The organism is Lysinibacillus sp. FSL K6-0057, from assembly GCF_038630885.1.
Classification (GTDB): Bacteria; Bacillota; Bacilli; order Bacillales_A; family Planococcaceae; genus Lysinibacillus; species Lysinibacillus fusiformis_F.
This window is the reverse complement of sequence record NZ_CP152047.1, coordinates 4317150-4374820: the sequence shown is the minus strand read 5'-3', so window position 1 is coordinate 4374820 and position 57671 is coordinate 4317150. Positions and strand designations below refer to the sequence as shown.

Sequence of the window (57671 nt, the reverse complement as noted above, 5' to 3'; positions counted from 1 at the left end):
TGACATCACGCAGCATGAATTATTGTTTTTATATTTCTTATCGACACTGGGGTGCGATATTTGTTACATGAATCCTAAAGGAGATATGGCCAATTTGTACCCTATTATAGAAACGTCATCTACCTTACATATGTGTCGTCATTTCTATGAAAAAGAAATACCATTGCCTACTAAAAGTACTACAAGACAATTGAACATTCCGGCTCAAAATACGAATACGACAGAGGAGTGGAGCTATGAGCAATTAGCTTCCTTAGCCACATCTGTTGTGATGATTAAGACATTCGGAGAGGATGACAAGGTTTTATGCTTTGGCTCTGGTGTCGTTCTCCATCAAGCGGGTTATATATTGACGAACTTGCATGTTGTGGGCGGTGGAAAATATTATTCTGTGCTATATGAAAATGATACCAACGAGTATATTACCCATCAATTTGTGAAATATCATGATATGCATGATTTGGCTATTTTAAAGGTAGACAGAATAAGCCATCCTTTACCTGTTAAAATGGATGGACAATTAGTTCGAGGGCAAAAAATTGTGGCGATTGGCAGTCCTTTAGGATTGTTTAATTCGGTTTCTGATGGGATTGTTTCCGGCTTTCGTGATATACGACAAATGTCTATGATTCAATTTACGGCTGCTATTTCAAACGGCAGTTCGGGTGGTGCTTTATTGGATATGCATGGTCGATTGGTCGGATTGATTACAGCAGGCTTCGATGATGGTCAAAACCTTAATTTGGCTGTACCTGCCTATTTAATTTATCAGTTTGCTCAAAACTTTATAGAAATAGCGACTTAAATTTCCACTATTCAACCATTGCTTTTTCATTCGAAATCTTATAGAATGTAGAACGGTATAAATGAACGATATAAAAATCCTTTAATACGGTCCAGAGAGGCTGAAAAGGGCTATGTGATATTTTTAAGCTAATATCTTTGCTTTGTCATGCCCTTTTGTCCTCTGTGACGGAAGGGCTTTATTTTGTTCCATACCCCTCTTTTAAAGGAAGTCCCGTGAGGCTTCAAAAGAGAATGGACAAGACAGCTATAATCCATTCACTAAAAGAGATCGACAACTAGAAAATTGGAGGCTAGAAAGAATGGATTATCGTAAAAAAACCGTGGTCGCTTCAGTGGCTGGGTTAACGCTAGAAGGAATGGACATTATGTTTATTTCTTTTGCTATGACAATGATTATTGCAGAATTTAATATTGACCTTGCAACAGGTGGATTGATTTCATCCATCACGAATATTGGGATGCTACTGGGTGGTATTGTTTTCGGAGTGTTAGCAGATAAATATGGTCGAGTAAAAGTGTTTACGTATACGATTATTTTATTTGCCATCGGAACGGCCTTAACAGGAGTAGCAACAAGTATTGAACAAGTTTATGTGTATAGATTTATTGCTGGCTTAGGTGCAGGTGGGGAATACGGTATTGGTATGGCGCTTGTGGCAGAGGCTTGGCCAAAAAATAAACAAGGCAGAGCATCCTCCTACGTCAGTGTAGGTGCACAATATGGAGTAATTTTAGCAGCTTTGTTAAGTGCTATTATTTTACCAACATTAGGATGGCGAGCATTATTCTTTGTAGGATTACTACCAGTCATTTTCGCCTTTATCGTACGTAAAAATATTGATGAATCACCAGAATGGTTAGCAGCGCAGAAAAAACAAAAAAATAAGCAAGAGAACGGGAAATTGACACAGTTATTTGCTTCACCACGTATCACCATGACAACACTCTCTCTGATTCTAATGGCTACTGTTCAAATTGCAGGCTATAATGGTCTGATGATTTGGCTACCATCGATGTTACAGAAATCGCAAGGTTTATCGGTCTCAAGCTCAGCATTGTGGACAATTAGTACCGCAGTCGGCATGATCATCGGAATGCTGACGTTTGGTAGATTTATGGATCGTTTTGGTGCAAAGCGAACATTCGGTATCTTTTTATTAGCCTCTGCATGTGCTGTATTCCTTTACTCATTTGCAACAGGTGCAGTAGCGATATTAGTAGGCGGTGCGGTTGTAGGATTCTTCTCTAATGGCATGTTTGCAGGATATGGTGCATTAATTAGTAGCTTCTATCCAGTACAAATTCGCAGTACAGCAACAAACACCATTTTTAACTTTGGTCGAGCTATAGGTGGATTTTCACCAATCTTTGTCGGCTATATTTTACAAAGCTACGATATGACTGTCGTTATGATTTACTTAGCAGCACTGTATTGTATTTCCTTTATCATCATGCTAACGCTTAAGAGCTCAGGTAAGGAATTGCAAACAGCATAATTTTTTAGAGCACGAAAGAACGAATTCCATTTCTTCAAATGGCATTCGTTCTTTTCTTATTAGTATTTAATTATAATAAACCCTTTGAACGTTTTTCAGCGATTTCAACAAGGCGTTTTGTAATCTCTCCTCCAACGGAACCATTTGCGCGAGAAGATGCTTCTGGCCCAAGCTGAACGCCAAACTCTTGTGCAATTTCATATTTCATTTGATTGACAGCTTCATGTACACCCGGTACTAGAAGTTTATTTGAACTGCGGTTATTATTAGCCATTGTTCTCACCTCCTTGACCTTAGAATGGTTGTGATTAAACTTTTCATACATTTAAAAAGTAGGAAATGCACACGCTAATTGCTAACAACAACAACTTGTGGAAAGCTAGTAATAATCAGCAAACTCTCTGTTATAATTAAGCCTGGCTCTTTACTATATAAGGTTAATTAAAGGAGGAATAACATAATGACGAATAACGATATCTTAATTCGTTTACGCTATGCGTTCGATATAAAAAATGTAGATATGGTAGAAATTTTCAAACTAGGTGGCATGGATTATACAAAGGAAGAAGTATTAAATATGCTGATTAAGATTAATGATGAGGAAGAAGCGCCGGAAGAATACATCAAATGTAATAACAAAATGTTAGAGGCTTTTTTAAATGGATTAATTACTTTTAAACGTGGGCCTCAAAAACCAAAGGAAGGACAGACAGAGGGGCCGCTACCTTTGTCTGGTAAAGAAAGCCCAAATAATATGCTATTAAAGAAAGTGAAAATTGCTTTAGCTTTAACAACTGAGGAGATGCTTGAGCTTTTATACGATGGCGGCATAAAAGTTACAAAAGGTGAATTAGGTGCTATTTTAAGAAATCCAAGTCATCGTAATTATAAAGAGTGCGGCGATTCATTCGTACGAAATTTTTTAAGAGGCTTAACATATAAATATAGAGCGTAACGCACGAAGGATATCAATCATAAAGTGCCATTTTTTTCTTTGAAACTCGTTGACATTTTGTGACGAAATTGTGTACAATAAAATTATCACAAAATGTTCACAAAAAAGATGAAAAATGTTCACAAACAAAGGGGTGCTTGTATGATTTATTTTGACATCTTATTAGTAGCTATTGCATGTATTACAATGCCTTTTATTGTTGCAGTTATGTTAGATATTTTTTATGCGGAGCGAAAAAAAGTACGCTTTTCATTACGTCGTACTTCAGTATGGTATATCGCTATGTTTGCATTATCCTTTATACCATCCGTATTACTTGTCACACAAAATGTATAATTTATTCAAACACTTAGGGGTAAGTGAAATGAAAATAGACAGTTACAACGTTAATTGAGGTTGTAGCTGTTTTTATTTTGTTCAATAAGATGAATAAAAACTTCTTAATGATGTATTTTCAAACACAAAAATAATTGTTATTGATGGATAAGATAGTATAAAATATGTATATTTTAAATGGCGAGCATTGACTACTTTTACCTATTGTGTTAATTTTGGTATGGAAATATAGGCAAATTTACTGAAAAGTAGAGACGCAAAGCTACAGGTCTAAGGCAATAAATGCTATGACGGCTGGGTTGCAAAAGAGTGCTAGTTGTATCATTCCAATTCTAGTTTTTGTTCTTTTATGCCTATTTCTTTTGAAATAGGCTATTTTTTTTTTGTAAGAAAAATTCAAAAGGGGAAAAGGGGTAATGAAGTTGTTAAAAAACACATCATTAAAAAACAAGCTTTTACTAACAGTCTCTATCGTTGTTTTACTGCTTATCGCCATTATTACAACGCAAAGTATTAGTGAATTGAATAATCGGATGAATGTGGATTTGGAGCAGGAATTAAAAAGTGTTGGCTTATTAACAGCTATGAATTTAGACAGTGATGAAGTGAAAGACTTGCTGTCCGAAAAAGGGGAAACAAACGCAAAGTTTACAAAAATCCAAAAGCAACTTGATATGATTCAAGAACAGCAAGGTATTATGAGCTGGAGTTATATTTGGGATGTAAAGGATGAGGGTGGTGTCAACCCCATTGGCTATACCTCTAATCTAAATGAAGTATACGAAGCTGGTGAAATTTTTACTGAATTAGCGGATGAACATGTAGAAACAGCAAAATTAGCTATTGAAAATAACAGTACGGAAGTAACAGATATTTTCGAAGATCCTTTTGGCTCTTGGAGAACTGTTTTTAGTCCCATTAAAGATGATAGTGGACAACTGATTGCCCTATTAGGGATTGATTACTCCGCTGATTATATCAATACGATTATTAAAACAAGTGTAATCAAACAAATTGTCATTGCCATTATCGGCATTTTAATTTTATTAGTTTTAGTTTACATAATTATAGATCGACTTTTAAAACCACTGAAAAAAGTGGTGAATGTTGCCAATCAAGTGGCAAATGGTGAATTAATAGATGTTGACTTAGAGACATCAAAGGATGAAATTGGAAAATTATCTGAATCCATTCGGACAATGGTGGCTAATTTGCAACATATTATTTTAAACATACGAAATACATCCAATCATGTGTCTTCAGCAGCTAATCAGCTCACTGTACATGCTGGTGAAACCTATAGCAGCTCCACAAATATTGCATTAGATATGAATCAAATTACGCAAAATGCTGAGGCCTCGATGACCATGACCGAGGAAACAGCCGCTGCTATGGAGGAAACAGCAACAGGTATTCAGCAAATTGCGGATTCTGCAAACACTGCTGCGGAATCGTCTATCTCAGCATCACAGGCTTCTGAGCGAGGCAATGAAGTTGTACAACAGGTTATTGCACAAATGGAATTAATTAATGATTCTGTTGAACAAATAGGGACAACCATTAATGGACTACATGTTAATACTAAAAAAATAAGTGAAATTGTTAGCTTAATTACTGCTATTGCCGATCAAACAAATCTATTAGCATTAAATGCTGCCATTGAAGCAGCACGAGCAGGTGAGCATGGTAAAGGCTTTGCCGTTGTTGCGGATGAGGTGAGACGCTTAGCTGAACAATCCTCTCAATCAGCAACAGAAATTTACAATCTAATTAGTTCTATTCAATCTGATTCAAACGCTTCTATTACGGTCATGGAGAAGGGCAAAGAGGATGTTAAGGTAGGGATGGCATTTACGACTGAAGTAGGAGAAATCTTTAAAGAAATTCTTACTTCCTCAGAAGAAGTGGCTAGCCAAATACGTGAAATTTCTGCAGCCTCACAACAAATTTCCGCATCCTCAGAGGAAGTGGCGGCATCTGTTAATAATATTAAACAATCTGCAGAGCAGTCAGCGGAATTCTCTTCGAATGTATCGAAATCTACACAAGAGCAATTATCTACCATGCAGGAAGTAAAGGATGCCTCTTCGTCACTGGGCAAAACAGCAGAAGAACTGCAAGGTCTTGTGGCAAAATTCAAATTGGAGAATGATCATAATGGACATTAATTTTACAGGAAAAAATGTTTTAATTACAGGCTCTAGTAAAGGAATCGGCAAAGCCATTGCATTAGGATTTGCGCAACATGGAGCGAATATTTTAATCAATTATATAGGGAATGAGCAAGAGGCAGAAGCGGTTCGTAAAGAAGCAGAAAAGCTTGGTGTAAAAGCTTTAACATTCTATGCCGATGTTTCTAATTCACAGGAAGTAAAAGCGATGTATCAATTTATGGACGAGCAGTTTGGAGATATTGATATTCTTGTGAATAATGCAGGCTTTGCACAGGGTTCAAGCATTACAGATTTAACGGACGAGCAGTGGGATCGCATGATTAAAGTTCATTTATATGGTTGCTTCTACAATTGTCGTGAAGCAGCTAAAAGAATGAAAGAACGTAATAGAGGAAAAATCATAAATATTTCATCTGATATTGGTAGCTTAGGTTGTGAGGAATTCTCACATTATTCAGCTGCGAAGGGTGCTATTAATGCTTTTACCAAGTCTTTAGCAAGAGAATTAGCACCTTCGATACTTGTCAATGCAGTTGCCCCTAGTGGAACATTTACGGACATTTTAAAAGAATTTGGCGATAACTATGTGGAGGAAGAATCAGCAAAATATCCATTAAAACGTTTAGCGCAACCAGAAGAGATTGCGAAAAGTGTTTTATTTTTAGCCTCTCATCATGCTGACTTCTATACAGGTCAAGTTTTAACGCCTAATGGTGGAGTCGTGATGAACGGATAATGGAAAACTAAGGAGTAAACAATGTTAAATATTATTATCTTTTGCTTATACTTATTATTTATCTATTACATTGGCTATAAAGGCTATAAGCGTGTCAACACAGCTGAGGATTTAATTGTTGCTGGCTGGAGCATGCCTTTATCCGTTGTAACGGGTAGTTTAGTCGCTGCCCTACTAGCTGCCCCATTCTTTTTTGCAGCAGTAGGTTCAGGTTATACAAGCGGTGGCTTTGAAGGATCGGCAACAATGGGTGGTTTAGGGACTTGTATGATTCTTGGAGCACTCATTTGGACAAAACCATTACGACGTTTGAAGGGCTGGACTTTAGCAGATTACTACGGTTTACGCTATGGCAGCAAAAAGCTAGGAGCCTATACAGGAGTCGTTATGGCAATTGCTTTTGGTGTTTTTAATGCAGCGGCGTTAACAGTTGGCGGTACCTATATTATTCAGCAATTGTTGCAAATTGATTTTATTCCTGCGGCACTTCTATTTGTATCGCTAACGGCTATTTATTCAGTTATTGGTGGTTTATGGGCAGTTGCCTATACTGAAATCGTGCAAGGTGCGCTTGCAGTAGCCGGTATTTTGGGTATTACCATTTTTATTTTGTTTTACTATCCAGACGTTACATTTAATCCTGATTGGTGGAATATCGGTACATTATTTGAGAAGGCAGGAGCAGAGTTTTGGACTTTATATCTTGTACTAGCACTTGGAGATATCCCTGCAGTTGATCTTGGGCAGAGGGTAGCTGCAGCGAAAAGTCCACGAGTGGCACAGCGCAGTATGATTATTGCTGGTATTATTGTCATTGCAATTAGCTGGATTCCAGGGATGCTAGGGGAAGCCTTCAAGTCAATTTATCCTGAAAGCTCTAACCCAGAAACATTGATGCTTACCTTTGCACAAGGTTATTTTCCGCCCTTATTAGCAGCTATTTTCTTAACAGCCATGGCAGCCATGGGGATGTCTACAGTAGCTGCATGTTATGTAGCGACTTCGGGGATTGTGACAAAGAATATCTATTTAGATTTTATTAATCGTAACCCTGATCCTAAGAAGCTATTAAGATTTTCACGATCTATTATTCTAGCTAGTGCTTTATTAGGTTTAGTGCTAGCTGTAAGCTTTCAAAAAGTCATTGATTTAGCTTATTTAGCATGGGATATTATTTTCGTGACAATATTCTGGCCAATCGTTTTAGGACCATTTTGGAAACGTGTGAGTACACCGGCAGTTTGGGCAAGTATTTCTGTTGGCTTAGTTTATTACATTGTAACATCACTAACATTCGTACCTAGTCTGACAATCCAATCAGAAGGCTTCATAGGTCTATTAAATGAATTATGGCAGGCTCCTGTATTTTCAGGTGTTGTGATAACGGGTATCACGATTGTCGTGGTGAGCTTACTAGTACCACCATCTGAGCATGTTCTTGAGATGCACAAAATAGAAAAAGATAAAACATTAGACGACGTAAGTAGTAAAGAAGAGTTAATGGGTCGTTAAAAATGAAAGCACGGGTTCATTGAAAAGTTCAATGGATTCGTGTTTTTTATTAGAATGAAAAGCTAGAATCAAGAATACTATTGCTAGTACATCAACTGAATTTTTCTAGTGAGTATCTTGATAAAGGCGGGATTTGGATGAAAAATATTTTCTTCATTTTATTAGGGATTGTCTATCTTTTTCTAGCAAATGCCATTGGATTAGTCATTATTAAGCAGCTATTTTTTTTAATTGGGCTAGCTTTAGTCGGTATAGGTAGTATTCGTTATTTAAAAGAGCGTTATATTGCTGCACAAACTTTGGCAGCCATGACAGAAGCTAGTGAGGAGGAGATAATGGCTATTCCTCATACCCAATGTACACTTTCAGGTGATGCGTTGAATGCCTTATTGTTAAATGAACAGACAAACACGCTTATTTTCGCACGTAGAGAAGCTTTAGACGAAGAACTGAAAATAATAGAGATTCCGTTTAACAAAATATATGAAGTGGCCATCATGGAAGATGAGGTGTTTATGGTTAGAACAAAGAATCACCTAATGAGTGGGTCCTTACTTGCAGAGGCGGATGAAGTAGAAGAAGAGGTAGAAGAAGATACAATCTCACAGCTATCGTTAAAGCTAGTAGTAGATCATTTATCAGAGCCTATTCAAGAATATATGTTTATGGATAATAGTGAAGAGCCCATCTCGAAAGAGGAAGATGACTATAAAGAAGCCATGGAGCTTTGTGAGAAATGGTTTCAAAAGATAAGTGTCATTATTAAACGTCATGAATTGGAACGCGTTCCGATAAGTCATTGGCAATAATAGAAAAGGCTATCTCAAAATAGAGAAATTTGAGATAGCCTTTGTTGTGTAGTTGATTAAATCTTAAATTGCTGTAGCTGCGTATTTAATTCCTCGGCCATGCCAGCAAGCTGATTTGCACTTCTAGCGATTTCATCCATTGTAGCGGCCGTTTCCTCTACAGTCGCTGTTGTTTGCTCAACACCAGCAGCAGATTCTTGCGAAATAGAGGCCATATCATCAATAGAAGCATTAATGGTTTCAGAATTTTGAGCAAGCTGATTTAAATTCGTTGATATGGTTGTAATATTATCGATCATATCCTCAACAGCATCAGAAATTTTTTCAAATGTTTCATTTGTTTGATCGAGCTGGGTTGTTCCTTTTTTTACTTCCTCATAGCCAGTTTGGAGGGCAGATGTAACATTGCCCGTCTCACCTTGAATACGATGGACAATTGTTGCAATATCCGTGACAGAGAACTGTACTTGTTCAGCAAGCTTTCGGACTTCATCTGCTACAACAGCAAAGCCCTTGCCATGCTCACCTGCTCGTGCTGCTTCAATTGCTGCATTTAATGCAAGTAAATTTGTTTGGTTTGAAATATCATCGATAACAGACACAAGCTTGGAAATTTCAGCAGATTGCTCATTTAAATTTTCCACCTTTTTCACAGAGTCTAATACAATTTCATTTATTGTAGCCATTTGTTTGGTAGATTGCACCATTAAGCTTTTTCCGGAAACCGTTAAATTTTGAACATGACTAGAATGTTTGCTTAACTCAATGCCCTCTTGTGTAGTTTCATGAATGCTACGCTTGAATGCTGTCATTGTCTCTGCCAAATCACCTGTTGTGGAGGCTTGTGTTTCTGTACCTGATGCAAGCTCTTGCATCGTTACTGTAATTTGCTCAGTACCTGCTTGTACTTCATTCCATACTTGTATTGGAATTGTAAGTGTAGGTTGTAAAGCTAACTACTAAAACTAACAAAAGAATAAATGCACTTAAAATTCGAGCTTTAAGTGTTTTAAACTTGATAATGCCCTTCATTTTCCCATCCCTTTACTATCTCATTGAGAAATTTTTTCAAACACAAATACTATTTTATAACTATTTATGCATATTAATAAGCCTTTCGATAGAAATATTTAAAAATAGTTTTTTAGTACAATGATATAATTGTTTTCCTTTTATTAATAGTTAAATATATATAGATGTTTAATAACAAATTCATGTATTTATGTAGAATTTCCTATGTGGAAAGAAAATGCACCTGAAGCAACATGCTTCAAGTGCCATAAGTAAAAAATTATCTACTGTTTTTGTTTTTTTGCTTGCCGCTCCCATTGTAGTAAGGAAGGATAAGGATCGAAAGCCCATTCGGTTCTTCCGTTAAATTTATAAATCCCATAATGAAGGTGTGGAGGGAATTTACCAGATGTACCTTCTTTTCCGTATCCAGAGCTTCCCACATAGCCAAGAACAGTACCAGGTTTTACAATTGTACCGACTTCAATTTCCTTATGATAGCTACCGAGGTGGGCATAATAGTGGTAGGAATTATGATTGTCGCGAATACCAATACGCCAGCCACCAAATTGATTCCATCCTTTTACCTCGACAATTCCATAAGAGGTTGATAACACTGGCGTTCCATAGCTTGCAAAAATATCAGTTCCCTCATGAATTCGGCGACCACCCCAACCTCGATTGGCGCCCCATGTGCCCTTGTAACTGTAATCAGAGCGAATATTTAGTGGGAAAGTATGTGCGTCAAGTTCAATTGTTTTAAAATGTCTGTACAATGTGGAGATGGTAAATATTTGATTGACCGCTTCTTCGCTCCCATAATATTCCCATAATGCTAATTTAAAATCTTCATCAGTCGTTCCAAATTTTCCTAAATAACTAGCCATCGAAAAAATGACATCCTCATCATCCTTTGGACTAGCGAGCCCATCGTGATTACCATCAAGGCCCATTCCTCCGAAATAGCTAATTGTCTCAGGAGAAGTGTCTTCTTTTACAGGATTTAAAGCGCCTGACCAGTATTCATCAGAAAATTGGATAGCCAAATAGCCTTCTCGTTTAGGGATGTCTTTACGGACAGATTGTAAATTTCTTTCATACTGATCGATAGCAGCCAAAAAGTTCCAAGGAATGAGTAATTCATCGAATTGTACATAATAGGACATACGCTGCTGTAAAATTTCTTCTTCTGTTAGATCCTCCTTTGCCAAAGAGGCAGTAGGGTACAGCATTATCCCTAAAAATAAAAATGTGAAAAGAAATGTAAAATGGCGATGCAATGATGGACCTCCTTTCTAACGTTAGAATAACCGAAATTTTTATCTTCATTCAGTAAGGTTCTATGTATTAAAACAGTTGATATATCCGCAATCTTTTTGCCAAAAAAAATAGAAATAATAAGAAGAAACTTCATCAAAGAAAAAGTAATGGTATCATCATGCCATTAACTTCATACTATGTTATAAATCAAGCCCTGAATGGAGGGAAGGCTATTAACATTTTAGATAAAGTGAAAAACTATCGCGAAGAAGAAAACAGGCTGAAGTGGGAAGGAACATTTGCAGATTATTTAAACATCATTAGGGAAAGACCTGAAGTTGCTCAAACAGCCCATTCACGCGTCTACAATATGATAAAAAGTTCTGGTGTAGAGGAACGCGATGGGCAAAAAATGTACAAATTTTTCGGACAAGAAATTTTTGGGCTTGAAACAGCAATTGAAAGACTGGTGGAGGAATATTTCCATCCAGCAGCGCGCAGGTTAGATGTTAGAAAACGTATTTTATTATTAATGGGACCAGTTAGTGGTGGTAAATCAACAATCGTTACCTTACTGAAACGTGGATTAGAACAATATTCGCGAACAGATGAGGGTGCAGTTTACGCAATTAAGGGATGTCCAATGCATGAAGATCCACTCCATTTAATTCCACATCATTTGCGTAATGAGTTTTTTGAGGAATATGGTATTAGAATTGAAGGAAGTTTATCGCCTTTAAATACAATGCGTCTTGAAAAGGAATACGATGGGCGCATTGAAAATGTGATGATTGAACGTATTACGTTTTCAGAAGACAAACGTGTTGGTATTGGGACATTTACACCATCAGATCCTAAATCGCAGGATATCGCTGATTTAACAGGAAGTATTGATTTTTCCACAATAGGTGAATTTGGTTCAGAGTCTGATCCTCGTGCTTACCGCTTTGATGGGGAACTGAATAAGGCCAATAGAGGAATGATGGAATTCCAGGAGATGTTGAAGCTTGATGAAAAATTCTTATGGAATTTATTATCTTTAACACAGGAAGGGAATTTTAAAGCGGGAAGGTTCGCTTTAATTAGTGCAGATGAGTTAATTGTTGCCCATACAAACGAAACTGAATATAGATCATTTATTTCGAATAAAAAGAACGAGGCATTACATTCTCGAATTATCGTTATGCCCATTCCCTACAACCTAAAAGTTAGCCAGGAAGAGCATATTTATGAAAAGATGATAAATGAGAGTGATATGGCCCATGTCCATATTGCACCGCATGCTTTAAAGGCCGCAGCAATCTTTTCGGTTCTCACTCGATTGGAAGTACCGAAAAAACAAGGTGTGGATCTGATTAAAAAAATGCGCTTGTACGACGGAGAAAATGTGGAGGGATTTAATTCCGTTGACTTAGAGGAGCTGAAAAAAGAGTTCCCAAATGAAGGCATGAACGGTATTGATCCACGCTATATTATTAACCGTATTTCTTCTGCTATTATTCGCAAAGAGATACCATCAATAAATGCATTAGATGTTTTACGAGCATTGAAGGATGGATTGGATCAGCATGCGTCTATTTCTCAAGAGGATCGTGAAAAATACATGAATTACATTGCGGTTGCTCGTAAGGAATATGATGAAATTGCTAAGAATGAAGTACAGAAGGCTTTTGTGTACTCATATGAAGAATCGGCAAAAACATTAATGAACAACTACCTTGATAATGTAGAGGCATTTTGTAATAAAAATAAAATTTACGATCCTCTGACTGGGGAAGAAATGAACCCAGACGAAAAATTAATGCGCTCGATTGAGGAGCAAATTGGCATTTCAGAAAATGCTAAAAAGGCATTCCGTGAAGAGATTCTCATTCGAATTTCTGCCTATGCACGAAAAGGTAAACGTTTTGACTATAATTCTCATGAAAGATTGCGAGAAGCTATTCAAAAGAAATTATTTGCAGATTTAAAAGATATTGTGAAAATTACAACTTCTTCTAAAATGCCAGATAAATCGCAACTGAAGAAAATTAATGAGGTCGTTGCAAGGCTTGTTGATGAACATGGCTATAATACAACATCGGCAAATGAGTTGCTACAATATGTAGGAAGTTTACTCAATCGATAGCTTGATGTTGATTGTTCCAAGTCAGTTAGGAGTGTCCCATTTTAGGGCACTCCTTTTACTATCAGGATGAGAGATTTAACTTGATTCAGCAGAAAATATCCACCTCTATAGGTGGTGAGATAAAAGCCCCAGCGGATGTCATAGATATTGAAGCGGAGCTTTTCGAGCAAGCTCGAAAAAAATCTGGACGCAATTACGCTGAGGCGTGATTAATAGGTGCACAATTGATTTTATGAAAAAAGTTCAAAAATTTGGCTCACAAGCATAGTATAGAAAAAGCGAATTTGATAGATGGGTGAGGATAAAAATGACTGAACACGAAAATAAACGCTTTGTCATTTCTCAGGAAAATTGGTCCCTCCATCGTAAAGGGCACCAGGACCAGGAACGCCATATGGAAAAAGTAAAAGATGCGATTAAAAATAATTTACCAGATTTAGTTAGTGAAGAAAGTATTGTGATGTCCAATGGTCGCGAGGTTATTAAAATACCAATTCGGTCACTTGATGAATATAAAATTCGATATAACTATGATAATTCTAAGCATGTTGGGCAAGGACAAGGGGATAGTAGTGTCGGGGATGTAGTAGCCCGGGATGGCAGTAAAGCCAATCAGGCTCAAGGCCAAGGAAAAGAAGCAGGTGACAAGCCTGGCCAAGATTACTATGAAGCGGAAGTCAGTATTGAGGAAATCCAAAATGTCTTATTCCATGAACTTGAGTTACCTAATTTACAGCAAAAAGAAAAGGCAGATATTAAAACAGAAAAAATAGAGTTTAATGATATTCGAAAAAAAGGGCTAATGGGTAATGTTGATAAAAAGCGAACGATTTTAAATGCATTAAAGCGCAATGCAATGCATGGGAAAGCGGAAATTACGCCTATCCACAATGACGATTTACGTTTTAAAACGTGGGATGAAGTGGAGAAACCAGAATCCAAAGCCGTAGTACTCGCCATGATGGATACAAGTGGCTCGATGGGAGCTTTTGAGAAATATTGTGCACGAAGCTTCTTCTTTTGGATGACGAAGTTTTTACGATCAAAATATGAAACCGTAGAGATTGAATTTATTGCCCATCATACAGAGGCAAAGGTTGTCACTGAAGAGGAATTTTTTACAAAGGGAGAGAGTGGGGGAACTATTTGTTCTTCAGCTTATAAAAAGGCATTGGAGTTAATTCAGGATAAATATCATCCGTCTCGCTACAATATCTACCCTGTCCATTTCTCAGATGGTGAAAATATTTCGATGGATAATGAAAAGTGCTTGAAACTGGTAGGAGAGTTAATGGATGTATCCAGCATGTTTGGCTATGGTGAGGTGAATCAACATAACCGTTTCTCAACGCTTATGTATACGTATAAAAAAATTGATGATCCTAAATTCAGATACCATATTTTGAGAAAAAAAGGCGATGTATATGATGCCTTAAAGAGCTTTTTCAAAAAAAATGAAGAATAACATGGATGTTTGCACAGTACGACGTTCAAAGGAGGGGGCGTAAAATGGACACAAAAGAGCTTCAACGAGCAATAGATGAAATTACCGAAATTGCCTCAAGCTTTGGCTTAGATTTCTATCCAATGCGTTATGAAATTTGTCCAGCAGATATTATTTATACATTTGGCGCCTATGGTATGCCTACGCGTTTTTCCCATTGGAGCTTCGGGAAACAATTTCATAAAATGAAGCTTCAATATGATTTAGGACTTAGCCAGATTTATGAGCTTGTGATCAATTCAAATCCTTGCTATGCGTTTTTACTCGATACCAATACATTAACCCAAAATAAACTGATTATTGCTCATGTTTTAGCACACTGTGATTTCTTTAAAAATAATGTGCGTTTTTCCAATACAAGAAGAGATATGGTAGAGAGTATGACCGCAACTGCCGAGCGAATAGCTGGTTATGAAAGAGAATACGGCAAGGATGAGGTTGAGCAGTTTTTAGATGCAGTTTTAGCTATTCAGGAACATATTGATTCATCTATTTTACGACCGAAGCTAACCTGGAGTGAGGACGATGATCTTGAAGAGGAAAAATCTCCAACGAAATCACCATATGATGATTTGTGGAGTATAGAAGAAAAAGAAAAAGTTTATAAACCAATTAGACGAAGATTAAAGCAATTTCCGCCAAAGCCAGAAAAAGATTTGTTGCTATTCTTGGAGGAGTATAGCCGTGAATTGGAGGACTGGCAACGAGATATTTTAACAATGATGCGGGAGGAAATGCTTTATTTTTGGCCTCAATTAGAAACAAAAATAATGAATGAGGGCTGGGCGTCCTTCTGGCATCAACGCATCATGCGGGAGTTAAAACTAACCACTGCTGAGACAATTGAATATGCCAAATTAAATGCAGGGGTTGTGCAGCCATCCAAAACATCGATTAATCCATATTACCTTGGAATAAAAATTTTCGAGGATATTGAAAATCGCTATAATAATCCTACAGAGGAAATGAAGCGGCTAGGTGTACAGCCAAATACGGGGCGTGAAAAGATCTTTGAGGTAAGAGAAATAGAATCGGATATTTCCTTTATTCGAAACTATTTATCAAAGGATTTAGCGAAGCGTGAAGATTTGTATTTGTTCCAAAAGAAAGGCAATGAGTATCGTATAACGGATAAGGATCATGAGATGGTTCGAGATCAGCTTGTATCCATGCGTGTAAACGGGGGCTTCCCATATATTGTAGTAAAAAATGGTGATTATTTGCGTAATGGTGAGCTCTATTTAGTACATGGTTACGAAGGGATGGAGTTAGATCCTCGCTATTTAGAAAATGTATTGCCTTATATTTATCAGCTATGGGGACGGCCCGTTCATTTAGAAACCTATGTGGATAAAAAGCCGATGCTTTATTCTTATGACGGCACTAAAAACTATAAACGCAATGTATGACAAAAAAACTTCTATCTGTTGACGGTATCATCAAACAGATAGAAGTTTTTTTCATAGTGTTGAAGAAACGGGAGTTAAGTAGTCTTCCACTCCAATCCACAATGTAGCAAAGGTTTTCAAATAAAGTGAAGCTGTTCCTACTCATTTTATGGAGGGGTATTGTCATTCATCACTTCTCCACATTAAAAATAAGAGCCTATCCTTTCACTAATTATACAAATAATGAGCTATGTTGATCGCTACGGCAAGTATGAAAGATAAGGAAAGGACACTTTTGCAGAACGGGAAACAATCCATCGCCTTGCCAAAAGGTCTTTTTCTGCTAGTGACATGATCTTTTTTCAACCAATCTCTTAGTGTTGAAAAACAAAACTGTCAATTGAAAGGTAGAAATGGATTTCCGTTGCAGGCTACTTGCTTTCCTGTGGGCGAGCGCCGAATCGCTTCCTCCGCTACCGCTCCGTTTAGAGTTTTGCCTGTCTCGCTATCCCACGGGAGTCAAGTAGCCTTCCACTTCAACCCACTGACTTTTTAGCAAAGGTTTTCAAATAAAGTGAAGGTGTTCACTACTCTTTATGAAGAGGTGTTGTCACGCATCACTTCTCCACATTGAAAATAAGAGTTTATCCCCTCTAAGAATACAAATAAGGGGCGATTTAATCGCTATGCTGCTATGAAAAAAGTAAAGACACTTTGCAGCATGGTTGATTGGAGTGGAGCCAGCGTAACTCCTAGGGGATTTAGCGTCACAGAGGAGACCCTGGAGCGAACGTAAGTGAGTGAAGCGGCTCATCGGACGCCCCCTGGAAAGGACGCTGGCGGAACGGAAATCAACCCCTCACCTTGCCAAGTTGCTTTTTCTGCCGTTGACATCATCTTTTTTCAACAACATGATTTACTCATTTTCTTCAGTTAATACATCAGTTTCTTCATTACTTTCACTATGATTAGAGGATGAATGTATATCACTTTCAATGACTAGGCTATCTCGTACTTTTATGCCTTGTTGGCCACCAGCCTCATCATTATGATTACCAGCAATACCGCTTCTTCCATTACCGTCAGCAAATTGCGAATTGACATTTCGTGTATGACTACCGTTACTAGCATTTTGTCCACCTTGGTTAGCATTTGTGCCTACATCATGATTGATTTGACCTCCACCTTCCGCTCGTTGCTCAAAGTGGAAATCGGTGTTTCCTATATTGAATGTAAAATTGATCGTTATATGATTTTTCCCTTGCTTGTTAGAGGATTCCTGCTCAGGTTCGTCAGGTCCATAAAATTTTTTAGAATTAAAACCAGACATCGTTTCTCCTCCCTTCGTTTCATCTTACTATTAAGATATTAGCGCTTCATGAACCCACTTGTACGTGTAGCCATGTTACCTAGAGAAAAGGTAGGACTGCCCAGATGAAAGCTCAACGATTTTTGCTATCTATCCAATAAATTTGTTAGAATGAATGAGATTTGATTATTTAGTGAATGGGAACGGAGAAGCAACATTGAGAACATTTAAAAAGGTTTATATAGAAATAACGAGTGTTTGTAATTTAGCCTGTAGTTTTTGCCCACCTACAGCTCGTGCAAAGGGGCTTATAAAAGTCGAACAATTTAATAAAATATTAGATGAAATTCGTCCACATACAAAATATATTTATTTGCATGTAAAAGGAGAGCCATTACTACATCCAAGAATCGATCAGCTATTAGATGCTGCCCATGCAAAAGGGTTTAAAGTCAATATTACAACGAATGGTACGCTAATAAAAAAGAACCGTGAGAAAATATTAGGAAAACCAGCATTACGTCAAATTAATTTCTCGTTGCATAGCTTTGATGGGCATGAGGGCTCTGAAAACCGTGAAAAATATTTAGGGGATATCTTGAACTTTGTGCGAGAATCAAGGGAATACAATACGATTATTTCCTATCGTTTATGGAATCTACAACAGGATCATGTTTCGGATGTTGCAGCACGTCGTAACCGTGAGACTTTAGAAATATTAGAAAATGAGTATAATCTTGATTACCGCATAGAAGAAAAAGTAGAGCCTGGTAAAGGAGTAAAAATTGCCCCCCATGTTTATTTAAATCAGGATCATGAATTTAGATGGCCAAGTCTCCTTGAGCCAGAGGATGAAGGGAAGGGTTTCTGTCATGCTCTGCGTAGCCAAGCGGCTATACTTGTGGATGGAACCGTTGTGCCTTGTTGCTTGGATGGGGAAGGTGTCATTAATTTAGGGAATGTACACGAAAAACCCTTCTCAGAAATTGTTGAAGGGGAACGTGCCAATAAGATTGTAGAGGGCTTTTCACGAAGAGAAGCTGTTGAAGAACTATGTAGAAAATGTGGCTATCGTCAAAAGTTTGGTATGTAGCTACTAAAAGATAATTTTAATAAAGAAACAGCTCCAATTGTCATTGACCGTTGGAGCTGTTTTTCTTCGATTGAGAATCAATTGTATCTAAAAAATCTTTCGTAATACGAACTACATATTTTACCTCGTCTAAATTTCGTTCTCTTAGTAATGAGCGATGAATGTCTAGCATGAGGTTTTTTTCCTCAATATCAGTAACGCCAGATAGTTTTTGAAAATTAAATAGCTCCTCAGGGGTAATGTCTAATGCCTTCATGATTGTTTCCAAAGTACTTAAGGTAATATTAGATTGTCCATGTTCAATATTAGAAACTCTTCCTTTACTGAAACCTAACTTCCCTGTCCGTTCAGCCACTTCTTCCTGGCTAAGTCCTTTGGATAATCGAATAATCCGAAGTTGTTCACCTACTAGCTTTAAAAAATCTGACATATGATTCACCTCTATGTTAAAAGCTAGTGAAAAACAAGGGAAATGACTATACTATTATAGTGGTATAATGGAGAAAAAGTTCCATTAAAATGGTACAATTATTAGAGCAATACTTTTCATCAGACAAATGACCTAAATAAAAAGCTAGGTATAATGCGTTAATGAAGATTGTATTAAGGGTATTAATTGGGACAGAGGATTGGAGGGTTCATACATGGTGAAGCAGTTTTTTTTAGAAGAAATAGCAAAAATACAAATTGGTCATTTGATTGTGAATGATCAATGTTTTACTAGGGAAGATACTCCTTTTATCACCGAAGAAATGCTAATGCAATTATTGAGAGAAGATGATTTTAGTCAAGTGCCAAAGGTTGATCACACAGTTGATTCATTTAATTTGTCAATCGTACCTGCTAAAAGCATTCTTCTAAATAAATTTAATTTACAGGAAACCTTGATTTATCAATGTAAAAAAGCTGTGTGTATCGGTCATGATATCATTGCCATTATTCCGAATGAATCCATTGTTGTCAGTGATTATTTATTTCACTTTTTTAAATGGTTTCAAATAAATAAAGAGAGACGTAATATCTTTCGTTTAAGAATTACATTACCTCCTCTTGATATTCAGCATAGAGCAGCTCAATTATTAAATGCTGTTCAACATTTATTAATGAATAAAGATTCTTTAGTCGCAGCGATAGAGGACCTTCCACAGTACTTCAATAATATTTCAAACCAAGTAAATCAGCATTCAAAAAACTTACATCATAGCTTTGAACAGCTCCAACATGTATATGCTGATATGTTACATAAAGTTTTTAATGGAGATTTTCTAAATGATTCCTTTCAAAGGTTGAGCAATTAACATAAGTCGGTGCAAAATGGATTGGACAATCCTTGCACCGACTTATTAAATTTCAATAATAATCGGTAAAATCATTGGCTTTCGTTTGGTTTGGGTAAATAAATATTGTCCAACAGCTCTTTTAATTTCTCGGCGTAGGACATGTATTTGCTGTCTGCTTTCTTCTTGAAGCTCATTTACGATTTCTTTGGTAAGCACATTGACCTTAGTTAACAGTGCCTCGAAATCTTTAGCATAAACAAAACCACGTGAAATGGTATCAGGTTCTGAAATAAAAGCACCATCTGCTTTATTGAGTGTTAATACAATAACAAGCATTCCATCTTCTGAAAGTTGCTTGCGATCACGGAGGACAATTCCCTCTACTTCACCTATGCCAATCCCATCAACGTACGTATCACCAGCTGGGATTTTACGCGTTTGTCTTGCCTTCGCATTTTCAATATCCACGACATCTCCATTTTTCATAATAAAGGTATGTCCCTTTTGAACGCCAATAGATTCCGCTAATAAACGATGTTGATGTAACATGCGATACTCACCATGAATAGGAATGAAAAATTTAGGTTTCATAAACGTCAGCATCAGCTTCAAATCTTCTTGATGACCATGTCCTGAAACATGCATACCTGTATGACTGGAAGAACCATAAATCACCTTAGCACCAAGCTGAAACAAATTGTCTACAATACGAGAAACGCCCTTTTCATTACCTGGAATCGGAGAAGCCGCAAGAATGACTGTATCATCTGGCAGAACTTTTACCTCACGATGGTTGCCATTTGCTAATCGTGCAAGTGCTGCTAGAGGCTCGCCTTGGCTACCTGTGCAGAGGACCACTACTTCTTCTGGGGGTAAGTATTTAACTTCTCGTGCATCAATTAACAGATCTTCTGGCACAAATAAATAACCTCGTTCAATCGCGACATCCACAACATTGACCATGCTGCGCCCAACTAAAGCTAACTTCCTATTGGTGGCAATTGTTGCATGTACGATTTGTTGGATACGATTAACATTTGAAGCAAAGGTAGAGATGATTACTTTCCGTTCAGCATGTAAAAAGGCTTCCTCAATATGATGCCCTACCAGTTGCTCAGAAGGTGTCAAACCTGGTCTTTCTGCATTTGTACTTTCCGAGATCAGAACTAGCACACCCTTTGAACCGATTTCCGCCATTTTATGAATATCAGCAAACTGGTTATTAACGGGCGTTAGATCAAATTTAAAGTCTCCCGTATGGACAACATTTCCTTCAGGAGTGGCTAAAACGATTCCTAAACAATCGGGTATACTATGATTGGTTCTAAAGAAATTAATATCAATTTGTCCTAAATGTAGAGCTGAGTCAGCGTGAATTTCAATTAAATCCGTTTCTCTTAAAAGCTTATGTTCCTTGAGCTTTAATTCAATAAGTCCGAGAGTGAATCGAGTAGCATACACAGGGACATTTAATTTTTTTAGTAAATAAGGAATCCCACCAATGTGATCCTCATGCCCATGTGTGACAATTAATGCCTTAATTTTTTCCTTATTATCAAGTAAATACGTAATATCAGGAATGATAAGATCAATTCCAAGCAGGGTTTCATCTGGAAATTTTGCTCCGCAATCAATAATAATTATGTCATCTGCATATTGTACTACATACATATTTTTACCAATTTCATTGATGCCACCTAGGGCGAAAATGGATAATAACTGTTTACTTGTGGACAACGTATTCCCTCCTATAGTTTTAAATAAAGCTATCAAATAATTGCTTTTGCCATAGGTAGTATAGCTTTTAGCATTTCATCCTATACGAAATTTGCAATGCTTAATCTTACTACTATGAGATGTAGCATTATGAAAACGTTTTAAGAGAATGGGGAGGATTGAAATTTAAAGCTCCGATGGCGGATTATATGTGGCGGGAAGAGCAATACTATTTAACGAAGCTTGCGCAGACTAGAGGATAAGATAATGAAAACAAGAGGCTATCTAATTTGTATAGATAGCCTTTTTAGTTAGGGATGAATCACCACTTCTGTACCGATTGGCACAATACTGGCAAGCTCTTCAACATCTCGATTATGCATACGGATACAACCATGTGAAACAGCATGCCCAATAGAGCTAGGATCATTTGTGCCATGAATTCCGTAATGTTCTTTAGAAAGACTCATCCACATCGTGCCAAAAGGACCGCCAGGGTTTGGCGCTTTATTAATGATAATAAAACTACCTACTGGTGTTTCGTGAAGCATGCGTCCAACTGCAATAGGGTATTGTTTTTGAAGGATATTGTTTCTATATAAACGTAGCCAGCGATTATTGGTAGAGATCTCGATACGGTAAGGAATTGTCTCGGGGTCGGGCAAGCCAGGGATGACGATTTGTTGACCAATGACAAGATGATCAGGCTGAATTCCTGGGTTCGCAGCGATAATGGATGCTAAAGGTGTACGGTAATCTTGAGAAATTTGAGCAAGGGTTTCACCAGCTTTGACTGTATGAATCAATTATTGTTCCCTCCAATGCAAAGGTTTATTGCTCTACTATATGCATCATATGTTTTATGTAATTTTAGGAATGCAAGGTTTTTCAGTTTCTGGACAGAATAAGCGGTGACATTGCAGGATTAAGGGGCATAAAGATGAAGGAATTTAAAATTACGTATTTTTTTGATGAGATACATTATGTACGAAGATTCATTTATCTTGATTCAGCAGAAAACGTCCACCTCTATAGGTGGTGAGATGAATGTAAAAATGTTCTCTTTGATTTAGTGGGTGTCCAAACACCAACTGAATCAAGATAAAAGCCCCAGCGGATGTCACAGATTTTGAAGATGAGCTTTTCGAGCAAGTTCGAAAAAAATCTGGACGCAATTACGCTGAGGCGTAATTGATATTGAATCACAACAAGAGGCAGAGAAATTAGTGAAAAGTGAACGCGATCAAGATATTTCCTTTACCGATAGTAGGGGTATATACCATGAACTGCACACAAAACATGTACGAGTTATTCAAATAGCTGAGTATCACCGAATTGATAAAAGCGCACAAGGGAAAGACACATAATCTGTCCAGCTTTACACACATTATAGGAAAAGGAGTGTGATAGAATGGATATCGAAAAAATACCACATGAAAAGAAAATATTCATGAATTTAAATAGCAAGGACAAGCCTGACATGGTTGAATCAGATACAATTAGTCTTTTCGATTTGCATGAGGATATGCAAACTGTAGATGCCATTCCTATAGAGGAGCTCAATAAGCGAGTAAAAAGAGAAGGCGATGAATTGATTGAAATGCAGCCAGATGAATTATAGGAGGTAGAAATACAATGAATCATGAAAAAGAAGTCCAATTTACATCTGCAGGCACGAATATTAATGAAGTGAAGCAAAAAAATGCAGACGCAGGATTATCCTATAATGAAGTGAAGGCATTGTTAGCAAAAAGTGGTGGGCATGGAACATCCATTTATAGTGACACAGATACTGAAGAAGTAAAACAAGACATACACAAGCATCAACAATAAGTGTTTTGGGAGGAGCAAGGTATTGAGTGCTCTTCCTTTTTTACTTTACAATGGGAAAAGTAAAGGAGTTGTAGGAGCATGTCAACTGGAGAAATGAAATGTCCATTATGTGGGGGAGAAAATCATTGTGGCGTGGCAAAAGGCGAAAAAGAGTGCTGGTGTATGACAGTTAGCATTCCAGAACATCTGTTAAATGCAGTGCAGGGAGAGCCAAAAATATGCATTTGTTCTACATGTATAGATACATATAAGAAAGAGCAAGTATAATTTTTTACGATGATGATGGCTGGTAAAAATTGAGCAATTGGTACAATTGTCTATCGCACAACAACCTAGCAGGCATACATTACTCTGAAAGGAGTGTGTCTAATGGCTAAACCAATTGAACTCAGTAATGTGACTAAGGCATATCTAGAGGAATATCAGCGAATCCTCAAAAAAATGATGCAGGGTATGACCTATGTTACCATTACTTGTAGTATCTCAGAAAACTTTATTAAACAAATCCTCCCTCATCAAGTTGCAGCAATCCAAATGTCTGAAAATATTTTACGCTATACAACGAATATCCCTGTACAAAATCTCGCATTAGAAATCATTCGAACACATACAGAAATGGTTGAGAGTCTTGAAGCGATACAAAATCGTTGTTGTGTCGTGCAAAATTCAGAGTATGAATTATACGAGTATATGTGTGCTTATAAAGAAATTACAGAAGCTATGTTCAATGCAATGTGTGCACCGCCAGTCTCCAACAGCATTAATATCAATTATCTGCGGGAAATGATTGTCCATCATCAGGGTGGTATACGACTGGCACAAAATGTGCTTAGATTCTGCATTTGTCAAGAATTAATTCCAATCCTACGATGCATGATTCAAACGCTATGTGAGCAACTAGAAGCCATGGAAAAGCTACTGGATAGCTTACAAAATTGCGATTGCGAGTGCTAGCACTAACGATAAGTTTATATGGGAAGAAGGCGCTAGGATCAAACGTGATTTTAGCGCTTTTTCTGCGTAAAGACAGTGTTTAACTAGGAAAATAAGAAATTGTCAATAAAGTGGACGAAAAAATAATAAAGTGTAAAGAATTAAATGAGAATCTATTTTTGTCTTTCTATTGTTGGTAGAATATATATGTTTTATTAGTTGAAGGTAATGAAGAGAGATCTATTATTGGCTTTGAAATATTGGTAATTTTATTTTACTTTAATTTAATACAACTAGGAGTGGGAGCAATGTTCAAAAGGAAGAAGATTAATCAAAGTTATGATTATTTCTCGGCTACAAAAAATTCAGACATCGAAACAAATGAACGCTTTAAAGAAAAATTAGATTTCCTTGCTTTATCAAGAATTAGAAGAGAATCTGTTGGATTTTTACGTAAAATTTACGAGAATAATCGACAGTATATACTCGATAATTTTTATGCTCGTCTACTGGAAATTCCAGAGTTTAATCATGTCATCAATACACATTCAACCGTAGAGCGCTTGAAAGGGTTGTTTGATTCACATTTTATTAGCTTATTTGATGATGAATTAGATTTAGATTATGTCTTTAAGCGACGTAAAATTGCCTATGTTCATGCTCGAATTGGGGTACTACCGAACTGGATGATTTCTGCCTATACACTGATTAACCAATTAATCATTCCGCTTATTGTTAAAGAACTATCACGTGATGAAGAAAAAATGCTGGATGTTTTATTGTCCTATGATAGTTTAGTAACAATTGATCAACAAATCATTTTAGAGACCTATATTGAAATTCAAGCAGGATCTGTTGTGAATGGGTTAGGTGAAATTATTACTTATAATACACAGTTAGATACCATTAAGGAACTGATTGAATTTCAAGAGATTCAGCAACAGGAGATTGTCGCAGCAGATCAATTAATGCATGAGTTAGATGAGAGCATTGAAGAAATTGCCACATCAGTTGGTGATATCTCAGAGCAAACAAAGCATGCCTTTAAAAAATTAAATCAGGATTTGGAATCATTACAACAAGTATCATCTATTTTACAGACAACCGATGAAGGCCATAAATCAATGCAGGAAGATATTAGGCGTTTAGTTGAGCGTGTAAATAGTGTAGCGAAATTAATGGAATTAATAAAAAAAATAGCAGATCAAACAAATTTGTTGGCTTTAAATGCATCAATAGAGGCCGCTCGTGCTGGAGAAGCAGGAAAAGGTTTTGCGGTTGTTGCAGAGGAAGTTCGGAAACTTGCTGATGATACAAGTACATCTGTCAAATCTATACATACAGATATACAGGAGTTACTTCATATTACCCATAATATTAGTTCATTGACGACTCAATTTTCCCAAGATTTACATCAAGGTGTTACAGATACCTTATATATATCACAGACGCTAGCTGAGCTAAATAAAAACTTACAGCAGCAGGGGGCGCGCTTTGAGGAAATAGCTACAATGACAAAGGTTCAGGCACAATCTGCTACTACTATTTCTGAACGTAACCATACAATTACAGAGAGCATGCAAAAAAGTAAGGTAATCGTTTTTGATATGGGCTCCGCCATTTATAAATTAAGTAAAATGATTGATGGATACCGATCCACAACAATTTCTAAAAACTTTATTATTAGCCAAGAGGATATTATTGAATTAGCTATTACCGATCACCTATTGTGGAGATGGAAAATCTACAATTTGCTACTAGGCTTTGAAACGATGACGGAGCAGGATGTAGGGTCTCCAAAAGAATCACGCCTTGGCGAATGGTACTATGGCACAGGAAAGAAACTGTTAGGTGAGGAGCGTGTCTACGCAGAGTTAGAACAACCATTTATTCACGTGCATGATATAGCAAAAAAAGCAGTGCGTGAGTACAATGTAGGGAATAAAACGGGCGCTGAAAAATACCTGAAAGAAATTACGGATGAATCGTATGTTGTAATTGAAAAATTAAAAGAGTTAAAGGAAATTTTATTGAGTGAGAAAAAGCAATATATTCATTAAAAAATGGAAAGCAAGCTAGTCTACATACTAGCTTGCTCTTTTATAGATTAATAGGTGGAACACACATAAATGTCACTGTACGCTTTTGGCTATCATAAAGACACCATTCACGGTGATTGATAACAGAGCCTACATTCACACCATATTGTTTGTCTTGTAACGCAATTGGTTGCCCATAGCGAATACGAATCGGCAGCTTTTTTTGTTGATGATAAAGACCTGATTCGTGACTATGCCCGAAGAAAAATAATGGTTTTTGAAAGGGTGGAAAAGTCGGTTGCCAGCTTACATTCCACCTAAATTGATGTCCATGCATAAGCGTGGCTCCATCAATCTCTATTGTCTCTGGTAAAGCTTTAAAACGTTCAATGCCAGTGACCTGAGTAATACGTTCTTCTTGATTGCCTCGAATAGAGGGGAAGGTTAGCAGTTTTTCAAATTCACTTTCTACTATGGCCGCCTTTTGCAAAGGTAAGCCAGATATGGTTTGTGCCTTTTTCTTACTTACAGTGCATTCATATAAATCCCCTAACCCAATGATTGTTGCTTCCTCTGCTGTTTGTTGAATATGAGCTAGAACAGCTTTAGTGTCTTCTATATTAGAATGTAAATCTCCTAAAAGTGCATAAAGCATTTAAACCCGGCCTTTCCTAATAATAATCGTACAAGTATCATACACCTAATAGAAATTACTAGAAAAGTAAAATGTCTAAGAATATTTCGTTACTTCAGCTACATATTTTGAATGTGTGGAAAAATTGCCAAGAAATACATTGCTTGATAAAATATAATCGTAATTTTCAGAATTTTAAGAAGTTTAATAGTTTCCCATTCTTGTTTATTCAATAATAATAAAATGAAAGTATGGAGGGCTTATAATGACGAAGTTGATGACAGATATTCTTGAAGACTATGCAGGGCAACAACCAAATGCAATTGCAACATTGTATGATGGAAAGGCAATAAGCTATCATGATTTTTACCAACGTGTAGAAAGATTTGCGACTTACTTGCAGGAACAAGATTTTAAAAAGGATGATGTGATTGCCCTATATACGCTCAATTCAGATTTATTTTTAATCGCATATTTAGGTGTCCAATTAGCTGGATTTATTGTGATGCCAATTAACACTAAATTAGCTGCTCCTGAGGTTGATTTTATTTTTAATCATTCACAAGCAAGGGGCTTAATTTTTGATGAAAGATTAACAGAGGTATTAGAGGACGTTTCTTATTCATTCCAACATACAATCGGATTTCAAGAAATGAAAAACATAATTGAATATGATAATCGTGCTAGAAAAATTGTGCAATTAGAGGCTGACGATACGGCAGTGGTCATGTATACGTCGGGAACAACAGGTAAACCCAAAGGCGTCATGCTAACGCATCAGAATATCGTGGCTACAGCAGATATTTGGTCGTCTTCTATGAATATGTCTAGCAGGGACAAAATGTTTATTTGTACGCCTTTGTTTCATTGTGCAGGTCTTCATGTATTTGCTATGCCTATGTTTTATAGAGGGGGAACAGTGGTCATTGAAGAAGCATTTTCAGGAACTAAAACGTTAGCTCAAATTGTAGCTACTGAGGCGACAATTTTCTTTGGTGTTCCATCTATGTATACCATTATATTAAATACTCCTGGATTCAAGGAACATAGCTTTAATCATTTACGTTTATTATGTTACGGTGCTGCCCCGATGCCTTATGAGCTTGTAAAGCAAGTGAAAGAAGCATTTCCAAATGTAAAGGTTCAAAATCTTTATGGTCAAACTGAAAATTCACCTGCAGCTACCTCTTTATTAGATACGGATGCATTGACGAAAATTGGCTCAGTTGGAAAACCATTAGCACAGACAGAGGTTTGTGTAGTTGATAGTGACGGAAAGACCGTACCAGCTGGAGAGGTGGGCGAAATATGCGTAAGAGGACCACAAGTAATGAAGGGCTATTTACGCAATCCAGAGGAAACAGCAAGAGCGATTAGGGATGGCTGGTTGTACTCAGGCGATTTAGGACGCTTTGATGAGGAAGGCTATTTATATATTGTAGATCGAAAAAAAGATATGATTATTCGTGGTGGAGAAAATATTTACCCAATCGAAATAGAAGAAGTTCTATATCAAATGCCGGAAATTTTAGAAGCAGCAGTGGTTGGATTGCCACATGAAGTATATGGAGAAGTACCAAAAGCATTTGTTGTGTTAAAGGAAGGGAAGTCTCTTGATGAAAATTCGATACTATCCTATTGTCAAACACGACTTGCCAAATACAAAGTACCTTATGAAATTGAATTTTTAATAGAATTGCCACGAAATGCCTCTGGGAAGGTACTAAAGCATACATTACGGCCGAAAGTGACAACAATTTAAGACAGTTCAATTATCCTTTGGCATAATTGCTATCCAGATTTTTGGGGTTCACTGTCTTGTGTAACTCGATATTAGTACAAAAAATAGTTACTAAATCAAGATAAAATAGGAACGGCTATGAAAGTATCGTATAATAGAGTCTACGACAAATTGAATAATGAGAATGGCGAAGGGGCTGCTCTTCGCCTTAGAATAGGAGCGGAATTTGTCTTGTGGACGGGGTATAAACGCCTTTTACTTATTGGCATTTTGATTATTATGTTACTTTCAGGCTGTCAGCCATTTTCTCAGCAAGATGCTGAACAAAAAAATCAATTAACGGTTTTAACAGTAGAATTTAATAGCGGGGCACCTATTCCAAATCTCTTCCTTACGGTTACAGATGTACAAACAGGTGAAGTAGTGGAAGAAGCGATTGGTTCAGAAGAGGGAGAAGCTATATTTTCGAAGCTCAAGGCAGGGAGAGAATATGCAATTGCGGCAACAACACTTGAAAATAGTACGACAAATAATGGGTATACAACAATCGAGAATTTCACTTACGATACAACAAAGCCCTATTATCGATTGCAAACACACTTTTTAAGAGACGATCAGGAGTTAGATGTCCCTGTTGTCATGCAAAACCCCGAGCTGCCACATGGCTGTGAAATTACTTCACTTACAGCCGTATTAAATTATTTTGGAATGAATGTGTCGAAGCTCGAAATGACTGACAAGTATTTACCAAAGCAAGAAATACGAACAGTAGGCAATCAACGTTTTGGACCAAATCCCAATGATGCTTTTGCAGGTAATCCTCGTGATAAAGCTCGTGGCATGTATGTTTTTGCTGCTCCAATTGTCAAAGCGGCTGAGGCAGTTATTACAGATAAACAAGCTGGCTTACATGTCAAAAATATGAGTAACGCCTCACAGGATGATATTTTACAGCTTGTGCGTGAAGGTATTCCTGTCGTGACATGGGTAACGCTAGATTTATCAAAGCCTAAACGAAAAGCAGAAAGAGGCTGGATTTATACAGGGGAAACGACTCGACATGATGCTTTTATGAACTTACATGCAGTCGTCTTAACGGGACATTTAGGTGATAAGGTAGTCGTAATGGATCCTTTAAAAGGGTATGTTACTTACAATGTCGATCAATTTTTCAAAAGTTATCAGGAATTAGGCAAACAAGCTGTAGCTGTTCATAAATAAGCTATAAATCATTAGTATGTTACACTAATAAAAAAGTAAAAGTGAGTTGAGTAGAATGGCCATTGAGCACGTTTTTTTACCTGTTTTACTTGGAGATGAAATGAATGCTTATGGCATGGCCAGAGCATTTTACGAAGCCTATGGTGTGAAGCCACTTGCACTAAACCATACGAACATGGAAAAAATTCAACAAAGTGATTTATGGACTTTTCGCGAGATACCGCGACTTCATATCGAAGAAAGATTTGTGACCGCCCTAAAAGCCATAGCGGAGGAGTTCCGAGACAAAAAATTACTGCTATTAGCCTGTGATGAATTTTATGTCAAAAGAATCGTAGAACACAAAGAAGAGTTAGCAGAGGATTTTCTAGTTCCCTATGTAGACGCCACACTTGCGCATCAACTTTTAACTCGTGAAAGCATGTATGAGCTATGTGCACAATTTGGTTTTCAATACCCTGCTACACATGTATGCACGGTGAATGATTATGAAGACTACAACATGCCATTTGATTATCCAGTTGTCATTAAGCCCATGAATATGACAAAATATGCTACTTGTATTTTTCCTGGTAAGAAAAAAGTATATATTGCATATGATAAGGACGAAAAGGACAGTATATTATGTGCTATCTATAAAGAATCAGCTTATCGTGATGATCTGATGATTCAACAATATATACCAGGTGAAGACGCTAACATGCGTGTTGTTAATGCATATATAGGACAAGATGGGAAGGCAAAACTTCTTGCAGTAGGAAACCCTATTTTAGAAGAGCATTCTCCAGAAGGGATAGGACGTTATGTAGCGATTATGACAACCTATCATCAGGAATTAATGGATAATGTTAAGCTATTCCTTGAAGCGATACAATTTCAAGGCTTTGCCACATTTGATATGAAATATGATGATCGTGATGGTCAATATAAATTGTTGAGTATTGAATTACATAATGAACTTTCCAATTATTATGTGACGGCCAGTGGCTTTAATTTAATGCAGTATGTAGCGAACGATTATGTTCGAGGAAGTAAACAACAACTAACATATGTGAGGAACAAGCATCTTTGGACAATTGTACCGAATGGTGTGCTGTTCAAATATGTGCAAAATGAACAACTAGTAATGGAGGCGAAAAGTTTAATTCGTCAAGGTATGGCTACAGATTCTATTTTTAATTATAAGGATATGAATGCAAAACGTTGGTTGAATGTCACGCTTGATAATTTAAGCTTTTATCGTAGCTATAAGAAATATTTTAATAACAAAGGTCTGTCTAACACATGAAAAAACAAACTTTAGGTATAATTGGTGGCGTTGGTCCACTTGCAACAATGTTTATAGGAGAAATGATTGTAAGACGTACGAAAGCACAAAAAGATCAGGATCATTTACATACCATTATTGATAATGATACAAATATTCCTGACCGTACGGCCTTTATTTTAGATAATACAAAGGACAATCCAGTTCCAGTCATTATTGAGGATGCAAAAAAACTAGCTTCGGTAGGAGCAGACATAATAGCGATCCCATGTAATACGGCGCATACGTTTTATCAAGAAATTGAAGAGGGTTCTCCTATACCTATCTTGCATATGATTCGCGAAACAGCGAAGCGTGCTGCTGATTTAGGAGCAAAGCGAGTAGGTATTTTAGCAACAACAGGCACGTTAACATCACGGATGTATCAGGAAGCACTTGAGGAGTTTGGTATTACACCAGTTGTTCCAGATAATGAAATGAGATCCTATGTGATGTCGATCATTTATGATTATGTCAAGGCTGGGAAGGATGTTACGCTAGAAGATTGGCAACCGATAGAAGAGGCGATGCTAGCACTAAATTGTGATCGAATTGTATTAGGTTGTACAGAGCTATCTGTTGTAAACAGAGATTTAAAGCTAAGTGACATTTATATTGATTCATTAATCGTTTTAGCTGAATGTGCCATTTTAGCTTGTGGTTATGAATTAGTCGATTAGTTGAATTGAAAAGAATCTGCTTGCTTTTCACGGGTAAGCTACAATTCTTGAAAGAGTTGTGGACAGGCTTACTTTCCGTGTTGAGTGAAGCAGATTTTTTATGAAAGGAAGCAATGTTCTCTTGAAACGATTAGAAAATTGCTTACGTACATATAAAGTAGGAACCTACGGAGTGTGTTAAACTAGTGTCAAGTAGATAGAAGGTGGGAAATAACATGTCAGTCATAAATTTATTAAAAGAAGAACTACAAGCAAAATGGAACTTTGAAACACCCATGAAAATTCAAGATGAAATGATACCAGCTATGCTTGAAGGCAAAGATATTGTGGCGGAATCACCAACAGGATCAGGTAAAACGTTAGCATATGTCTTACCATTATTAAATAAAGTGAATGGGGCAAAAAAGCAAACACAAGGACTGATCGTAGCTCCCTCGCAAGAGCTCGCTATGCAAATCGTAGAAGTTATTCGTGAGTGGACAGCTGGAACAGACATTACTGTTCAACAGCTGATTGGTGGTGCCAATTCTGCTCGTCAAATTGAAAAGTTGAAGAAAAAGCCAACGATTGTTGTTGGCACACCTGGTCGTTTAAACGAATTAGCACGAGCAGGAAAATTAAAACTCAAAGAAGTCGAAACAGTTATTTTAGATGAATGTGATCAATTACTAAGTCGTGAATACCGTGTTGTTATCAAATCCTTTATCGAAGGTTCTGCCTATGGCCGACAAGTTGTTGTTGTGTCGGCTACGATTACAGAGGAAATTGAATTAGTGGCAAGTCGTATGATGTTTGAGCCACTGCGTTTTAAAATTAAGCCTGAGGACATGTTAAAGGTCGGTAAAGTTGTCCATTCTTTTGTGAAGGTAGAAGAACGTGATAAAACGGATTTCCTGCGCCGACTTTCCCATACAGAGGGTTTAAGAGCGTTGGCTTTTGTTAATAATATCGATCAATTATTAATGAAGGAAACAAAACTACAATACCGTTCAGCACCGATTGTCACGCTCCATTCTGATATGAAGAAAGAAGAACGTAAAAAAGCGTTAGATGCATTCCGTAAAGGAGATGCGCGTATTTTAATTGCAACAGATATTGCAGCTCGTGGTTTAGATATTGCTGGTTTAACACATGTTATTCATGTTGATGTCCCACGAACTATTGAACAGTATTTGCATCGTTCTGGTCGTACTGGGCGTGCTGGAGCTGATGGTGAAGTATTAACCTTATTATCTTATCGTGATGAAAAAACCTATAAAAAATGGACAAGGGAAATTCCGGGCAAGCCTGTGCAAAAAATATGGCATGATGGCGAGCTGATTGAAGGTAATTCTAAAACAATTGGACAGAAGCGAGGGAAATAGTATGACATTTGAAGAGAAATTACAGGCATATGCAGAGCTTGCAGTAAAAGTGGGTGTGAATATCCAACCAGGTCAGTACTTATTAGTCAATACATCTGTGGATGCTTTAGATTTTGCCCGTTTAGTTGTAAAAGAGGCTTACAAGGCTGGAGCAGGCCGTGTTCATGTAAACTTTTCCGATGATGAATTGGATCGTGCTTATTTTGAGCATGCATCCGATGAGGAATTTAATCGCTTCCCTGAATGGGTTGTGAAAATGCGTGATGAACTGATTGAACGTAAAGGAGCTCTATTATGGATTGATGCAGCAGATCCTGATAAGCTAACAGGAATTCCAGCAGACAGACTAGCAACACATCAAAAAGTATCAGGGGCAGCATTGAAAAACTATCGCAATGCAGTCATGAAGGATTTAATTGCTTGGTCCATCGTAGCAGTTCCTTCAGCTAAATGGGCATCAAAGGTTTTCCCTCAATTAACAGAGGAGCAGCAAGTACCTGCATTATGGGAAGCTATCTTTAAAACGGTTCATATTGGAGAAGGCAATGCCGTTGATAATTGGCGTCAGCATGTAGCTAATTTAGAATCTCGTGCACAGCTTTTAAATAATAAAAAGTATGCAAAGCTTCACTATACAGCACCTGGTACAGATTTAACAATCGCTTTAGCACCACAACATAAATGGCTAACTGGTGGTAGTAAAACACCAGAAGATAATGTCTTTGTGGCCAATATGCCAACAGAAGAAGTTTATACACTGCCAATGAAACAAGGTGTAAACGGTTATGTTAGTAATACGAAGCCATTAGTCTATCAGGGCAATATCATCGATGGCTTTAAATTAACATTTGAAGAGGGCAAAATTATTAAGGCAGAGGCTGAAGTAGGACATGATTTATTGCAAGAGCTTATTCAAGTGGATGAAGGCTCAAGCTACTTAGGTGAAGTAGCACTTGTCCCTCACGAGTCACCAATTTCAGCGTCGGAAATTTTATATTTTAATACGCTGTTTGATGAAAATGCTTCAAACCATTTAGCTATTGGTGAGGCATATCCGACTTGCTTAGAGGGTGGTAGAGACCTAGAAAACGGTCAACTTGAAGCATTGGGTGCCAATATTTCTGTGACACACGAAGACTTCATGATTGGCAGTGGTGAAATGGACATCGATGGTATTTTACCAGATGGTACGGTTGAGCCAATTTTCCGCAAGGGTAGCTGGGCATTTTAAATTTTTAGTCAATAAGAAAAGAGGGAAGCAGATGAAACGATTTTGTAGCTTGATAGGTATGACAATAGTATTCATGACAATTGGGGTTTCATCTGCTTTTGCTCAAACAGAAACCTATGTGGCTATTGGCGATTCCTTAGCAGCAGGTCAAACACCCTACAAAGAAATTGATGTAGGGTATAGTGATTTGATTGCCATGAAATTAAGTTCGATTGGTCAATTATCATTTTATACAAAAGAACTTGCTTTTCCTGGCTTTACTACGACAGATGTATTAGAACGAATACGATCTGAGGAAGCGCAAAATTTATTAGCAAATGCGACGCTTATTACAGTTTCGGCAGGGGCTAATGATTTATTACGTCTTGTCCAGGTAAACCCAAATGCAGGGACCTTAGCTTTTTCACAGCTTCAGGCAGATTACGCTTTAAATTTGGCAAGAAAAAATATGCTATCGATTTTGGATGAATTAGAAGAACGTGCGCCTAAAGCAAAAATCTATGTTATAGGGTATTATTTTGCTTATCCAACAGTTCATCCGACGCAAAAAGAAGGAACCAATGCCCAGCTAGTTAGATTAAATACGATTTTACAACAACAAGCAGAGATAGCTGGCGCAGCTTATATAAATGTCTATGATGCCTTTGGATTGAATGCAACCAACTACTTACCAAATAGTGCTGATGTTCATCCAAATATTGAAGGCTATCGACAAATGGCTAACTCATTTTTACAAGTTTATAGTGGTAGTGATGCTTTAAACATCTCTTCAGCAGAATTGCCAAAGCCAAATCCCAAGTCATTTGAGGAAATCCTAAAGCAACAATCATCAGCGAAACCTCAGAAGCAAAATGTGACACAACATCAATCTCCTCGTATGACTTACGTAATTCAGGGATTCCCAGGATATAAGGCATTTATCAAATATATCTAAATAGCAGGTATCTAAGGCATCTTACTTATAAGATGCTTTTTTCTATGAAAACCAATTTTGGCTAGAACTACTAAACCTTTAGTGTTCACTAGATTGGGAATAGTCATGCTAAAATATAGAGAAGACTAGGAGGTACTAGAATGAAAATATTTCATACAGCAGATTGGCATTTAGGAAAGCTTGTTCAAGGTGTCTATATGACAGAAGATCAACATTATATTCTTCAACAATTTATACAAGCGATTGATGAGAAAAAACCAGATGTAATTATCATCGCAGGTGATTTATATGATCGTTCGATGCCTCCTATTGAGGCAGTTAATTTACTAAATGATGTATTAGCGAAAATAGTATTAGAGAAGAAGATTCCTGTTCTAGCAGTGGCGGGAAATCATGATAGTGCAGGTCGTTTAAATTTTGGTAGCCGTTTAATGAGTGATAGTGGTTTATATATTAAGGGCCAATTTACAAAAAATCATGCCCCTATTGTTTTGAATGATCAACATGGGGAAGTACATTTTCACCTAGTGCCCTATGCAGAGCCAGCTGCTATTCGCAACATCTTTGAAGATGAATCAATCCGTTCTCATCAAGACGCCATGCAAAAAATTATTGAGTATATCACGGAAGACATGGACACAAGTAAGCGTCATGTTTTTGTTGGACATGCCTTTGTGACGAAGTATGGTGAGGAGGAAGCAAATACTAGTGATTCCGAGCGACCCCTTTCCATTGGAGGCTCAGATTGTGTGAATGCAGCTTTATTCAAACCTTTTCACTATACGGCGCTTGGGCACTTACATAAGGCACATTTTGTTTTAAACGAAACCATACGCTATGCAGGCTCTATCTTAAAGTACTCGTTATCTGAGCATTTACATGAGAAAGGATTTTTAATCATCGAATTAGATGAGCAAGGTAACACCACAGTAAGTAAAAGAAAGCTTGTGCCAAGAAGAGATCTACGAGTAGTAGAAGGTCAATTAGAGGAGTTATTAACGCTCACACCAAGTGAGGATTATGTATTTGTTAGATTGACGGATAAAATATCTGTGACTTCACCGATGGAACGTATTCGTAGTGTATTTCCGCACGCTATGCATGTGGAGCGGAAGGTACTAAGACAAGATATGCCACGTGAACTACAAGTAGTAGAAGCTGAAAAACTAGAAGATATTGATTTATTCCGTTCATTCTTCACCAATATTATTGGCATTCAGCCTGATGAAGATACGGAACGCCTATTCACAGAGATGTTACAGGAGTTATTAGATGAGGAGCGAGAGACTGTAAAATGAAGCCTTTAAAGTTAACAATTACAGCGTTTGGTCCATATAAAGACACGGAAGTAATTGATTTTCAAGAGCTAGGGGAGCATCGATTGTTTGCCATTTCTGGAAAAACTGGTGCTGGTAAAACAACCATTTTCGATGCTATTTGCTATGCTCTTTACGGATCAGGTAGTGGGGAGGACCGGCAGGATACAGCTTTACTAAGAAGCGGCTTTGCACATGATGAAGTTTATACAGCTGTAGAACTCGTCTTTGAAATGCATGGAAAAGTCTATCAAATAGTACGACAGCCAGGTCATATTAAAGAAAAAAATAAAACGGTTACTGGAAAGAAAATAGAGCTAGCAGAAGTAAAAGACGGAAAGCTAGATTATAGCATTGTAGAGAAACAGCAAACGCTTGAAGTCGATAAGAAAGTGCAGGAAATCATAGGTCTCACAAAAGATCAATTTAGCCAAATTGTCATGCTACCTCAAGGTGAATTTAGAAAACTATTAACCTCTGATTCAACAAATAAAGAAGTAATTTTACGGAAAATCTTTAAAACAGATCGTTTCGGTGTCATGGCGAAAAAGCTTGATGCCAAGCGTAAAGAAGCAGAAAGTGATCTTGAGCGTGCCAAACAATTAAAAGAACATTTACTTGGTCAAATTGTGGGCGCCTTACCACAACGTTCTTCCGCTTTATTTACATTGATTGCTGATAATACCGAAAATTTACATCAACTGACAGAGGCACTTGATGAGGAGCTTAACTACTATAAGAAATGTGGAGAAGATGAACAGTCATACTATGAAGAAGCGTATAGCCTTCATCAAAAAGAGCAGGAATATTATCGCTTAGCAAAAACGCTAAATGAGCAATTTGATGAACAAGCTAATCGACAGCAACGGCTACAAATGCTTTTACAACAGCAGGATTTATACCAAGCAAAGGAGAAGGAGATTGCTTTAGCAGAACAAGCAGAGCGACTTGTGCTGCTCGAACAACAATGCAAGGATTTACGTGCTGAACTGAATGTTAAAGAGATAGCATTTCAACAAGCAAAGGTTAAGCAACAGCAGTCACAAGAAAAGTTGCAAGAAGCGCAAGAAAAATATGAGATAGAGCAGGCTAAAGAATCTGAACGACAGCAAATCTTACAGCAGGAAATGCAGATGCTAGCGCTTTTACCGAAATTTGAAGCCTATGAAAACAATATACAGCAGCTGCAAATAGCGGAGCAATATGCTGAAAATGCAAAACGAGCAGTAAATGATAACGTCAAACTTTTGGAAAATGAACAAGAGCAATTACAGCATTTTTCTCAATCATTAGAAGGCTATGAAAAACAGGTTGAACCCTATGAAAGCTATTTAGAACAATTACCGAAACTACGGGAACAGGTTGCTTTAATCAAGCAAGCGGATAAATATAAACATGCCGTAGATTTAGCTAAGCAGGATGTAGTTGCTTCAGAAAGTCTCTATCAAGAAAGTAAAGAGGCTCTTCAACTTTTGCAGCAACGATGGCTGGCGAGTCAAGCTAGTATTTTAGCAGAACAACTGAAGGAAGGAGAGCCCTGTCCTGTTTGTGGTAGTATGACACATCAGAAAGCACACAATGAGCAACTGGAAGTTATTGAGCTTGCTCAAGTGGAAGCATTAAGAGCGAAGGCATCATCAGACGAGCGTAAGTATTTGGAGAAAGAGGCATTTTTAGCATCAGCGCAGCAACTTCTTCAAGATACATGGCGACAACTCGAGGCTCAGCATATTAAACAAGAAGACCAACCACAGATCACCGCTACTTTACATGAAGTGGAACAAGAGCTTGCTGCATTAAAAATTATTCAACATCAATTAGCTGATGTGCGATTAAAAATAAAGCATCAGCATGACCGAATAGAGCAGCTACGAAATAAGCATATGAAGCTAGAGCAATATTTAGCAGAGCAGATAAAAGAATGGACAAAATTACAAGCGGTTGTAGACGAACAACTTAAGCAGATGCCCGCTAATTTACCAACTTTACAGCAATTAAAGCAACAACTTAATGAAGTTAGTAAACAGAAAGAAGAGCTTCAAAAAAGTTGGCAAGTGAGTCAAGAAAATTTGCATGCAGCAAAGGAAGCAGCTAGCAATGCAACACTAACTGTAGAAATTGCCAAACAGTCCTTTGAGGAATTACAGCTTAAAATGAATGAAAAGCTTCAGCAATTTTCAGCAGATATGCAAGAAATAGGTTTCGAAAGCTATGAGGCTTATGCAACTGCTAAACGGAGTACCATACAATTGGATGCACTTCGAAAAGCATGTAGCGACTATGCTTTACAAGTACACACGTTGCAAATTCAGATTACCGAAGGGGCTACATACCTTCAAGGAAAAGAGAAGCAAGATTTAGAGGCGATGGAAGCAAGAGTAGAACAGCAGCGAATTTCCTATGAGGAAGCATTTAAACGTTTGCAACAGATGAATGGCTTTATACAAGCATGCCAAGGCTTTAGTGAAAGGGTGGAAGAAATAGCGAGAGAGCTTCATTTACTTGAACAGGAAGCAGGGCGAGTAAAGGAACTCTATGGATTATTAAATGGACAAAACGCGAAAAAGCTATCCTTTGAGCGTTATATACAAATTAATTATTTAGATCAAATTACAGAAGCTGCCAATATACGGCTGTATCATTTATCAAACGGTCAATTTGAGCTCAGACGCTCAGATAGATTGGAAAAGCATGCAAAGCAAAGTGGACTTGGTCTTGATGTTTATGATGCCTATACGGATCAATTACGAGATGTTAAAACATTATCAGGAGGCGAAAAATTTAATGCTTCGCTAAGTCTTGCTTTGGGAATGGCAGATGTGATTCAAAGCTTCCAAGGTAATATCCATATTGAAACGATGTTTATTGATGAGGGCTTTGGTTCACTCGATGAGGAATCACTAAATAAGGCAATTGATACATTAATTGATTTACAGGATTCTGGTCGTATGATTGGCGTTATTTCTCATGTACCTGAATTGAAATCTGCGATGCCAGCAGTTTTACATGTAGAAAAAACATTGAATGGACATAGTCAAACACATTTTGAAGTGAAATAAAACGAAGGCGTATTTCCGAAAAAAAGGAATACGCCTTCGTTTTATTTTTTTCGAGGTGTGGCTGTAGGCGTTGTTCCCTTTTTTGCAGCCATTACTTTTCTGACGATAGGAATAACAATCGGTGCTAACTTTACGGCGGTTTTCACAACGTTTGATACTTTCATCCAAAAACAGCTCCTTTTACAATTACTACTACCTGTTTCTCTTAAAAATAAAACATTAACGGATAACGCGAACAGCCTGAATAATATTCCAGATCACAATACCAAGTGAGACGAGGGCATAGATGGCGAATGAAGCAAACCAAATAATCATCACTGTATTATTACTGGAGGTTGGATCTAAACTAAATGTGGAAAAAACAAAGACAATAAAGAACAGGATGCCAAAAACAAAAGGAATTAAATGAGAGACAAGTGCACGAATCGAATGTTTTTTTACATCACTATCTTTTGTCACAATGTACACAATTAATGGAACGATGAAAGGGGCGAAGAAAATACTAAGATAACTAAAGGCAGCTAAAATTTTTTGATTCTCCATAGTTGTACCTCCTTTTTTAATATTTACGCATGAATAATAGCAAAGTTTCAAAAAAATAATGTATGGAAGAGGTTGTAATCCTCCTAGCCTTTGCGTACAATGAAAATGTTCAAATAAATTCAGATGTAACGACCACAAGGGGAGCTGATGATGTCAGCTGAGACTGGGCACGTAATGCCTTGACTCTTCGAACCTGTAAGTTAACGCTTGCGTAGGGATGTGGATAGAAACCGACACTTGTACGATGTGAGGCTCTGTCCTGGCATCGTTTTTTCATTCTTGGGGGAAAATGGTGTCAGAAAGAGACATATCAGCGCATTTCTATTCCTGCTCTTGTATCCTACATCGGAACAAAGGAGAGAATATGTATGGACAAAAAAAGACTGTTAATGCTAGTGGAGATTGCGATATTTGCAGCAATTGGGCTAGTACTTGATCAGGTATCCTTTAAAGTATGGGCACAAGGCGGCTCAGTTAGTCTTGTCATGGTACCTATTATGTTAATCGCGTTTCGTTGGGGCCTAGTAGCTGGGCTAACAACGGGACTACTTGTGGGTGTTATGCAAACAATGTTTGGTTCCTATATCGTGCACTGGCTACAAGGATTACTAGATTATGGTGTTGCTTTTACAGTTGTAGGATTAGCGGCAGTTGTACGTGGACCAGTGTTGGACGCTGCTAAACATATGAACAAAACAAAAATGGCACTTTATATTATAATAGGTACCGTTTTCGCAGGCTTCTTACGATACGCGGCACATACAATTGCTGGTGCTGTATTTTTTGCAGAATATGCTGGCGATCAAAATGCTTGGATCTATTCCATCATCTATAACGGTACATATATGCTACCAGCAACTATATTAACGGCTATCGTTGGTGTTCTTTTATTCACAGCCGCTCCACAATTAATGCAAAGAAAAGCTTAATGCAAGTCCCTTCACATGAGTGGGGGGACTTTTTTGTTGTGAATAGCTCTTTTAGCACTTTGCAAAGTAGGAAAGCATACAATATTTAAAGCGTTTATCGTTATACGCATAAAAAGTTATGTTATATTAAAGAATAGATATTAGATGAAAGGGACGTTATACATGATTGTAAAAACACAAGAAGAGATTGAAGCTTTTAAAAAAATAGGACGCATTTGTGCTGAAATTCGCGAAGCGATGAAAGCTGCAACAAAACCAGGTGTTACAACACTTGAACTAGACGAAATTGCTGGCCGCATGTTTGCGGAGGCAGGCGCTATTTCTGGACCGAAGGGAGAATATGATTTCCCTGGGTATACATGTATTAGTGTCAATGAAGAAGTGGCGCATGGTATTCCAGGAAAGCGTGTTATTCAAGAAGGAGATATTGTGAATATTGATGTTTCTGGCTCCTTAAACGGCTACTTTGCTGACACAGGTATTTCATTTGTTGTTGGTGAAGGCTATGAAGACAAAGAAAAGCTATGCCGTGTTGCCAAAAGTGCCTTTGATCGAGCAATGACAAAGGTAAAGGCTGGATCTAAATTAAATCAAATTGGTAAAGCAGTTGAACGTGAGGCGAATGCTAATGACTTAACTGTTATTATGAATTTAACAGGTCATGGCTTAGGTAAATCTTTACATGATGAGCCAAATCATATTTTAAACTATTATGATGCATGGGATTCTACCATCATGAAAGAAGGTATGGTGCTTGCGGTTGAGCCATTTATCTCAGCAAAAGCAGAGCATATTGTAGAAGCTGGTGATGGCTGGACATTCGTGACACCTGATAAATCACTTGTAGCTCAAATCGAACATTCAGTCATTGTGACAAAGGATAAACCAATTATCCTAACGTCATTAGACGAAGAATAGGATATAATGAAAAATCCTGCTAACCAATTTATTTTTGGTAGGCAGGATTTTTTTTAATAAATAAAATGCCAACAAAGAGAACACCACATAAAAATAAGGCGGCTGTAGTGACAAGTAGCTCATCAAAACCATTATGTATGGCGATTCCAATATAAGCCCAAATAAAAACACTTGGATACATAACATCAAAGTGATGGAAACGGATATGTAGCGCAATGGCTCCTCCTAATGTTAGTAAAATCACTGCCCAAAGAGGCGTACTAAGACCAAAGCCGTTCCAACCATAAGCCGTTAATGTAAAGCTTGTATTTGTGATAAAAATAAATGTCATCCATGCTAAATAAATGGAGAAAGGAATACGACCAGACAAGGCTTTGTCCTGAAGAGGGTACGTATTATACAGCATAAATAAATACAAGACTAAGAGTAATGTAATGCCAAGAGAAACAATAAATAACTCATGATGCCAGACGTATACCGTCAATGCTTGCAATATATTTATGCAACTAAAGAGCGCAGACTGTTTCAAAGTTGTCTTTTTGATGTTCATAACTAACCAATAACCGAGTAATAAATAAATGATAATCCAAATTACATGACTTATACTAACCGGTGCAAATACTACAGAAAAACGATTAGCGATTTCTAGCGAAGATTGACCGTTGATGTTCACGAAAAAGGATGAAAAGGTTAGGATGATTGAGACAAGATAAGAGATTGTCATCATGATAAACCGAGGCATGTTTTCCTCTCCCTTCGTGTTAGATTGTATAGGGAAAAGACAAATAAGTATAGTACTGTCACTTTTTTTATTATAACGGAAATTCCTAACAATGTATCGTGTTGTTTTACTAATAATATCTACAATTTACCATGCCTGATAGGCATCCATATATTTCTTTAGTACAATAAGAATATCCAAATAAAAGGAGTGAAGTTTCATGGCACAAAATTTGAAAAATCTAGACCTATCCATTGAACTAGACAAAAAGATGTATAAAAAGAAATTAAAAGTACTCCAATATGAAATGTTAAACGCGCAACAGTTTTTATTAAAAAACAAAATTGGCTTAATCTTGGTATTTGAAGGAATGGATGCGGCTGGTAAAGGTGGCGCTATTAAACGATTAATCGAACGCGTCGATCCACGCGGTTATGTTGTACACCCTATATCTGCTCCTCAAGCACATGAATTACGCTACAACTATTTACAACGATTTTGGAGAAAATTGCCTCAACATGGACAAATCGCTATTTTTGATCGCTCATGGTATGGTCGCGTATTAGTAGAACGCATCGAAGGATTTGCAACGAAGGATGAATGGTCTCGTGCTTATGAAGAAATTAATAATTTTGAGAAGATCTTAACTGCAGGAGATTACATAATTATTAAGTTCTGGCTTCATGTTTCAGATGAGGAGCAATTAAAACGCTTTAAAGAACGTGAACAAAACCCTTATAAATCTTGGAAGCTAACAGCTGAAGATTGGCGCAATCGTGATAAATCGCCACAGTATATTGAAGCAGCAAATGCAATGTTTGAAAAGACCGATAAAAAAGATGCTCCATGGATCTTAGTCGCTGGAGATGACAAAAAGTATGCACGTGTTCAGGTGCTTCAAGAAACAATTGCACACATTGAACGAGAAGCTCAAAGACGTGGTCTTCATTTAACAAATGTGTTAGACAATGCACAACTAGAGGATGCTGAATCATCCAGTTTGGAAATAGTAAACGAGAACAAGAAAGAACAAAAAACTAAATAATTGAATTGTGCTGCTATGACAATAAGACATGAGCTGTTTTGGTTGTAGCAGCATCTTTTTTTACATACAATAAAATATAAATAGGGTTTTCAATCAATGGATTGTAGCCAATGTAACAAAAAGGAATGTATTGATATTTATTGGAAGGCTAGTGTGGAGAATGGTGCTTAAAATTTGGAATCTATTAAGAAAAAAGGGTGGGAATGTGGTAACGATAAAGGGGGAAAAATGCTACATCCGCACATTCCAAGAAAAAGATGCACGAAGTTTAATGGGTCTCGTAAGCCGTAATAAATACTTTTGGTCTATATATGAGCCACTGCAAAGACCTGAATACTATACAGTTGACGCTCAATACAAAAAAATTCAAGAAAGTCTCTATTTAATGGAGTCAAAGCGAGAATTTACGTTTGGTATTTTTGAGCATGGTACAAACAATCTAATAGGACATATTGCACTTTATGCTGTAAAACGCTTACCGTACTCAAGTGCATTTGTTGGCTATGCGATGGATGAAATTTACGTAGGGAAGGGCATTGTCACAGAAGCTGTGAATATGGTGGTTCGATTCGCATTTGAGCAAATTGGTCTACATCGTGTAGAGGCATATGTATCGACACAAAATAGCGCCTCCATGCGTGTCTTAGAGAAGGCTGGATTTCAACAGGAAGGTCTGCTAAGAAAGCTGCTGTATATCAATGGTCACTGGGTAGATCATTATATGTATGCACGTTTAGAGGATGAGTAGAATAACAAGTGCCTATCTCCCGTAGTGAGGGGTAGGCACTTGTTCATTTATTACTGTACATCAAAAAGTCATTTTATTGTTTGTTACCGTCTTCAATTATATCTAGATGACCTGTATTCGGATCAATAATTAAACCATGGACAGGCACGTCTTTTACCATTAAAGGGTGATTACGAATTGTATCGACACTTTTCTTAACACTTGTTGCTACATCACCGAAACCTCGTAAAAAATCCTTTAAATCGAAACCAGAATATTCCAACATTTTGATGGTTTCTGGATCAATGCCTCGCTTCACCATTTCGCTTAGCATGGCATCAGGATCAACCGCACTCATACCACAGTCATAATGTCCCACTACATACACTTCATCGGCTTGTAGGCCGTAGACAGCAACTAATAAACTACGCATAACTGCACCGAAAGGATGGCTCACTAACGCACCAGCACTTTTCACTATTTTTACATCGCCATTACGCAAATTCATCGCTTTTGGTAAAAGCTCTACAAGACGAGTATCCATACAAGATAAAACAACAATACGTTTATCAGGATATTTCGTAGTGATGAATGGTTCATATTTTTTTTCTTGTACAAACTCTTTGTTAAATTCTAGAATATCTTGTAACATTGTCATGAATATTGCTCCCTTCCTTACAAAAAATATTGTAGAGCAAAATTTTCAATATGCAAACAATAAAGACTTTATTCAGATAATTTTTACAATAAAGGAGCAGTTTCATACGCTTTAGTAGATTAAATAACTTGTAAGCGATAAAAAAACAGCTACCTATATAGTAGCTGTTTTTTTACACATTAAAATTTTTCGTTTGGCTTTGGATCTACAGTTACTGAAGACTTGCTATCTAAACCAACTTGTAGGTAGTGGATGAAGAATCCCGTTGAAATTAATAAAACTGCTGAAAAGCCAAGAACAGTTGTAATGAACATTATTAGAGCTCCTCTCTACTTAAATGATCTACTAAAATTCCCTAAAACAATTATACAATAGGTTACTAGGAAAATCTAAGGATAATTTATGACAACCTTAACATACTTAGCCTAGAATACTACTAGTAGGAATGGATTATTTAGAATGCCCAATTTCCATCGCGGAATATTGGGTCTATTTGATCATCCTGTGTTATTCCATCTATATTCATGTTGCTCGAGCCGATCATAAAGTCTACATGTGTCAAACTTTGGTTAAGACCATGCGCACTTAGCTCCTCAGTAGTCATTTCTTTACCACCCTCAATGCAAAAGGCATAAGCACTACCAATGGCTAAATGATTGGATGCATTTTCATCAAACAATGTATTGTAAAATAATAAGTTCGATTGTGAAATAGGTGATTTATGTGGTACTAATGCTATTTCCCCAAGGTAATGAGCACCCTCATCCGTTTCAATAAGGGAAGCTAAAATTTCTTGGCCTTGCTCCGCCTTGACGTCAATGATCCGACCATCTTTAAATGTTAATGTGAAATTGTCTATAATATTGCCGCCATAGCTTAAAGGCTTAGTGCTTGTTACATAACCATTAACACCTGTTCTTAAAGGTGCTGTAAAAATTTCTTCAGTTGGCATATTGGCCATAAATGTTTGGCCCTGTGTGCTAATACTACTACCGCCTGCCCACACATGATGTGGAGGCAGCTCAATTGTTAGATCCGTGCCTGGAGCAGTATAGTGTAGTGACTTAAATTGCTTTGCATTTAAATAATCAGCTTTGCTATGTAATTCCTGATCATGGGCATGCCAAGCTTCAACAGAGTTTTCAACGTCAATACGTGTTGCTGCAAAGATAGCTTCCCATAATGCATCTATTTGTTGCTCTTCTGGTAAGTGAGGAAATACTTTCGCTGCCCAAGCCTTAGAAGGTGCAGCAATGACTGACCAGCTAAATTTATCTGCCTGTAGCCACTGATAATAGTTTGCAAGTGCTTGACCAGATGCTTTTTGGAATGTCATGATTCTATCACGTTCAATTCCTTTTAATAAATCTGGATTTTGAGAACTAATGCTTAAGAAAGCAGCACCGTGTTCAGCTAACCATTCACGTTCCTGCACTTTCCAAGGTGGGAAGAAATCAAATGAGTCTTTTGGTGCTCCCTCATAGCGAGCACGTACAATTTCATCATCGGATATATCGACAAAAACTTGTTTTGCACCATTTTTATAGGCTATTTTAGTAATTATTTGTGCGAGTTTTAGATTATCAGTCGAACAGCTTATATAAAGATACTGATCTTTTTGGATATTTACTCCTACTTTCACCGCTAACTCTGCATATTTTAGTAATTTTGTGTCCAACGATAATAACAAAATCATATCCCCTTTCAATTTAAGACAGTTAAGTGTAATATTCTTAATTCAATATAATCAAAAATGGTCGAAATGTGAATAAAAAGCATTAATTACATCGAAAAATATATGAAATACATTTATACTAGGATTATATATTTAAAATATGGAAAAAAAGACGAAATAACATTAGATAGTAGATTTGGAGGTTCTAGAATGGATAAGTCGTCGATTATAGGGTTAATACTTGCTTTAGTAGCATTATTAACAGGGATGGTAATGAAGGGTGTTAGTTTATCTGCATTTTATAACCCTGCAGCTATCCTAATTATCATTTTTGGTACTATTTCCGCAGTAACAATTGCCTTTCCGATGCAGGAGTTAAAGCGTGTACCAAAGCTATTTAAAATTCTTTTTAAAGAAACAAAATTAGCGAATGATATAGAGATTATTAAAATGTTTTCACAATGGGCTGACTTAGCTCGTCGTGAAGGGTTATTAGCGCTTGAAAGTAAAGCCTCAGAAATTGAAGACCCATTTTTGAAAAATGGTCTTACATTAGCAATTGATGGTCAAAATGCTGACTACATACGTGATGTTCTAACGGAAGAAGTAGAAGCGATGGAAGAACGTCATACTAGTGGAGCAGCTATTTTTACACAAGCAGGTACATATGCACCTACTTTAGGGGTTCTTGGTGCAGTAGTAGGGTTAATCGCCGCATTGGCTGATATGAACGATATCGAAAAGCTAGGACATGCTATTTCAGCTGCCTTCATGGCTACATTACTCGGTATCTTTACAGGGTATGTTTTATGGCATCCATTTGCGAACAAGCTAAAGCGTAAGTCTGCTTTAGAGGTAAAACAAAAGAGAATGATGATTGAGGGTATCCTTTCAGTATTAGAAGGGGAGGCTCCTCGTGTAATTGAACAGAAACTTTCATCATACTTAACGATGGAAGAACGTCGTCAAATTTCTGGTGAAAGCGGGGCGGGTGGCCTTGGCAAAGAAAGCTAAGAAAAAAAAGCATGATGAACATATTGATGAATCTTGGTTAGTTCCATACGCAGATATTTTAACTTTACTGCTAGCCGTGTTTATTATTTTGTTTGCCTCAAGTTCAGTCGACCAAGAAAAGCTAGAAAGAATGTCGGCAGTTTTTAATCAAGTATTTGATGGTGGAACTAGTTTTCTAGAGCAACCTGCACCAGTGCCTACTCCGAATGCGGATAGCGACCAAACGCCACAGCAAAACTCTGCCTATTTAAAGGATCAACAGGAGTTAGCTGAAATAAAAGATAGTGTGGATAATTTTATTGCAGTCAATGAAATGGAAGATCAATTCGCCACAGAAATGACCGATGAAGGGCTGCTTGTGACAATCCGTGATAGTATTTTATTCGATCCAGGGCAAGCAATAGTTAAGCCTGAGTATGTCCCTATTGCCAAAGAGCTATCAACTATGCTGGTATCTGATCCAGCTCGAAATATTGTTATTACAGGTCATACAGATAATGTACCAGCAGGTCCGAACTTCTCATCAAACTTTGAGCTATCTGTATTGCGTGCAACGAATTTTTTAAATCTTCTTATTGAAAGTAATGACCAATTAGATCCTACGCGCTTTAGTGCAAAAGGAAACGGTGAGTATCGTGCGATTGCACCGAATGACACAGCCGAAGGACGCGCGAAGAATCGTCGTGTAGAAGTATTAATTCAACCGTTAGTTACTGAGGATGGTTCAGAAACGAAGAGTACACAGTAATAAAAAAGCTATTAGCAGCAGACAAATGTCTTTGGCTAATAGCTTTTCATTTTACCTATTTACGTAAAGATCCTAACTCAGCAACAATCGCTTGCATTTCACTTGGACTAAAAGTTTCTCTTTTCATAACCATTTCATATAAATACACTAAATCTTCATAATTGGCTTCATCGAAGTTTTCTGATTTCATCGCATCGACATTCACCATGCGAAGCTTGTCCTTCATTTGATCGACCATATACACAACGTTTTCTTTAGATGGAACAGATAAATCCATTTTTTACCCTACCTTTCATAATCCTCGCACATATCATTTCATTGAATAAAAAAAATGTCAACTCCGTATTTGGGCATTGCTTTAAAAATAGACTGTTATTGGGTAGAATAAGTGCAGTAGACTGTTTATTTATGAAATAATAGGGAATATGCAACTATACAAGCAGGGGGTTTTAATATGGGTCAAAGTAAATTATTCGCATCTATTGTAGCAGGAGCAGCAGTAGGAGCAGCATTAAGTATGTTAGATCGTGCTACACGTGAAAAAACAATTGCCTCAACAAAAAAGATGAAGGAAGCCATCTCATACTATGCAGCAAATCGAGAAGAATTGCAGGTTTTGGTTGAGGAAAAAGTATTAGCGGCAAAGGTGCTTTGTGAAAGCGTGTCAGATAATGTCAACACAATTGCTGAAAAGGTGGATGAATTTAAGGATTTACCTTCCACGATACAGGGAATGATTGAAGATACGAAATCAGCCTTTACTTTACCTGATAAGGAGTAAAGGTCGTTTTAGGAGGAATTGTATGGAAAAGAATAAAGCAACATTGCATAACGCTTTTGGGTTTGTAAAATCGTTTGTCTCTCCAGAGGAGGGAGCGATTGATATTATGACATCCAAGGGCTTTATCCAAGATTTAATAGGTCGGCTCAAGCGAGTTGAAATATCTGCGCTTGCTGCACAATTGGCTTATTTCTTTTTACTATCGTTCTTCCCCTTACTTATTTTCTTAGTGACACTACTACCATATCTTAACTTAGAAACGACACAGGTCTATGCATTTTTAGTGAATGTATTACCTGATGAAGTGTATAAGCTTATTGAAAATACACTGAATGAGATTTTAACGAATCGAAACAGTAGTTTATTGTCCATTGGGGTTCTTGGTACAATTTGGTCTGCATCTAAAGGCATTAATGCACTCATTCGTTCTTTAAATAAAGCCTACGATACAGAGGGGAGAGCAGGTATATTAGATAGGGGCTTATCATTAGTTTTTACAATCGCCCTCGTCATTGTTATTGCTGTTGCTCTCTTATTACCTGTCTTCGGACAGCAAATTGGACATTTCCTATTCTCAATCGTCGGAATAGAGGAGCAATTTGAATCGGTCTGGCATAGATTAAGATGGTCGATACCGCCATTACTGATTTTTGTTGTTTTAATGGGCATCTATTGGTTTGTGCCAAATACCAGTCCACGTTTGAAAGTAATGGGCGTATGGCCAGGGGCGATGTTTGCTACACTTGCTTGGTTAGCAGTCACATATGGTTTCTCTTTTTATATTAATAATTTTGCAAATTATTCTGCTACATATGGTAGTATTGGTGGCGTCATTATTTTAATGCTCTGGTTATACTTTACGGGAATCATTTTAATCTTTGGTGGCGTATTAAACGCTACCATGCAGAAAAGAGCACTTCAAAAGGAAATTCGCCGATAAGAAAATAATAAGCATTAACAAAAGCCTCGCTAAACTCATAAAGAGTAGCGAGGCTATTTTAAATGCACCAATTGTTCAATGGGTGTCTACACAACGACTGAAACAGTATTGAAGCCCCAGCGGATGTCACAGATTTTTTCGAGCAAGCTCTAAAAAAATCTGGGCGCAATTACGCTGAGGCATGATTGATGTTAAACATTTTTATTGAGCATACGTAAACCATTTAGAATAACTAGTATTGTACTACCTTCATGGCCGATTACGCCTAAAGGTAAGTCGACTACTTGTAAAAAGTTAGAGGCAATTAATAACATAATGACCCCAATAGAGAAGAAAATATTTTGTTTCACAATACGTTGCATTTTACGTGATAAACGAACAGCATAGGCGATTTTCGATAAGTCATTTTTCATCAGCACAACATCGGCTGTTTCTAGCGCAACGTCTGTTCCTTCACCCATAGCAATGCCAGTAGTTGCCGTAGCCAATGCAGGGGCATCATTAATACCATCGCCTACCATGCCAACGAATTGATGCTGTGTAAGTAGGCGTTTCATTTCAGTAACCTTCGTTTCAGGCAGACATTCTGCGACATATTCAGTAACGCCAGCTTCCTTCGCAATAACTTTGGCCGTTTTTTCGTTGTCACCTGTAAGCATCACTACTTGAATACCAAGCTCTTTTAATAATGTTATAGCTTTCTTAGCCTCGTTGCGTACAGTATCTTTTAGCGCTGTTAATGCAACAATCCCATGTTGATCCCGAATGAAAATAACTGTTTTGCCCTCGGCTGCAAGTTTTGTAGCCGCATTGTTGGCAAAATCACTAGCAAGCTGTGCACCAACAAACTCTGGTTTACCTACTTGATAAGCTTCATTATGAATCGTTCCTTTTATCCCCCAGCCAGGAATATCTTCAATCGTTGCTTGTGGCAATGCGTGGATTCCCTCAGCCTTAGCATACGAGGTAATAGCTTGGGCAAGGGGGTGATTGGATTGAGATTCGATTCCTGCAAGAATTGCTAAAGCCATATCACGCTCTACGCCATCTCGGACAATAAAATCTGTAACAACTGGTTTACCTTGAGTTAAAGTACCTGTTTTATCGACAGCCAAGGCACGTAATACACTAAGATGCTCTAAATGTAAACCACCTTTAAACAGCACACCATTTTTTGCACCATTTGATATAGTAGCGAGTGTGGCAGGCATAATGGATGCTACGAGTGCACAAGGAGAAGCAACCACTAATAACACCATTGCTCGGTAAAATGTTGTTGTCCAGTCCCAGCCAAGCAAGAAGTGGGGAAGAAACATCATAATGGCAACACCTAGTAAAACAAATTTTACATAGGTCCCTTCAAACTTTTCGATGAATTGTTGAGAGGGAGATTTTTCACTTTGAGCACTTTGGACGAGCTGTATAATTTTTTGGAAAAGTGTTTCTGAATTCGCCTTTGTCATTTCCATTGTAATTGCACCATTTAAGTTTACTGTGCCCGCAAATACTTCGTCCCCTTCGCTTTTTGAGATAGGCAGTGGCTCTCCACTTATAGCTGATTCATCAATGGACGACTGGCCTTTGAAAATAATACCATCTGCTGGAATACGTTCACCTGGTTTAATCAATAAATGATCACCGATTTGTAATGTGGACACTGACACCTTCATAGGCTCAAATCCACCACGCACTAACCAAGCTTCTTCTGGCTGTAAATTCATAAGGGCTGATATTTCGCGATGACTTTTATTCATCGCATATGTTTCTAGTGCACCACTTACCGCAAAAATAAATATAAGGATAGCGCCCTCTGTCCAATAGCCTATTGCTGCTGAACCAATTGCCGCTAATACCATCAACAGCTCAACATTTAGCTTTCGTTCTTCTATCGTTTCTTCAATACCTTCTTTTGCTTTCGCGAAACCACCCACACAAAAGGCAATTAAATACAGTAGAACAGAAGCCGTTGTTTGTCCACCAGTGTCTAAACGCCATGCAAGTAAGATGAAAATACCGGCCATCAATGCAGCGATTAATTCTGCATGTTCTTTTATTTTCTCAATTAAATTTATATTTTCTCGATTAGAGTATTCCATTCATATCCCTCCTGATAATGAAAATCAATATCAAAACCTTTATTAAATAACATTTTATAGAGATGTTCAATTGAAAATGGATTTCATTTACCATCTCTTTTATTTAGAATTATTATAACAAAGGAATTTGTAAAAATAAAGTAGGAAGTTTGAAGGAGATTGAAACAATTTGAAAAAGACTTTTAAATAGAAAAAGCACAGTCTATTCACTAGGAATATTCTGTGCCTTACAAAATTGTGCAATAAAATGGGTTACTGCTACCTATTATTTAATTAGAAAACTCTTTCCGCATGCAAAGCAAGCTTTTCTAACGATGATTTATCCACATCTGCATGTAGTGAGTTACCATGTGAGTCCATTGTTACAACTGCTGTAAAGTTTTCAACATTTAAGTGCCACATAGCTTCAGGAATACCAAATTCCATTAAATCAACACCATCAACGCCTTTAATGCAGTCTGCATAGTACTGAGCTGCTCCACCGATTGCATTCAAGTAAACGCCACCATGTTCATTAAGCGCTTTTAATGTTTTTGGTCCCATTCCACCTTTACCAATGACAGCACGGATACCGAATTTTTTCATGATATCTCCTTGATAAGGCTCCTCACGAATAGAAGTAGTTGGACCAGCAGCTTTTACTGTCCAATTGTCTTCTTCATCCTTAGCCATTACAGGTCCACAGTGATAAATAACTTGTCCATTTAAATCAACTGGTGCATCGTGGCTCATTAAATGGTGGTGGATGGCGTCACGGCCAGTATACATACGACCAGTAATAGAAACGACATCACCAACTTTTAGTGAACGAATCTGTTCTTCAGTAATTGGCGCAGTAAGCTCGACTACATCTGTAGTTGTATCTTCTGTTGTAGCAGCTACTTCATTTTCTTTGAAGGTAATTTTTTCACCTTCTTGGTAGTGCCAGTTCATAATTTCGCCAGTTTGAGGATCGATGTCCACAGCCATACGACGGTAAGCCCAACAATTATACGCTACTGATACATAGAAAGAAGCAGGGATACGGTGCATTACGCCGATTTTACATCCTAGTAATGTTGCTTCACCACCGAAGCCCATTGTACCGATACCAAATGTGTTAGCTGTTTTAACTACATACTCTTCTAATTTTGCAAGATCAGCATTTGGATTTGTATCTTCAACATGACGGAATAATTGCTCTTTTGCTAAATCATAGCCAGAAGAACGGTCTCCACCAATACCTACACCAATGAAACCAGCAGAACAGCCTTGACCTTGAGCTTGGTATACAGAATGTAAAATACATTTACGAATACCATCTAAGTCACGACCTGCACGACCAAGACCTTCTAATTCACATGGTAAACTGTACTGAATGTTTTTGTTTTCACAGCCGCCACCTTTTAGAATTAACTTAATTGTAATGTAATCTTTTTCCCATTGCTCAAATTTCATTACTGGCAAACCATCTCCAAGGTTGTTCCCACTGTTTGCACCAGATAATGAATCCACCGCATTTGGACGTAATTTAGCATCTGCAGTTGTATCATTGATTGCTTTTTTGATTGCAGCTTTAATTTCTAATTGGTTTACGCCAACAGGAGTATAGATTTTGAAAGTTGGTAATCCTGTATCCTGGCAAATTGGTGACACGTTATCTTCTGCCATAATAATATTATTCGCGATTGTGTCTAAGCTCATTGCTGCACGTGTACCAGCATTCTCAGCTTCTTTTGCTTTTTTAATAGCACGACGTACATCCTTAGGTAAATTCGTAGATGTTTCAGTAATTAAATCGTAAAGACTTTTCTCCAAAGTTTGTAGATTCATTGGTATTGCCCCCCATAGAAAAATTGATTATTTCCACGTTACATTATACTCTTTTCAACTAATGAAAAAAAGAGTCCTTATTTGGTAGGAGAGTATTGATTTTATAGAACGTTTGTTCTAAAATGAGGATAAATCCATTATTAGGAGGAACTTGTATGGCTGCTAAAACATTACTTGAAATACCAGAAGCGTTTGAACAATATAGACCGTTAATAGAAGGAACAGTGAAGCCTGTTGTATTGGTTGATACGAAGATAAGTAAAACATCTTTGTTTCAAAGTAAGTTTGCAGGAGATCCTTATTTTCCGTTGGCGATGGAATATCCAAAAAATACGAAGGGACAACCGTTAAAGCTATTAGCTCAAATTAACTTTGCAGAGGTACCAAAGCACCTACCCCATTTCCCAGAAGAGGGAATACTGCAGTTTTATATTGATGGTTATGACGATGTTTTAGGAATGGATTTTGATAATGGGCAAAATCAAGAAGGCTTTCGTGTAATTTTCCATGAACAAATTACGCAAGATGAAGCACAGCTTATTCAAGACTTTTCATTTGTAGAAATAGATGATGAGGAACTATATTTTCCCGTGGAGCGTGAAATGGCATTATCCTTTAAGGCAGATGTTGAACCGATGTCGATTGATGATTTTAGAAGCAATGACATGTACGCAAGTATCTTAACAGCTTTGGAGAATGACGAGGCATTAGAAGACGGCTTTTATGATGCTATGACTGGTGATGGTCATAAAATAGGGGGATATCCATTCTTTACGCAAGAAGATCCACGAGCATACGGTGATTATACAGATTCAATCATTATGCTGTTACAGATAGATAGTATCGGCGATAATATTCTTTGGGGCGATTGTGGTGTAGGCAATTTCTTTATCACAGAGGAAGAGTTAATCAATAAAGATTTTAGCAAGGTACTTTATAATTGGGATTGCCATTAAAAAACAAGCGAGCACACGATGCTCGCTTGTTTATTATTCATTATTGTTCACGAGCATGAAACTGCTCCATTTTGTCCTCTAAATCATCCATCATTTGGATTAAGCGATCAATATCTTCTAACTCAGCTGTTTCAGGGTCAAGGGCATCTAATACTTCTAAAAACATCTCAAGACGCTCTTTTAAATAGGTTACTTGCTGCTCTTTATCAGTGATTGGCTTTGACATTCGTACACCTCATTTCATCCCTTTCATCGTAGCTGATTTGAGCTTAAATTTCAATGTTTAGGTAAACACCTAGGACTAAAAGATTAATTTCAAAAAACAATAGACAGAATATTTACAATATTGAGGATGTATGTTAAAGTTGTTTTAAGATAAAGTAAAGGAGCTGATCAAAAAAAAGTCATTTGCAACGCTAACTCGAAAAGGAGGGAGTTTAAACAAGTACTCGGTAATACTCAAAAGCCGAAATTCGTGTTTATACAATTAAATGAGGATAAGTATTAGTTAGGCCTTAGCGTAAAATCACATGTGGTGAGCGCTAAGGCTTTTTGGTATGCTGTTCTTTGGAAGAATGACTTGATGTTGGAGGAAAAAATGACGTACTTCTCAGATTACAGCAAAAAAAGATTTACCATTTTAGTATTAATTGTATCCATATCAGGCTTTTCACAAGGAATGCTATTACCGCTTATTTCGATAATATTTGAACGAGATGGGGTATCCTCTGCATTGAATGGCTTGAATGCAACTGGCTTATACATAGGAACATTACTAATTTCACCATTTATCGAGCAGCCCTTACGCAGGTGGGGCTATAAACCGATTATTTTAATTGGTGGAGCACTAGTTTTTGCGTCTTTACTTGCATTTCCTTTATGGAAAAGTGTGACTTTTTGGTTTGTCCTTCGTTTATTAATTGGTGTTGGCGATCATGCCCTGCATTATGCAACACAAACATGGATTACAAGTACAGCAGATCATAAAAGCTTAGGGAAGGGAATGGCTATCTATGGCTTGTCATTTAGCATAGGTTTTGCTGTTGGACCACTGATGGTGAAGCTAATTGAAATTGCTGAAGCCCTACCGTTTATCGTATCTTCCATTATGTGCCTATTTGCATGGTCCTTTGTATTTTTCTTACAAAACGAAAAGCCTGAGCGTTTAACAGGTGACTTAAATGCCAGAGGATGGCAACGGTATAAAATGGCTATTTTATTTGGGTGGATTGCCTTTTTAGGTCCTTTCGTTTACGGTTTTTTGGAATCTTCGTTAAATGCCTTATTCCCTGTTTATGCATTACGCAAAGGTTTTGAAGTCGGCATGATTCCTATTATTTTATCTGTGTTTACATTTGGTGGTATTTTAACGCAAGTGCCGCTTGGTGCACTAGGAGATAAAGTAGGGAGAAGGAATATTTTGATGTTTGGGTCATTTGGTGGCGCAATTATGTTCGCGATTGCAAGCTTTTTAGAGCATTCACAATTCGCTGTGGCTGTCGTCTTTTTCTTAACGGGTACGCTAGTTGGCTCGATGTTTTCTTTGGGGATTACATTTATGGCTGATTTGACACCAAAGGAGCTACTGCCTACGGGGAATTTACTTTGTGGAATTGCTTTAAGTATTGGTAGTTTAACAGGGCCATTTTTAGGTGGGGTTTATTTAGAATATGTAAAAAATTATAGCTTCCTTTTACTAGTGGCAATGCTTTTGCTAGCTGTTGCAATAGTTTTACTTATATTTGGACGCCAAAAGCATCAACAAACAACGATGGCAAAATAAAAAGAGCGGGGCTCATCTCCCGCTCAAAAAACAAAAAACGCCCAGCAAATCCGTGCTGTTATGGCGTTTTTTGGCGTAACAAGGATGTTCCGTCCAAGTTACATAGGTTTGGCACCTAGAAAGTTATTATACAGGCTTGTTCTAATGAAATCAATAAAAAAGAAAATGGGGAATTTTGGACATTATTCATCTTTCTATTTATAATGAAAGAACACTTGCTTAAAAAGGAGGTTTTATTATGACTGAAATGAAAAAACTATCTATCCACCGTGCCTTAACAGAATTAAAGATGCTGAATCTACGAATTGAAGCAGCCACAAATGAGGTTAGCGCAGTCGTAGCTAATCGAAAAAGCAATTGTAAAATTAATGGTGTAGACATTCATGAATATGAAAAGCAAATGCAAGCATCCTATGATAAAGTAGTAGGCTTAATGAGCTATCGAAATAAAATAAAAGCGCTAGTTGTGCAGTCCAACGCAAACACGAAGGTGATGGTGGGCAAGGAGGAAATGACTGTA

At 37.4% G+C, this 57671-nt stretch carries 56 protein-coding genes and 2 riboswitches (2 of these 58 cut by a window edge); of the genes, 38 read left to right on the top strand and 18 right to left on the bottom strand.

Annotated elements, in window-relative coordinates:
- Together MHB40_RS21895 and MHB40_RS21890 are read left to right on the top strand one after the other, a co-directional pair.
- Positions 1 to 805, top strand: partial view of a trypsin-like peptidase domain-containing protein gene (locus MHB40_RS21895; RefSeq protein ID WP_342441649.1) — the 3' portion only. The gene continues 533 nt to the left of window position 1, outside the view; the window shows 805 of its 1338 coding nt (coding positions 534-1338); the start codon falls outside the window, past its left edge; it ends in the stop codon at positions 803 to 805.
- A 301-nt stretch (positions 806 to 1106) separates the two neighbouring features.
- Positions 1107 to 2303 carry an MFS transporter gene (locus MHB40_RS21890; protein ID WP_205445695.1) on the top strand — a complete coding sequence of 399 codons (1197 nt, stop codon included), beginning with the start codon at positions 1107 to 1109 and terminating at the stop codon, positions 2301 to 2303.
- Between the two features lie 70 nt (positions 2304 to 2373).
- Here the strand turns inward: MHB40_RS21890 and MHB40_RS21885 are convergent, their stop codons facing one another.
- On the bottom strand, positions 2374 to 2577 hold the full coding sequence (locus tag MHB40_RS21885; RefSeq protein WP_004225662.1) for an alpha/beta-type small acid-soluble spore protein: 204 nt from the start codon (positions 2575 to 2577) through the stop codon (positions 2374 to 2376).
- A gap of 186 nt (positions 2578 to 2763) precedes the next feature.
- Here MHB40_RS21885 and MHB40_RS21880 point away from each other — a divergent pair, with 186 nt between their 5' ends.
- The 6 genes from MHB40_RS21880 (at position 2764) to MHB40_RS21855 (ending at position 8825) form a co-directional block, all read left to right on the top strand.
- Positions 2764 to 3258: a DUF1456 family protein gene (locus tag MHB40_RS21880; protein WP_342441648.1), complete on the top strand. Its 495-nt coding sequence runs from the start codon at positions 2764 to 2766 to the stop codon at positions 3256 to 3258.
- Between the two features lie 141 nt (positions 3259 to 3399).
- On the top strand, positions 3400 to 3594 hold the full coding sequence (locus MHB40_RS21875; protein ID WP_004225659.1) for a hypothetical protein: 195 nt from the start codon (positions 3400 to 3402) through the stop codon (positions 3592 to 3594).
- A 221-nt stretch (positions 3595 to 3815) separates the two neighbouring features.
- Positions 3816 to 3901, top strand: a riboswitch (cyclic di-GMP riboswitch).
- A gap of 109 nt (positions 3902 to 4010) precedes the next feature.
- Entirely contained in the window at positions 4011 to 5762 is a 1752-nt protein-coding gene (locus MHB40_RS21870) for a HAMP domain-containing methyl-accepting chemotaxis protein (protein ID WP_205445692.1), read from the top strand.
- Positions 5752 to 6504, top strand: coding sequence for a 3-oxoacyl-ACP reductase family protein (locus MHB40_RS21865; protein ID WP_342441647.1), 753 nt, complete (start codon positions 5752 to 5754; stop codon positions 6502 to 6504). The genes MHB40_RS21870 and MHB40_RS21865 overlap by 11 nt, the downstream gene beginning before the upstream one ends.
- A 21-nt stretch (positions 6505 to 6525) precedes the next feature.
- Positions 6526 to 8016 (top strand): sodium:solute symporter family protein, encoded by a 1491-nt coding sequence (locus MHB40_RS21860; RefSeq protein ID WP_342441646.1) that lies wholly within the window; start codon positions 6526 to 6528, stop codon positions 8014 to 8016.
- Positions 8017 to 8153: 137 nt separating this feature from the next.
- Positions 8154 to 8825: a hypothetical protein gene (locus MHB40_RS21855; RefSeq protein ID WP_342441645.1), complete on the top strand. Its 672-nt coding sequence runs from the start codon at positions 8154 to 8156 to the stop codon at positions 8823 to 8825.
- A gap of 56 nt (positions 8826 to 8881) precedes the next feature.
- On the opposite strand, the gene MHB40_RS21850 is transcribed toward MHB40_RS21855, so the two are convergent.
- Complete coding sequence (locus MHB40_RS21850; RefSeq protein ID WP_342441644.1) at positions 8882 to 9700, bottom strand: methyl-accepting chemotaxis protein; 819 nt, start codon at positions 9698 to 9700, stop codon at positions 8882 to 8884.
- Positions 9701 to 10120: 420 nt separating this feature from the next.
- Positions 10121 to 11116: a M23 family metallopeptidase gene (locus MHB40_RS21845; RefSeq protein WP_342441643.1), complete on the bottom strand. Its 996-nt coding sequence runs from the start codon at positions 11114 to 11116 to the stop codon at positions 10121 to 10123.
- Positions 11117 to 11328: 212 nt separating this feature from the next.
- Between MHB40_RS21845 and MHB40_RS21840 the strand changes: the two genes are divergently transcribed.
- The 3 genes from MHB40_RS21840 (at position 11329) to MHB40_RS21830 (ending at position 16137) form a co-directional block, all read left to right on the top strand.
- The gene (locus tag MHB40_RS21840) at positions 11329 to 13224 is read left to right on the top strand and encodes a PrkA family serine protein kinase (protein WP_205447124.1); all 1896 of its coding nucleotides are present in this window, start codon (positions 11329 to 11331) and stop codon (positions 13222 to 13224) included.
- A 307-nt stretch (positions 13225 to 13531) separates the two neighbouring features.
- A complete protein-coding gene (gene yhbH / locus MHB40_RS21835) occupies positions 13532 to 14689 on the top strand; it encodes a sporulation protein YhbH (protein WP_205445682.1) in 1158 nt (385 codons plus the stop codon).
- A gap of 44 nt (positions 14690 to 14733) precedes the next feature.
- Positions 14734 to 16137 (top strand): SpoVR family protein, encoded by a 1404-nt coding sequence (locus MHB40_RS21830; protein WP_342441642.1) that lies wholly within the window; start codon positions 14734 to 14736, stop codon positions 16135 to 16137.
- Positions 16138 to 17032: 895 nt separating this feature from the next.
- On the opposite strand, the gene MHB40_RS21825 is transcribed toward MHB40_RS21830, so the two are convergent.
- On the bottom strand, positions 17033 to 17446 hold the full coding sequence (locus tag MHB40_RS21825; RefSeq protein WP_205445679.1) for a hypothetical protein: 414 nt from the start codon (positions 17444 to 17446) through the stop codon (positions 17033 to 17035).
- A gap of 196 nt (positions 17447 to 17642) precedes the next feature.
- Here MHB40_RS21825 and MHB40_RS21820 point away from each other — a divergent pair, with 196 nt between their 5' ends.
- Positions 17643 to 18518: a radical SAM/SPASM domain-containing protein gene (locus tag MHB40_RS21820; RefSeq protein WP_205445677.1), complete on the top strand. Its 876-nt coding sequence runs from the start codon at positions 17643 to 17645 to the stop codon at positions 18516 to 18518.
- Between the two features lie 40 nt (positions 18519 to 18558).
- Here the strand turns inward: MHB40_RS21820 and MHB40_RS21815 are convergent, their stop codons facing one another.
- Complete coding sequence (locus MHB40_RS21815; RefSeq protein ID WP_004225641.1) at positions 18559 to 18948, bottom strand: helix-turn-helix transcriptional regulator; 390 nt, start codon at positions 18946 to 18948, stop codon at positions 18559 to 18561.
- Between the two features lie 214 nt (positions 18949 to 19162).
- Between MHB40_RS21815 and MHB40_RS21810 the strand changes: the two genes are divergently transcribed.
- The gene (locus tag MHB40_RS21810; protein ID WP_342533463.1) at positions 19163 to 19816 is read left to right on the top strand and encodes a restriction endonuclease subunit S; all 654 of its coding nucleotides are present in this window, start codon (positions 19163 to 19165) and stop codon (positions 19814 to 19816) included.
- A 45-nt stretch (positions 19817 to 19861) separates the two neighbouring features.
- On the opposite strand, the gene MHB40_RS21805 is transcribed toward MHB40_RS21810, so the two are convergent.
- Together MHB40_RS21805 and MHB40_RS21800 are read right to left on the bottom strand one after the other, a co-directional pair.
- The gene (locus tag MHB40_RS21805; RefSeq protein ID WP_342533462.1) at positions 19862 to 21535 is read right to left on the bottom strand and encodes a ribonuclease J; all 1674 of its coding nucleotides are present in this window, start codon (positions 21533 to 21535) and stop codon (positions 19862 to 19864) included.
- A gap of 290 nt (positions 21536 to 21825) precedes the next feature.
- Positions 21826 to 22320 (bottom strand): L,D-transpeptidase family protein, encoded by a 495-nt coding sequence (locus MHB40_RS21800; RefSeq protein WP_205445672.1) that lies wholly within the window; start codon positions 22318 to 22320, stop codon positions 21826 to 21828.
- A gap of 605 nt (positions 22321 to 22925) precedes the next feature.
- Between MHB40_RS21800 and MHB40_RS21795 the strand changes: the two genes are divergently transcribed.
- The 5 genes from MHB40_RS21795 to MHB40_RS21775 all read left to right on the top strand — a co-directional run bounded on the left by MHB40_RS21795 (position 22926) and on the right by MHB40_RS21775 (position 26340).
- Complete coding sequence (locus MHB40_RS21795; RefSeq protein WP_342533461.1) at positions 22926 to 23135, top strand: hypothetical protein; 210 nt, start codon at positions 22926 to 22928, stop codon at positions 23133 to 23135.
- 14 nt (positions 23136 to 23149) lie between these two features.
- The gene (locus tag MHB40_RS21790; protein WP_205445671.1) at positions 23150 to 23347 is read left to right on the top strand and encodes a gamma-type small acid-soluble spore protein; all 198 of its coding nucleotides are present in this window, start codon (positions 23150 to 23152) and stop codon (positions 23345 to 23347) included.
- A gap of 78 nt (positions 23348 to 23425) precedes the next feature.
- Complete coding sequence (locus tag MHB40_RS21785; RefSeq protein ID WP_342441636.1) at positions 23426 to 23614, top strand: cysteine-rich CWC family protein; 189 nt, start codon at positions 23426 to 23428, stop codon at positions 23612 to 23614.
- A gap of 102 nt (positions 23615 to 23716) precedes the next feature.
- Positions 23717 to 24301 carry a DUF305 domain-containing protein gene (locus MHB40_RS21780; RefSeq protein WP_342533460.1) on the top strand — a complete coding sequence of 195 codons (585 nt, stop codon included), beginning with the start codon at positions 23717 to 23719 and terminating at the stop codon, positions 24299 to 24301.
- 287 nt (positions 24302 to 24588) lie between these two features.
- Complete coding sequence (locus MHB40_RS21775) at positions 24589 to 26340, top strand: protoglobin domain-containing protein (RefSeq protein WP_342533459.1); 1752 nt, start codon at positions 24589 to 24591, stop codon at positions 26338 to 26340.
- A gap of 40 nt (positions 26341 to 26380) precedes the next feature.
- On the opposite strand, the gene MHB40_RS21770 is transcribed toward MHB40_RS21775, so the two are convergent.
- Positions 26381 to 26974, bottom strand: a complete 594-nt coding sequence (locus MHB40_RS21770; RefSeq protein ID WP_112116686.1) for a metallophosphoesterase family protein — start codon at positions 26972 to 26974, stop codon at positions 26381 to 26383.
- Positions 26975 to 27218: 244 nt separating this feature from the next.
- Here MHB40_RS21770 and MHB40_RS21765 point away from each other — a divergent pair, with 244 nt between their 5' ends.
- From MHB40_RS21765 to MHB40_RS21725, 9 genes are all read left to right on the top strand, one after another.
- A complete protein-coding gene (locus tag MHB40_RS21765; protein WP_342533458.1) occupies positions 27219 to 28715 on the top strand; it encodes a long-chain fatty acid--CoA ligase in 1497 nt (498 codons plus the stop codon).
- Between the two features lie 150 nt (positions 28716 to 28865).
- A complete protein-coding gene (locus MHB40_RS21760) occupies positions 28866 to 29915 on the top strand; it encodes a C39 family peptidase (RefSeq protein WP_342533457.1) in 1050 nt (349 codons plus the stop codon).
- Between the two features lie 55 nt (positions 29916 to 29970).
- Positions 29971 to 31203 carry an ATP-grasp domain-containing protein gene (locus MHB40_RS21755; protein WP_328013152.1) on the top strand — a complete coding sequence of 411 codons (1233 nt, stop codon included), beginning with the start codon at positions 29971 to 29973 and terminating at the stop codon, positions 31201 to 31203.
- On the top strand, positions 31200 to 31901 hold the full coding sequence (locus tag MHB40_RS21750; protein WP_048394818.1) for an amino acid racemase: 702 nt from the start codon (positions 31200 to 31202) through the stop codon (positions 31899 to 31901). The genes MHB40_RS21755 and MHB40_RS21750 overlap by 4 nt, the downstream gene beginning before the upstream one ends.
- Positions 31902 to 32116: 215 nt before the next feature.
- The gene (locus MHB40_RS21745) at positions 32117 to 33265 is read left to right on the top strand and encodes a DEAD/DEAH box helicase (protein ID WP_004225614.1); all 1149 of its coding nucleotides are present in this window, start codon (positions 32117 to 32119) and stop codon (positions 33263 to 33265) included.
- Position 33266: 1 nt separating this feature from the next.
- Positions 33267 to 34496: an aminopeptidase gene (locus MHB40_RS21740; RefSeq protein ID WP_269897869.1), complete on the top strand. Its 1230-nt coding sequence runs from the start codon at positions 33267 to 33269 to the stop codon at positions 34494 to 34496.
- A 31-nt stretch (positions 34497 to 34527) separates the two neighbouring features.
- Positions 34528 to 35430: a GDSL-type esterase/lipase family protein gene (locus tag MHB40_RS21735; RefSeq protein WP_257962111.1), complete on the top strand. Its 903-nt coding sequence runs from the start codon at positions 34528 to 34530 to the stop codon at positions 35428 to 35430.
- A gap of 140 nt (positions 35431 to 35570) precedes the next feature.
- Positions 35571 to 36728 carry an exonuclease SbcCD subunit D gene (locus MHB40_RS21730; protein WP_328013151.1) on the top strand — a complete coding sequence of 386 codons (1158 nt, stop codon included), beginning with the start codon at positions 35571 to 35573 and terminating at the stop codon, positions 36726 to 36728.
- Complete coding sequence (locus MHB40_RS21725) at positions 36725 to 39805, top strand: SMC family ATPase (RefSeq protein ID WP_342533456.1); 3081 nt, start codon at positions 36725 to 36727, stop codon at positions 39803 to 39805. Before MHB40_RS21730 ends, MHB40_RS21725 begins: the two co-directional genes overlap by 4 nt.
- Before the next feature lie 41 nt (positions 39806 to 39846).
- On the opposite strand, the gene MHB40_RS21720 is transcribed toward MHB40_RS21725, so the two are convergent.
- The gene (locus MHB40_RS21720) at positions 39847 to 39969 is read right to left on the bottom strand and encodes a hypothetical protein (RefSeq protein ID WP_279381306.1); all 123 of its coding nucleotides are present in this window, start codon (positions 39967 to 39969) and stop codon (positions 39847 to 39849) included.
- Positions 39970 to 40024: 55 nt separating this feature from the next.
- Positions 40025 to 40348, bottom strand: a complete 324-nt coding sequence (locus MHB40_RS21715; RefSeq protein ID WP_205445651.1) for a DUF4870 domain-containing protein — start codon at positions 40346 to 40348, stop codon at positions 40025 to 40027.
- A 127-nt stretch (positions 40349 to 40475) separates the two neighbouring features.
- A riboswitch (TPP riboswitch) is annotated at positions 40476 to 40583 on the top strand.
- Between the two features lie 133 nt (positions 40584 to 40716).
- On the opposite strand from MHB40_RS21715, the gene thiT reads away from it, so the two are divergent.
- Both thiT and map read left to right on the top strand, forming a co-directional pair.
- On the top strand, positions 40717 to 41277 hold the full coding sequence (thiT, locus tag MHB40_RS21710) for an energy-coupled thiamine transporter ThiT (RefSeq protein ID WP_205445649.1): 561 nt from the start codon (positions 40717 to 40719) through the stop codon (positions 41275 to 41277).
- Between the two features lie 162 nt (positions 41278 to 41439).
- Positions 41440 to 42195 carry a type I methionyl aminopeptidase gene (map, locus tag MHB40_RS21705; RefSeq protein WP_342441627.1) on the top strand — a complete coding sequence of 252 codons (756 nt, stop codon included), beginning with the start codon at positions 41440 to 41442 and terminating at the stop codon, positions 42193 to 42195.
- A gap of 28 nt (positions 42196 to 42223) precedes the next feature.
- Here the strand turns inward: map and MHB40_RS21700 are convergent, their stop codons facing one another.
- Entirely contained in the window at positions 42224 to 42937 is a 714-nt protein-coding gene (locus MHB40_RS21700; protein WP_205445645.1) for a hypothetical protein, read from the bottom strand.
- Between the two features lie 199 nt (positions 42938 to 43136).
- Here MHB40_RS21700 and MHB40_RS21695 point away from each other — a divergent pair, with 199 nt between their 5' ends.
- Both MHB40_RS21695 and MHB40_RS21690 read left to right on the top strand, forming a co-directional pair.
- Positions 43137 to 43961 carry a polyphosphate kinase gene (locus MHB40_RS21695; RefSeq protein ID WP_342441626.1) on the top strand — a complete coding sequence of 275 codons (825 nt, stop codon included), beginning with the start codon at positions 43137 to 43139 and terminating at the stop codon, positions 43959 to 43961.
- Positions 43962 to 44121: 160 nt separating this feature from the next.
- Complete coding sequence (locus MHB40_RS21690; protein WP_342441625.1) at positions 44122 to 44709, top strand: GNAT family protein; 588 nt, start codon at positions 44122 to 44124, stop codon at positions 44707 to 44709.
- Between the two features lie 73 nt (positions 44710 to 44782).
- Here MHB40_RS21690 and MHB40_RS21685 read toward each other — a convergent pair whose 3' ends face one another.
- The 3 genes from MHB40_RS21685 to MHB40_RS21675 all read right to left on the bottom strand — a co-directional run bounded on the left by MHB40_RS21685 (position 44783) and on the right by MHB40_RS21675 (position 47042).
- Positions 44783 to 45346 (bottom strand): carbonic anhydrase, encoded by a 564-nt coding sequence (locus MHB40_RS21685; protein ID WP_205445640.1) that lies wholly within the window; start codon positions 45344 to 45346, stop codon positions 44783 to 44785.
- 179 nt (positions 45347 to 45525) lie between these two features.
- Positions 45526 to 45660 (bottom strand): hypothetical protein, encoded by a 135-nt coding sequence (locus tag MHB40_RS21680; protein ID WP_004225590.1) that lies wholly within the window; start codon positions 45658 to 45660, stop codon positions 45526 to 45528.
- 140 nt (positions 45661 to 45800) lie between these two features.
- Complete coding sequence (locus MHB40_RS21675; protein ID WP_342533455.1) at positions 45801 to 47042, bottom strand: aminopeptidase; 1242 nt, start codon at positions 47040 to 47042, stop codon at positions 45801 to 45803.
- A 189-nt stretch (positions 47043 to 47231) separates the two neighbouring features.
- Here MHB40_RS21675 and motA point away from each other — a divergent pair, with 189 nt between their 5' ends.
- Both motA and motB read left to right on the top strand, forming a co-directional pair.
- Complete coding sequence (motA, locus tag MHB40_RS21670) at positions 47232 to 48035, top strand: flagellar motor stator protein MotA (protein WP_004225583.1); 804 nt, start codon at positions 47232 to 47234, stop codon at positions 48033 to 48035.
- Positions 48019 to 48783 carry a flagellar motor protein MotB gene (motB, locus tag MHB40_RS21665; RefSeq protein ID WP_342441623.1) on the top strand — a complete coding sequence of 255 codons (765 nt, stop codon included), beginning with the start codon at positions 48019 to 48021 and terminating at the stop codon, positions 48781 to 48783. The genes motA and motB overlap by 17 nt, the downstream gene beginning before the upstream one ends.
- 55 nt (positions 48784 to 48838) lie before the next feature.
- On the opposite strand, the gene MHB40_RS21660 is transcribed toward motB, so the two are convergent.
- Positions 48839 to 49060, bottom strand: a complete 222-nt coding sequence (locus tag MHB40_RS21660) for a DUF1128 domain-containing protein (protein WP_016995366.1) — start codon at positions 49058 to 49060, stop codon at positions 48839 to 48841.
- Positions 49061 to 49237: 177 nt separating this feature from the next.
- Between MHB40_RS21660 and MHB40_RS21655 the strand changes: the two genes are divergently transcribed.
- Entirely contained in the window at positions 49238 to 49564 is a 327-nt protein-coding gene (locus MHB40_RS21655) for a YtxH domain-containing protein (RefSeq protein WP_205445635.1), read from the top strand.
- Between the two features lie 22 nt (positions 49565 to 49586).
- Complete coding sequence (locus tag MHB40_RS21650) at positions 49587 to 50504, top strand: YihY/virulence factor BrkB family protein (RefSeq protein ID WP_205445633.1); 918 nt, start codon at positions 49587 to 49589, stop codon at positions 50502 to 50504.
- 191 nt (positions 50505 to 50695) lie between these two features.
- Here MHB40_RS21650 and MHB40_RS21645 read toward each other — a convergent pair whose 3' ends face one another.
- Complete coding sequence (locus tag MHB40_RS21645; protein WP_342533454.1) at positions 50696 to 52600, bottom strand: heavy metal translocating P-type ATPase; 1905 nt, start codon at positions 52598 to 52600, stop codon at positions 50696 to 50698.
- Between the two features lie 273 nt (positions 52601 to 52873).
- The gene (locus tag MHB40_RS21640; RefSeq protein WP_205445631.1) at positions 52874 to 54412 is read right to left on the bottom strand and encodes a fumarate hydratase; all 1539 of its coding nucleotides are present in this window, start codon (positions 54410 to 54412) and stop codon (positions 52874 to 52876) included.
- A 155-nt stretch (positions 54413 to 54567) separates the two neighbouring features.
- Between MHB40_RS21640 and MHB40_RS21635 the strand changes: the two genes are divergently transcribed.
- Positions 54568 to 55368, top strand: coding sequence for a YwqG family protein (locus MHB40_RS21635; protein ID WP_342533453.1), 801 nt, complete (start codon positions 54568 to 54570; stop codon positions 55366 to 55368).
- A gap of 40 nt (positions 55369 to 55408) precedes the next feature.
- Here MHB40_RS21635 and MHB40_RS21630 read toward each other — a convergent pair whose 3' ends face one another.
- Entirely contained in the window at positions 55409 to 55594 is a 186-nt protein-coding gene (locus tag MHB40_RS21630) for an SE1561 family protein (protein ID WP_016995373.1), read from the bottom strand.
- Positions 55595 to 55966: 372 nt separating this feature from the next.
- On the opposite strand from MHB40_RS21630, the gene MHB40_RS21625 reads away from it, so the two are divergent.
- Positions 55967 to 57151: an MFS transporter gene (locus MHB40_RS21625; RefSeq protein ID WP_342533452.1), complete on the top strand. Its 1185-nt coding sequence runs from the start codon at positions 55967 to 55969 to the stop codon at positions 57149 to 57151.
- 238 nt (positions 57152 to 57389) lie between these two features.
- Positions 57390 to 57671: the 5' end (the start) of a hypothetical protein gene (locus MHB40_RS21620; protein ID WP_342533451.1), read on the top strand. The gene runs 354 nt beyond the window's last position; only the first 282 of its 636 coding nucleotides appear in the window; the start codon lies at positions 57390 to 57392; its stop codon lies beyond the right edge, outside the window.

Bases quoted from the DNA above. Each gene is read 5' to 3' on its own strand.
- MHB40_RS21890 (WP_205445695.1), top strand. From the start codon at position 1,107: ATGGATTATCGTAAAAAAACCGTGGTCGCTTCAGTGGCTGGGTTAACG.
- MHB40_RS21885 (WP_004225662.1), bottom strand. From the start codon at position 2,577: ATGGCTAATAATAACCGCAGTTCAAATAAACTTCTAGTACCGGGTGTA.
- MHB40_RS21880 (WP_342441648.1), top strand. From the start codon at position 2,764: ATGACGAATAACGATATCTTAATTCGTTTACGCTATGCGTTCGATATA.
- MHB40_RS21875 (WP_004225659.1), top strand. From the start codon at position 3,400: ATGATTTATTTTGACATCTTATTAGTAGCTATTGCATGTATTACAATG.
- MHB40_RS21870 (WP_205445692.1), top strand. From the start codon at position 4,011: ATGAAGTTGTTAAAAAACACATCATTAAAAAACAAGCTTTTACTAACA.
- MHB40_RS21865 (WP_342441647.1), top strand. From the start codon at position 5,752: ATGGACATTAATTTTACAGGAAAAAATGTTTTAATTACAGGCTCTAGT.
- MHB40_RS21860 (WP_342441646.1), top strand. From the start codon at position 6,526: ATGTTAAATATTATTATCTTTTGCTTATACTTATTATTTATCTATTAC.
- MHB40_RS21855 (WP_342441645.1), top strand. From the start codon at position 8,154: ATGAAAAATATTTTCTTCATTTTATTAGGGATTGTCTATCTTTTTCTA.
- MHB40_RS21850 (WP_342441644.1), bottom strand. From the start codon at position 9,700: ATGCAAGAGCTTGCATCAGGTACAGAAACACAAGCCTCCACAACAGGT.
- yhbH (WP_205445682.1), top strand. From the start codon at position 13,532: ATGACTGAACACGAAAATAAACGCTTTGTCATTTCTCAGGAAAATTGG.
- MHB40_RS21830 (WP_342441642.1), top strand. From the start codon at position 14,734: ATGGACACAAAAGAGCTTCAACGAGCAATAGATGAAATTACCGAAATT.
- MHB40_RS21825 (WP_205445679.1), bottom strand. From the start codon at position 17,446: ATGTCTGGTTTTAATTCTAAAAAATTTTATGGACCTGACGAACCTGAG.
- MHB40_RS21815 (WP_004225641.1), bottom strand. From the start codon at position 18,948: ATGTCAGATTTTTTAAAGCTAGTAGGTGAACAACTTCGGATTATTCGA.
- MHB40_RS21810 (WP_342533463.1), top strand. From the start codon at position 19,163: ATGGTGAAGCAGTTTTTTTTAGAAGAAATAGCAAAAATACAAATTGGT.
- MHB40_RS21795 (WP_342533461.1), top strand. From the start codon at position 22,926: ATGGATATCGAAAAAATACCACATGAAAAGAAAATATTCATGAATTTA.
- MHB40_RS21790 (WP_205445671.1), top strand. From the start codon at position 23,150: ATGAATCATGAAAAAGAAGTCCAATTTACATCTGCAGGCACGAATATT.
- MHB40_RS21785 (WP_342441636.1), top strand. From the start codon at position 23,426: ATGTCAACTGGAGAAATGAAATGTCCATTATGTGGGGGAGAAAATCAT.
- MHB40_RS21780 (WP_342533460.1), top strand. From the start codon at position 23,717: ATGGCTAAACCAATTGAACTCAGTAATGTGACTAAGGCATATCTAGAG.
- MHB40_RS21775 (WP_342533459.1), top strand. From the start codon at position 24,589: ATGTTCAAAAGGAAGAAGATTAATCAAAGTTATGATTATTTCTCGGCT.
- MHB40_RS21770 (WP_112116686.1), bottom strand. From the start codon at position 26,974: ATGCTTTATGCACTTTTAGGAGATTTACATTCTAATATAGAAGACACT.
- MHB40_RS21765 (WP_342533458.1), top strand. From the start codon at position 27,219: ATGACGAAGTTGATGACAGATATTCTTGAAGACTATGCAGGGCAACAA.
- MHB40_RS21755 (WP_328013152.1), top strand. From the start codon at position 29,971: ATGGCCATTGAGCACGTTTTTTTACCTGTTTTACTTGGAGATGAAATG.
- MHB40_RS21750 (WP_048394818.1), top strand. From the start codon at position 31,200: ATGAAAAAACAAACTTTAGGTATAATTGGTGGCGTTGGTCCACTTGCA.
- MHB40_RS21745 (WP_004225614.1), top strand. From the start codon at position 32,117: ATGTCAGTCATAAATTTATTAAAAGAAGAACTACAAGCAAAATGGAAC.
- MHB40_RS21740 (WP_269897869.1), top strand. From the start codon at position 33,267: ATGACATTTGAAGAGAAATTACAGGCATATGCAGAGCTTGCAGTAAAA.
- MHB40_RS21735 (WP_257962111.1), top strand. From the start codon at position 34,528: ATGAAACGATTTTGTAGCTTGATAGGTATGACAATAGTATTCATGACA.
- MHB40_RS21730 (WP_328013151.1), top strand. From the start codon at position 35,571: ATGAAAATATTTCATACAGCAGATTGGCATTTAGGAAAGCTTGTTCAA.
- MHB40_RS21725 (WP_342533456.1), top strand. From the start codon at position 36,725: ATGAAGCCTTTAAAGTTAACAATTACAGCGTTTGGTCCATATAAAGAC.
- MHB40_RS21720 (WP_279381306.1), bottom strand. From the start codon at position 39,969: ATGAAAGTATCAAACGTTGTGAAAACCGCCGTAAAGTTAGCACCGATT.
- MHB40_RS21715 (WP_205445651.1), bottom strand. From the start codon at position 40,348: ATGGAGAATCAAAAAATTTTAGCTGCCTTTAGTTATCTTAGTATTTTC.
- thiT (WP_205445649.1), top strand. From the start codon at position 40,717: ATGGACAAAAAAAGACTGTTAATGCTAGTGGAGATTGCGATATTTGCA.
- map (WP_342441627.1), top strand. From the start codon at position 41,440: ATGATTGTAAAAACACAAGAAGAGATTGAAGCTTTTAAAAAAATAGGA.
- MHB40_RS21700 (WP_205445645.1), bottom strand. From the start codon at position 42,937: ATGCCTCGGTTTATCATGATGACAATCTCTTATCTTGTCTCAATCATC.
- MHB40_RS21695 (WP_342441626.1), top strand. From the start codon at position 43,137: ATGGCACAAAATTTGAAAAATCTAGACCTATCCATTGAACTAGACAAA.
- MHB40_RS21690 (WP_342441625.1), top strand. From the start codon at position 44,122: ATGGTGCTTAAAATTTGGAATCTATTAAGAAAAAAGGGTGGGAATGTG.
- MHB40_RS21685 (WP_205445640.1), bottom strand. From the start codon at position 45,346: ATGACAATGTTACAAGATATTCTAGAATTTAACAAAGAGTTTGTACAA.
- MHB40_RS21680 (WP_004225590.1), bottom strand. From the start codon at position 45,660: ATGTTCATTACAACTGTTCTTGGCTTTTCAGCAGTTTTATTAATTTCA.
- MHB40_RS21675 (WP_342533455.1), bottom strand. From the start codon at position 47,042: ATGATTTTGTTATTATCGTTGGACACAAAATTACTAAAATATGCAGAG.
- motA (WP_004225583.1), top strand. From the start codon at position 47,232: ATGGATAAGTCGTCGATTATAGGGTTAATACTTGCTTTAGTAGCATTA.
- MHB40_RS21660 (WP_016995366.1), bottom strand. From the start codon at position 49,060: ATGGATTTATCTGTTCCATCTAAAGAAAACGTTGTGTATATGGTCGAT.
- MHB40_RS21655 (WP_205445635.1), top strand. From the start codon at position 49,238: ATGGGTCAAAGTAAATTATTCGCATCTATTGTAGCAGGAGCAGCAGTA.
- MHB40_RS21650 (WP_205445633.1), top strand. From the start codon at position 49,587: ATGGAAAAGAATAAAGCAACATTGCATAACGCTTTTGGGTTTGTAAAA.
- MHB40_RS21645 (WP_342533454.1), bottom strand. From the start codon at position 52,600: ATGGAATACTCTAATCGAGAAAATATAAATTTAATTGAGAAAATAAAA.
- MHB40_RS21640 (WP_205445631.1), bottom strand. From the start codon at position 54,412: ATGAATCTACAAACTTTGGAGAAAAGTCTTTACGATTTAATTACTGAA.
- MHB40_RS21635 (WP_342533453.1), top strand. From the start codon at position 54,568: ATGGCTGCTAAAACATTACTTGAAATACCAGAAGCGTTTGAACAATAT.
- MHB40_RS21630 (WP_016995373.1), bottom strand. From the start codon at position 55,594: ATGTCAAAGCCAATCACTGATAAAGAGCAGCAAGTAACCTATTTAAAA.
- MHB40_RS21625 (WP_342533452.1), top strand. From the start codon at position 55,967: ATGACGTACTTCTCAGATTACAGCAAAAAAAGATTTACCATTTTAGTA.